Annotated in this window: 47 protein-coding genes, 1 tRNA gene and 1 pseudogene; 36 read left to right on the top strand and 13 right to left on the bottom strand. The window is 51.5% G+C overall.

Annotated features, from left to right (window positions below; translation table 11 throughout):
* Positions 1-4: 4 nt before the first annotated feature.
* Both AC5JMP_RS03225 and AC5JMP_RS03220 read left to right on the top strand, forming a co-directional pair.
* Positions 5-1,756 carry a polysaccharide deacetylase family protein gene (locus AC5JMP_RS03225; RefSeq protein WP_495849984.1) on the top strand — a complete coding sequence of 584 codons (1,752 nt, stop codon included), beginning with the start codon at positions 5-7 and terminating at the stop codon, positions 1,754-1,756.
* Positions 1,757-1,888: 132 nt separating this feature from the next.
* Entirely contained in the window at positions 1,889-2,611 is a 723-nt protein-coding gene (locus tag AC5JMP_RS03220; RefSeq protein WP_495849983.1) for a PTPA-CTERM sorting domain-containing protein, read from the top strand.
* Positions 2,612-2,810: 199 nt separating this feature from the next.
* Here the strand turns inward: AC5JMP_RS03220 and AC5JMP_RS03215 are convergent, their stop codons facing one another.
* The 3 genes from AC5JMP_RS03215 to AC5JMP_RS03205 all read right to left on the bottom strand — a co-directional run bounded on the left by AC5JMP_RS03215 (position 2,811) and on the right by AC5JMP_RS03205 (position 3,962).
* Positions 2,811-3,185, bottom strand: coding sequence for a hypothetical protein (locus AC5JMP_RS03215; RefSeq protein WP_495849982.1), 375 nt, complete (start codon positions 3,183-3,185; stop codon positions 2,811-2,813).
* Between the two features lie 163 nt (positions 3,186-3,348).
* Positions 3,349-3,627, bottom strand: a complete 279-nt coding sequence (locus AC5JMP_RS03210; protein WP_495849981.1) for a hypothetical protein — start codon at positions 3,625-3,627, stop codon at positions 3,349-3,351.
* Positions 3,628-3,650: 23 nt separating this feature from the next.
* Entirely contained in the window at positions 3,651-3,962 is a 312-nt protein-coding gene (locus AC5JMP_RS03205) for a hypothetical protein (RefSeq protein WP_495849980.1), read from the bottom strand.
* Positions 3,963-4,016: 54 nt separating this feature from the next.
* Here AC5JMP_RS03205 and AC5JMP_RS03200 point away from each other — a divergent pair, with 54 nt between their 5' ends.
* From AC5JMP_RS03200 to AC5JMP_RS03190, 3 genes are read left to right on the top strand one after another with little or no spacing between them, the layout of a single operon-like run.
* The gene (locus AC5JMP_RS03200; RefSeq protein WP_495849979.1) at positions 4,017-4,340 is read left to right on the top strand and encodes a hypothetical protein; all 324 of its coding nucleotides are present in this window, start codon (positions 4,017-4,019) and stop codon (positions 4,338-4,340) included.
* 31 nt (positions 4,341-4,371) lie between these two features.
* Positions 4,372-5,964, top strand: coding sequence for an ATP-binding protein (locus AC5JMP_RS03195; protein WP_495849978.1), 1,593 nt, complete (start codon positions 4,372-4,374; stop codon positions 5,962-5,964).
* A gap of 44 nt (positions 5,965-6,008) precedes the next feature.
* A complete protein-coding gene (locus tag AC5JMP_RS03190) occupies positions 6,009-7,850 on the top strand; it encodes a tetratricopeptide repeat protein (protein WP_495849977.1) in 1,842 nt (613 codons plus the stop codon).
* Positions 7,851-8,195: 345 nt separating this feature from the next.
* On the opposite strand, the gene AC5JMP_RS03185 is transcribed toward AC5JMP_RS03190, so the two are convergent.
* Positions 8,196-9,767: a mechanosensitive ion channel family protein gene (locus tag AC5JMP_RS03185; protein ID WP_495849976.1), complete on the bottom strand. Its 1,572-nt coding sequence runs from the start codon at positions 9,765-9,767 to the stop codon at positions 8,196-8,198.
* 330 nt (positions 9,768-10,097) lie between these two features.
* Between AC5JMP_RS03185 and AC5JMP_RS03180 the strand changes: the two genes are divergently transcribed.
* From AC5JMP_RS03180 to glgP, 3 genes are all read left to right on the top strand, one after another.
* Positions 10,098-10,310: a hypothetical protein gene (locus AC5JMP_RS03180; RefSeq protein WP_495849975.1), complete on the top strand. Its 213-nt coding sequence runs from the start codon at positions 10,098-10,100 to the stop codon at positions 10,308-10,310.
* 166 nt (positions 10,311-10,476) lie between these two features.
* Complete coding sequence (locus AC5JMP_RS03175; protein ID WP_495849974.1) at positions 10,477-11,787, top strand: hypothetical protein; 1,311 nt, start codon at positions 10,477-10,479, stop codon at positions 11,785-11,787.
* Between the two features lie 387 nt (positions 11,788-12,174).
* Positions 12,175-15,834, top strand: coding sequence for a glycogen/starch/alpha-glucan family phosphorylase (gene glgP / locus AC5JMP_RS03170; RefSeq protein WP_495849973.1), 3,660 nt, complete (start codon positions 12,175-12,177; stop codon positions 15,832-15,834).
* Positions 15,835-15,935: 101 nt separating this feature from the next.
* On the opposite strand, the gene AC5JMP_RS03165 is transcribed toward glgP, so the two are convergent.
* A complete protein-coding gene (locus AC5JMP_RS03165; protein ID WP_495849972.1) occupies positions 15,936-16,976 on the bottom strand; it encodes a PstS family phosphate ABC transporter substrate-binding protein in 1,041 nt (346 codons plus the stop codon).
* A 461-nt stretch (positions 16,977-17,437) separates the two neighbouring features.
* Between AC5JMP_RS03165 and AC5JMP_RS03160 the strand changes: the two genes are divergently transcribed.
* Both AC5JMP_RS03160 and AC5JMP_RS03155 read left to right on the top strand, forming a co-directional pair.
* Complete coding sequence (locus AC5JMP_RS03160) at positions 17,438-18,478, top strand: PstS family phosphate ABC transporter substrate-binding protein (protein WP_495849971.1); 1,041 nt, start codon at positions 17,438-17,440, stop codon at positions 18,476-18,478.
* 220 nt (positions 18,479-18,698) lie between these two features.
* Positions 18,699-19,472 (top strand): hypothetical protein, encoded by a 774-nt coding sequence (locus AC5JMP_RS03155; RefSeq protein WP_495849970.1) that lies wholly within the window; start codon positions 18,699-18,701, stop codon positions 19,470-19,472.
* A gap of 18 nt (positions 19,473-19,490) precedes the next feature.
* Here the strand turns inward: AC5JMP_RS03155 and AC5JMP_RS03150 are convergent, their stop codons facing one another.
* Positions 19,491-22,211, bottom strand: coding sequence for a tetratricopeptide repeat protein (locus AC5JMP_RS03150; RefSeq protein WP_495849969.1), 2,721 nt, complete (start codon positions 22,209-22,211; stop codon positions 19,491-19,493).
* Between the two features lie 702 nt (positions 22,212-22,913).
* On the opposite strand from AC5JMP_RS03150, the gene grpE reads away from it, so the two are divergent.
* The 13 genes and pseudogenes from grpE (at position 22,914) to AC5JMP_RS03085 (ending at position 36,501) form a co-directional block, all read left to right on the top strand.
* The gene (gene grpE / locus AC5JMP_RS03145; RefSeq protein WP_495849968.1) at positions 22,914-23,621 is read left to right on the top strand and encodes a nucleotide exchange factor GrpE; all 708 of its coding nucleotides are present in this window, start codon (positions 22,914-22,916) and stop codon (positions 23,619-23,621) included.
* A gap of 207 nt (positions 23,622-23,828) precedes the next feature.
* Positions 23,829-25,799, top strand: a complete 1,971-nt coding sequence (dnaK, locus tag AC5JMP_RS03140; RefSeq protein WP_495849967.1) for a molecular chaperone DnaK — start codon at positions 23,829-23,831, stop codon at positions 25,797-25,799.
* Positions 25,800-26,085: 286 nt separating this feature from the next.
* Complete coding sequence (gene dnaJ / locus AC5JMP_RS03135) at positions 26,086-27,219, top strand: molecular chaperone DnaJ (protein ID WP_495849966.1); 1,134 nt, start codon at positions 26,086-26,088, stop codon at positions 27,217-27,219.
* Positions 27,216-27,485 (top strand): sulfurtransferase TusA family protein, encoded by a 270-nt coding sequence (locus tag AC5JMP_RS03130; RefSeq protein ID WP_495849965.1) that lies wholly within the window; start codon positions 27,216-27,218, stop codon positions 27,483-27,485. Before dnaJ ends, AC5JMP_RS03130 begins: the two co-directional genes overlap by 4 nt.
* Before the next feature lie 11 nt (positions 27,486-27,496).
* Positions 27,497-28,651: a small ribosomal subunit biogenesis GTPase RsgA gene (rsgA, locus tag AC5JMP_RS03125; RefSeq protein ID WP_495850001.1), complete on the top strand. Its 1,155-nt coding sequence runs from the start codon at positions 27,497-27,499 to the stop codon at positions 28,649-28,651.
* Between the two features lie 110 nt (positions 28,652-28,761).
* Complete coding sequence (locus tag AC5JMP_RS03120; protein ID WP_495849964.1) at positions 28,762-28,950, top strand: DUF4089 domain-containing protein; 189 nt, start codon at positions 28,762-28,764, stop codon at positions 28,948-28,950.
* 459 nt (positions 28,951-29,409) lie between these two features.
* Entirely contained in the window at positions 29,410-30,024 is a 615-nt protein-coding gene (locus AC5JMP_RS03115) for a DUF1877 family protein (protein WP_495849963.1), read from the top strand.
* Positions 30,025-30,144: 120 nt separating this feature from the next.
* Positions 30,145-31,557, top strand: a complete 1,413-nt coding sequence (locus tag AC5JMP_RS03110; protein ID WP_495849962.1) for an AtzE family amidohydrolase — start codon at positions 30,145-30,147, stop codon at positions 31,555-31,557.
* Positions 31,558-31,771: 214 nt separating this feature from the next.
* Positions 31,772-32,029 (top strand): GlsB/YeaQ/YmgE family stress response membrane protein, encoded by a 258-nt coding sequence (locus AC5JMP_RS03105; RefSeq protein ID WP_495849961.1) that lies wholly within the window; start codon positions 31,772-31,774, stop codon positions 32,027-32,029.
* 195 nt (positions 32,030-32,224) lie between these two features.
* A pseudogene (locus AC5JMP_RS03100) lies at positions 32,225-32,644 on the top strand (SEFIR domain-containing protein); the annotation flags it as partial.
* A 249-nt stretch (positions 32,645-32,893) separates the two neighbouring features.
* Positions 32,894-34,888 (top strand): NACHT domain-containing protein, encoded by a 1,995-nt coding sequence (locus AC5JMP_RS03095; RefSeq protein ID WP_495850000.1) that lies wholly within the window; start codon positions 32,894-32,896, stop codon positions 34,886-34,888.
* A gap of 171 nt (positions 34,889-35,059) precedes the next feature.
* On the top strand, positions 35,060-35,332 hold the full coding sequence (locus tag AC5JMP_RS03090) for a hypothetical protein (RefSeq protein ID WP_495849960.1): 273 nt from the start codon (positions 35,060-35,062) through the stop codon (positions 35,330-35,332).
* A gap of 212 nt (positions 35,333-35,544) precedes the next feature.
* Complete coding sequence (locus AC5JMP_RS03085) at positions 35,545-36,501, top strand: HEAT repeat domain-containing protein (protein ID WP_495849959.1); 957 nt, start codon at positions 35,545-35,547, stop codon at positions 36,499-36,501.
* On the opposite strand, the gene AC5JMP_RS03080 is transcribed toward AC5JMP_RS03085, so the two are convergent.
* Positions 36,490-36,624 carry a hypothetical protein gene (locus AC5JMP_RS03080; protein WP_495849958.1) on the bottom strand — a complete coding sequence of 45 codons (135 nt, stop codon included), beginning with the start codon at positions 36,622-36,624 and terminating at the stop codon, positions 36,490-36,492. The genes AC5JMP_RS03085 and AC5JMP_RS03080 overlap by 12 nt on opposite strands.
* A 5-nt stretch (positions 36,625-36,629) precedes the next feature.
* Here AC5JMP_RS03080 and AC5JMP_RS03075 point away from each other — a divergent pair, with 5 nt between their 5' ends.
* Positions 36,630-37,877 (top strand): FAD-dependent hydroxylase, encoded by a 1,248-nt coding sequence (locus AC5JMP_RS03075; protein ID WP_495849957.1) that lies wholly within the window; start codon positions 36,630-36,632, stop codon positions 37,875-37,877.
* On the opposite strand, the gene AC5JMP_RS03070 is transcribed toward AC5JMP_RS03075, so the two are convergent.
* Positions 37,874-38,653 carry a photosystem II electron transport protein, Sll1252 family gene (locus AC5JMP_RS03070; RefSeq protein ID WP_495849999.1) on the bottom strand — a complete coding sequence of 260 codons (780 nt, stop codon included), beginning with the start codon at positions 38,651-38,653 and terminating at the stop codon, positions 37,874-37,876. The two genes, AC5JMP_RS03075 and AC5JMP_RS03070, sit on opposite strands and share 4 nt — an antisense overlap.
* A 182-nt stretch (positions 38,654-38,835) precedes the next feature.
* Positions 38,836-39,843, bottom strand: coding sequence for a CsgG/HfaB family protein (locus AC5JMP_RS03065; protein ID WP_495849956.1), 1,008 nt, complete (start codon positions 39,841-39,843; stop codon positions 38,836-38,838).
* A 307-nt stretch (positions 39,844-40,150) separates the two neighbouring features.
* Between AC5JMP_RS03065 and AC5JMP_RS03060 the strand changes: the two genes are divergently transcribed.
* From AC5JMP_RS03060 to AC5JMP_RS03035, 6 genes are all read left to right on the top strand, one after another.
* Entirely contained in the window at positions 40,151-40,750 is a 600-nt protein-coding gene (locus tag AC5JMP_RS03060; RefSeq protein WP_495849955.1) for a Uma2 family endonuclease, read from the top strand.
* A 104-nt stretch (positions 40,751-40,854) separates the two neighbouring features.
* Entirely contained in the window at positions 40,855-41,604 is a 750-nt protein-coding gene (locus AC5JMP_RS03055) for a cadherin repeat domain-containing protein (protein ID WP_495849954.1), read from the top strand.
* A gap of 634 nt (positions 41,605-42,238) precedes the next feature.
* Entirely contained in the window at positions 42,239-42,835 is a 597-nt protein-coding gene (locus tag AC5JMP_RS03050; protein WP_495849953.1) for a sigma-70 family RNA polymerase sigma factor, read from the top strand.
* A 133-nt stretch (positions 42,836-42,968) separates the two neighbouring features.
* A complete protein-coding gene (locus AC5JMP_RS03045; protein ID WP_495849952.1) occupies positions 42,969-43,802 on the top strand; it encodes an anti-sigma factor domain-containing protein in 834 nt (277 codons plus the stop codon).
* Between the two features lie 113 nt (positions 43,803-43,915).
* Entirely contained in the window at positions 43,916-44,098 is a 183-nt protein-coding gene (locus tag AC5JMP_RS03040; protein WP_495849951.1) for a hypothetical protein, read from the top strand.
* Positions 44,099-44,675: 577 nt separating this feature from the next.
* Positions 44,676-48,044, top strand: a complete 3,369-nt coding sequence (locus AC5JMP_RS03035) for a DUF8508 domain-containing protein (RefSeq protein ID WP_495849950.1) — start codon at positions 44,676-44,678, stop codon at positions 48,042-48,044.
* Between the two features lie 116 nt (positions 48,045-48,160).
* Here AC5JMP_RS03035 and AC5JMP_RS03030 read toward each other — a convergent pair.
* Positions 48,161-48,242 (bottom strand) — tRNA-Leu (locus tag AC5JMP_RS03030).
* Between the two features lie 227 nt (positions 48,243-48,469).
* Here AC5JMP_RS03030 and AC5JMP_RS03025 point away from each other — a divergent pair.
* On the top strand, positions 48,470-48,796 hold the full coding sequence (locus AC5JMP_RS03025) for an MgPME-cyclase complex family protein (RefSeq protein WP_495849949.1): 327 nt from the start codon (positions 48,470-48,472) through the stop codon (positions 48,794-48,796).
* A 253-nt stretch (positions 48,797-49,049) separates the two neighbouring features.
* Positions 49,050-49,769, top strand: a complete 720-nt coding sequence (locus tag AC5JMP_RS03020; RefSeq protein WP_495849948.1) for a hypothetical protein — start codon at positions 49,050-49,052, stop codon at positions 49,767-49,769.
* A 69-nt stretch (positions 49,770-49,838) separates the two neighbouring features.
* Here AC5JMP_RS03020 and AC5JMP_RS03015 read toward each other — a convergent pair whose 3' ends face one another.
* The 3 genes from AC5JMP_RS03015 to folD all read right to left on the bottom strand — a co-directional run bounded on the left by AC5JMP_RS03015 (position 49,839) and on the right by folD (position 52,276).
* Positions 49,839-50,294, bottom strand: coding sequence for a divergent PAP2 family protein (locus AC5JMP_RS03015; protein ID WP_495849947.1), 456 nt, complete (start codon positions 50,292-50,294; stop codon positions 49,839-49,841).
* Positions 50,295-50,429: 135 nt separating this feature from the next.
* Positions 50,430-51,377: a geranylgeranyl diphosphate synthase CrtE gene (gene crtE, locus AC5JMP_RS03010; protein WP_495849946.1), complete on the bottom strand. Its 948-nt coding sequence runs from the start codon at positions 51,375-51,377 to the stop codon at positions 50,430-50,432.
* A gap of 14 nt (positions 51,378-51,391) precedes the next feature.
* Positions 51,392-52,276, bottom strand: coding sequence for a bifunctional methylenetetrahydrofolate dehydrogenase/methenyltetrahydrofolate cyclohydrolase FolD (folD, locus tag AC5JMP_RS03005; RefSeq protein WP_495849945.1), 885 nt, complete (start codon positions 52,274-52,276; stop codon positions 51,392-51,394).
* Between the two features lie 303 nt (positions 52,277-52,579).
* Between folD and AC5JMP_RS03000 the strand changes: the two genes are divergently transcribed.
* The 4 genes from AC5JMP_RS03000 (at position 52,580) to AC5JMP_RS02985 (ending at position 57,613) form a co-directional block, all read left to right on the top strand.
* Positions 52,580-53,029, top strand: coding sequence for an NUDIX hydrolase (locus tag AC5JMP_RS03000; RefSeq protein WP_495849944.1), 450 nt, complete (start codon positions 52,580-52,582; stop codon positions 53,027-53,029).
* Between the two features lie 78 nt (positions 53,030-53,107).
* Positions 53,108-53,866, top strand: a complete 759-nt coding sequence (locus AC5JMP_RS02995; RefSeq protein ID WP_495849943.1) for a M48 family metallopeptidase — start codon at positions 53,108-53,110, stop codon at positions 53,864-53,866.
* 167 nt (positions 53,867-54,033) lie between these two features.
* Positions 54,034-55,725 (top strand): sensor domain-containing diguanylate cyclase, encoded by a 1,692-nt coding sequence (locus AC5JMP_RS02990; RefSeq protein ID WP_495849942.1) that lies wholly within the window; start codon positions 54,034-54,036, stop codon positions 55,723-55,725.
* A 430-nt stretch (positions 55,726-56,155) separates the two neighbouring features.
* A complete protein-coding gene (locus AC5JMP_RS02985) occupies positions 56,156-57,613 on the top strand; it encodes a phosphoglucomutase/phosphomannomutase family protein (RefSeq protein ID WP_495849941.1) in 1,458 nt (485 codons plus the stop codon).
* Positions 57,614-57,671 lie beyond the last annotated feature (58 nt).

Genomic DNA, 57,671 nt, shown 5'->3' with positions numbered 1-57,671 from the left:
CGGTATGAGACTTGGGCTTTTTTCGGCGATCGTCTTGCTTCAAGTCACTTGGGCTAAGATGCCTCTACATTCGACCGAGCTAGGTGCCCCAGCCGAGTTAGGCAGCCCAGCCATAGGCAGCCCAGCCGTAGGCAGCCCAACCGAGGTCAAAACCTGCCTTCCAAACACTCAGTTTACGACGGTGCGATCGTCTGATCAAATGCCGCTTGCCCAGACTTCTAACATGGGTGAGTTGCTGAACAAATTGAGTCCTGCTCTAGCCGCTCAGTTTCCGGTGCCTTTTCCCCAGATCAACGGCATGGCGAGGCTTGCAAGAGTACCCGTGATGATGTATCACGATATTTTGCCGGAGAAAGAAGTCTTTTTTGATGTTACGCCTTCAGAGTTTACGGAGGCTCTAGAGCTGATTCGCGTGAATGGCTTAACGCCGATTAGCTTGGATCAGTTGACGCAACATCTGGGTACTGGAATGCAGCTCCCCGATAAGCCGATTTTGCTCACTTTTGACGATGGCTATGAGGGTCACTATAGCTTTGTCTATCCTTTGCTAAAGCAGTATGGGTATCCGGGTCTATTCGCCATTTATCCGGGGAAAGTAGGGACAGGCAGCGATGTCGGCAGGTCGAGCCTCACCTGGGATCAGATTCGGGAAATGGCAGCCGATCCGCTGGTGACGATCGCCTCCCACAGCGTCACCCACCCAGAGGATATGACCCAGCTGGCAGACGATCGCCTTCGCTATGAGGTGGCTGAGTCTAAGCGCATCTTAGAGACAAATCTGGGCATGACCCTCAAATATTTTGTCTATCCTTCTGGCAAAAATGATGCGCGGGTGCAGCATTGGGTGCAGATGACGGGCTACAAAGCTGCGCTAACGATGAATGATGAGGTGGATAAGTTTGCTGGAGAGTCAGAAAATCTGCTGAGCGTCGATCGCATCGGTCAGTCTAAGCTGGCAGATGTGATTGCGTCTGCCTATGGCGGTGCGCCTCTGCCCCCCTTCGGCAATTCACTGAATTTCAGATCGGCGATTAAGCTCGATCGCCGCACGGTTAACGAGGTGCCGCTGATTATGGTGGCTGGCGGTAGACCGACGACGATTCACGCCAAGAGTCGCTATCAGGTACCAGAAATTATTGCCAATACTCCAGCCGTTGCGGCTGTGGATGGCGGTTTTTTCTCCTTGGAGAGCCTAGATTCCAATGTCATGGTGGGCCCTGTGCTGAGCCAAAGCACCCAGGAGTTTATTCCTAGTATTCGGCAAGAGGTGGGCTTGTTGGTTGGGCGACCGCTGATTTTGATTAGCCCGGATCAAGTGAGCTTTGTGCCATTTGACCCTGCCAAGCACAACACCTTGGAAGGCGTTCAGGCAGAGATGCCCAAGGTGACAGATGCCTTTGTGGGAGCGGCATGGCTGGTGAGGGACGGACAGCCCCAGCCCCCTGAAGCTTTTGGCAGACTCTTTGACTTTGATGCTTCCCGCGATCGCGCTTTCTGGGGCATCAACTATGCAGGTCAGCCTGTGGTGGGCGTGTCAGGAGATTTTGTGGATTCCGTTTCTCTGGGCGAAGCCTTGAGTCGAGCCGGATTGCGCGATGCGGTTATGCTCGATTCGGGAGCCAGCGCTTCGCTTGCTTTTGAGGGCAAGTCGATGATGAGCTACGAGCCGCGTCCTGTTCCCCATGTGGTGGCGCTGTTGCCTCCCGACCCAATGCTTGCCGACTGTGCGATCGTCTCTGAAAAACAGGATCAGTAAGAGACCGTTAGGATGCTTTGAAGAAACCATGAAGGCTCTTGCATTCTCCGTGTAATCCCTGTTTGATTGGATGTATAACTAGCCTTGCATCTACCTTACGTTCTATTCATCAAGATGTAAGGAGATTTTGTAATGTTTGATGTAAAAACTATTGGTGCGGCTGTAGTTGGTGCAGCGGCGATCGGATTGGGCATGGGTAGCTTGCAGTCAGCACAAGCATTTAATGTTTATACCGATCGATCACTTTGGGAGACTGCGCTTGGGGGAGCGGTCGTTACTACCGATACTTTTAGCAATAATATTCCCAACGCCCGCACCATTACCTTTGACAGCGGTGTCGTCAGCACAGGTAATGGCACAGGTTCTTTCCTTAATACAGTAGGTGACACGGATTCCATCAGCATTGCCGGAAGATATAACGGTGATAGTGATGGACAAGGAGATAATAGCTCAATCTTCGACTCCATCACTTGGACGTTTCCTCAAGCGATTGTCGGCTTTGGCGCAGATTGGTTCAGCACAGCTACTGCTGAGGGTGTCACAATTACAGGGAATTTTGACGGCACAGGCAACCAGACCGCCAGCTTTCGCAGCATATTGGGGGCACCAGGGACTGGTTTCTTGGGCATCATCGGCACAAGTTCCTTCTCCACGATCACCTTCAGCACTGAAACACAGGGAATCCCTACCGATGACCTTTTCAGCGCAGACGACCTGGCGTTTGCATCTGCCAATTCCCCTGCTATCCCCACCCCTGCTGTCCTCCCTGGTCTAATCGGCATGGGTCTTGCAGCACTGCGGAAAAAGCGTAAGGGCCAAGCGGCTGAGCAGGCTGCGGCACCTGTAGAAGTATAGCTGTCGCCCGTTTGCTTAGGGCATTTGGTTTCTGAAGAAAGCAGGAAAGAATACGGAGGTTACTCAAGCTGTGTAACCGCTCCAATAGCACCACTGTCCTCTCAATCGACCGTAGTAAGACAGTAGGCTAGGCGAAACCATAATGCATCAACCAAAACAGATAGGTTAGGCGATCGCCTAACCTATCCTAAAAATATGCTTAACTGACGATCGCCATCCCTTTGGGGCGGCTGGGTCGTTTGCGATCGCTTTTCTTTTTTAGTCCGACAGACTGCGCTTCATTGCTGTCAGAGCCAAACTGTCCTTTAACGACTTCTTTCATGGCTAGGATCGAGTTGTGAAATTCCCATTCGGCTAACCGAGCAGCATCGGAGGCGGCACGATAGAGCGCCAGTTTTTCGGTTTCGATCTGCTGTTGTGCCAGCATCTCCTGATAGGCAGTCTGCATGGCATCGGGAGTGGCGTTGGTGCGTCGGGTACTGTATCCCTCGATCGTTTTTAAGCCGTTGAGGGAATCGACATCCTGGTTGATGACGGTCGGGGTAAGGCGACGACTGGTGTTTTGTGTAGGCATAAGACAAACTTAGTGTGCAGTGCGTAAAGTTGCTGATTTAATGTGCCCACTGCAAGCCGGAGAATCACGATGAGAGCGCTGCTGGAAACATCGAGCAATTTTCTTCGCTAAGGCATTGTCGGCATTGATGTAAATCTCTTGGGCATCAGGATGGAGAAGAACTTCATACATCGGAGCGAAGCGTTCTCCAATTGCTGTACTGAGCTTTAAGGGTGGCTTGATTGTGCTTAACTCGCTGTAGCAATCCAGGAATTGCCAAAAGTTCTTGGGTTGCGGTTTCGCTTTCAGCATTTGCCAAGTAGGCTGCAAAATCAGCAAGTACCTGTAATCGCTCAGGCGATAGCTGTTTGAGTAAATCATTCAGATGGTTCTGCAACTCTGCTACAGAGACCAAATCTGTTGACGACCCATCATCCATTGGGGGACTATCTGGAGTATTCATTGCCTGCTTCGCGGTTGCAAGATTTAGTCTCTATTGTATGCCTTCATTCTGTTTGGCTGAATGCCCTTGGGCTTGAGCGCCCCCGTAGCCATGCAATCGCCCCCATTAACACTGCGATCGCCTACATTGCCGTAAGCAGGGCTTACATTGCCAATGCGATCGTCTGCGTTAAAACTGTATGCCGCTACATTGCCACTGCGATCGCTTGCATTAAGATGGCGATGGCTTGCATTGAGACTGTGAGCTGTTGCAGAAGTAATGTGATTGGCTGCATTGGCAATGTAGCGGGTGACAGTAGGCGTGGAGGGGCTGCGTGTCACTGTGACTTGGCGCATTTGCTGCGGGTGGGTTTGCCTTTAGAGTGAGATCACTGTTGCAGTGAGCAAGCTATGGCTGAGATTTTGGTGGAAGTGCAGGGGATCGATGCGATCGCCGCTACAGAGGAACTGCTGGCGATTCCGGGGGTTGAGGGTAGCTGGGAGACTGAGGAAGAGGCGCAGCGGGAGGGAACGCTGGCGGTGATTGCGACGATCGTGGGCATTGTGGGCGGCACGATGGCGATCGCGGAGCAGATTCGCAAGTGGTATCAGGAGTATCGCCGCAGCCAGTCGGGGAAGAAGATTGAGAAAGTCTTGATTGTGGGACGCAACGGGCAGCGGTTGCTGTTGGAAAATGCCACAATTGAGCAAATTCAAGAAATTCTGGACGCTTAATCTAAAATTCTGGGTGGCGGAGCTAACCTGAATGCGAATTCTGCATTTTGACCTGAAGGAGATCAGTGGGGATGCGGTGGAGCTGCGATCGTTTGGGGAGAACCCGAATGCGTATGACAGCCGATCGCTGGCGCTGGGGGATATTGCCACCCTGATCCGGCAGGCAGAGGAGGGGTATTACGTCTCGCCTAGACTTCAGGCGGATCTGGCGACGACGGGACGGCATCTGTTTCGCTGGCTGGATGGTCGCGATCGCTGGCTGGTGCAAAAGCTGGGGGAGTCTCTAGGCGAGGGGGTGGTGCTGGCGATCGCCGTTGCCGGACGGCTGGCGCATTTGCCTTGGGAGGTGCTGCATGATGGGGCGCAGTTTTTGGTGCAGAGACTGCCTGCGGTAGTGCCGTTGCGCTGGGCTGCGTCGGATCAGGTGACTCGGCTGACAATCCAATCGCAGCCGCAAAACCGGGCTTTGAATCTGCTGTTTATGGCAACCTCGCCGCAGTCGGTGACTCCGGTGCTGAACTATGAGCAGGAGGAAGCCCAGATTTTGCGAGCTGCCGCCCGGACTGGCATTGGGTTGACGGTGGAAGAGAGCGGCTGTCTGGAGGAGTTGGGTTATCTGGCCGATCGCCAAGGTCAGGGTTTCTTTGATGGGGTGCATCTGACGGGGCACGCCACCCTTTGGGAGGGACAGCCGCGCTTTATTACCGAAACTGCCACCGGAGAGGCATACTATGCCAGCGCCAGGGAGATCGCTAGCACCCTACAGCCTCCCTTGCCTCCGCTGGTGTTTTTGTCAGGCTGTCGGACGGGGCAAGCGGCAGAGCAGGGGGCAGTGCCCTCGATGGCAGAAACGCTGTTGCAGCATGGGGCAACTGCGGTGCTGGGCTGGGGGCAAAAGGTTTTAGATACCAATGCTACCTCAGCGGCGGCGGCGCTGTATGAGGCTTTGACGCGGGGCAAATCGCTAGCGGATGCAGTGGCGCTGACCTATCAGGCGTTAATTGAGCAAGAGGCGCGAGACTGGCATCTGCTGCGGCTCTATGCGGCGAAAACGCTGCCGGGAGCATTGGTCAAGCCCTCTAATACACTGGGATGGAAACCTGCTCCCAAGCCTTCGATGGCGACCGAGTTTCTTGATCCGCTCACCCGTAAAATTAGGGTGCCGATGCGGGAAAGCTTTGTGGGGCGGCGACGACCGTTGCAGCGCTGTCTGCGGGCGCTCACGACTGACCCAGAGACGATCGCCGTCCTCATCCACGGTATGGGTGGGCTGGGCAAAAGCAGCGTAGCGGCGCGACTGTGCGATCGCCTGCCCCAGTTTCAGCGGCGGGTGTGGCAAGGACGGATTGATCCGGCGAAGTTGGTAAATGAACTGGCGAAGATGCTGGACGATCGATCGCTGCGGCTGCGATTGCAAGATCCAGAAGAGGAGTTGCCTTTTCGCCTGCGGGGAGTGTTCCAGCAGTTGGCAGAGCAGGGGGCAGCAGCGTTTTTGCTGGTGCTGGATGATTTTGAGCAAAACCTGGAGGCAGAGGGGACAGGCTATATTCTGAAATCGCCCGCTGCCGAAGTGTTAAAGGCGCTGTTCTGGCAATTCAGGCAACCGATCCGCGCCATCGGCTGATTCTGACGAGCCGCTACGATTTCGACATTCATCCGTTGCAAGGCATGGTGCGGCAGCCGTTGGATGGGCTGCAAGGAGCGGATCTGCAAAAAAAGTGTGATCGGCTGTCGGCATTGCAGCCGCCGCCCCGACAGTCCGATACCGCCGCCGCCGAGATAGAGGTGATCCTAAACTGGCAAGCTCAAGCAAAACTGCTGGCGGACGGCAATCCGCGTCTGTTGGAAACGCTAAACGACCGGGTGCAGCCTCAGCCCCAGACCGATCGCGCCGCCACCCTAAAGCAACTTGCCGCTAACCCCACCGAGCTACGACAGCAGGTAATCGAAGCGCGGCTATTGCAGCAGATTCCTGATGAACTCCGCACCGTGCTGTCACGAGGACTGGTGTTTGACCTGCCCGTGCCGCCCGCCGCCTTTGCCAGCGTGACTGCTGGAGGGGAGTGGATCGATCGTGCCATTGCCCTGGGTCTGCTGGAGGTCAGCCCCGATCAAACCCTGCGCGTTCCCCGGATTTTGCCGCTGTCGCTGCCGCAGGAGGCTGAGCCGCTGTATGAGTTGGCAGCACAAACCCTGTATGAGTGCTGGAGGCAATGCGCGAACGCGACAGAAGCCCAAGATCTGGAAGTGCATCGACTGGCAATGCTGGCAAGGAATGGAGAAATTGCCGCCGAACTGGGCGCAACATTAGGGCATCGCTGGCATAGCCAGAGCCGCTTTCGAGAAGCCGTGGCGCTGGGTGAAAAGACAGTGGCATTAACGGCGGACTACCGGATTCATCACAGCTTGGCGCGATCGCAAGCAACGCTAGGGGCAGTTGCGTCTGCATTGGAGAATTATCAAAAAGCGCTTGCCACTTGCTCAGAAGCGGATCAAAAAGAAAAGTTTGCAATCCTTCATAACTCAGCAGGCATTTACGCCCAGCAGGGACAAGTGAAGGAAGCGATCGCCCTCTACCAACAATCCTTAGCGCTCAAAGAATCGATCGGCGATGTGCAAGGCAAAGCCGCGTCGTTGCACCAGATTGCTATCGTTTACGCCCAACAGGGTCAAGTGAATGAAGCAATCGGCCTCCACCAAGAGTCCTTAGCGCTCTATGAATCGATCGGCAATGTGAAAGGCAAAGCAGCTTCGTTACACTGTATGGCTATCATTTACACCCAACAGGGACAAGTGAAGGAAGCGATCGCTCTCTACCAACAGTCCTTAGCGCTCTATGAATCGATCGGCAATGTGCAAGGCAAAGCCGCATCGTTGCACCAAATCGCAGACATTTACGCCCAACAGGGTCAAGTAGAGGAAGCGACCGAACTCTACCAACAGTCCTTAGCGCTCGATGAATCGATCGGCGATGTGAAAGGCAAAGCCGCGTCGTTGCATCAGATGGCAGGCATTTACGCCCAACAGGGTCAAGTAGAGGAAGCGATCGAACTCTACCAACAGTCCTTAGCGCTCGATGAATCGATTGGCAATGTGCAAGGCAAAGCCGCGTCGTTGCACTGTATGGCAGGCATTTACGCCCAACAGGGTCAAGTAGAGGAAGCGATCGCGCTCTACCAACAGTCCTTAGCGCTCGAAGAATCGATTGGCAATGTGCAAGGCAAAGCCGCGTCGTTGCACTGTATGGCAGGCATTTACGCCCAACAGGGTCAAGTGAAGGAAGCGATCGAACTCTTCAAGGAATCGCTAGAAATCGAGGAAAAAATTGGTCACGTGCATGGCAAAGCCATGACGCTATGGTGGCTAGGACACTTAGCAAACCAGCAAAGCAATCCATCTCTGGCGCTGCCCTATCTTCAGGAAGCCTTTGAGATTCTGCAACATCTGCGATCTCCTAATGCGGCACAGGTTGAGGCATTGCTCCAGGCGGTGCAGCAACAGCTTCAGTAAGGGGTGGGGCTAAATTTGCCTGTGGGTAGACAGAGGTGTAGCCCCCTAAATCCCCCAATTCTGGGGGACTTTGAATTCCGGAAGCCCCCCAGAATTGGGGGGTTGGGGGGCGAATGCAGCACGTTCAGCCCCACTCCCTCATTCCTGCAAAGTTTCTCGCCAAGATTCCAATGACTCTAGAATTTGCTGCCGCCGCGATCGCAGTTTTTCAAGGCGCAGTTCAGACTTAACCGCTTTCGTTCGGGTTTCCTCTAGCCGATCTTTGTCATCTTCGACCCCGAAGAAACCTGTCTGCAGAGCGATCGTTCAAACCAGCCCGATCGTTAACCCACTACCGCACTCTATTCAACGAATCGGCTCGATCGACTCAGTAGCAAGCCCTTGGTCAAAAGCAGTTTTTAATCGGCTGCGGAGAAGGCGCTGAATATTCAGGTGTTTCCCCGGTTTTACCTTCGTTAGGGTACGCAGCACCAAATTATGTTCACCAAAGTTTTCTAGCCCATCCACCTGCGTAGGTTCCAAAACATCCGGATACTCCGCCTTGAGCTGCTGCCCAACTTGCTCAATCAGGCGATACACCCGCTCTAGATTAGAAGAATCCCGGACAGGCACATCTAGTTTTGCATAAGTATATTGCTTCGAGTAATTCACAATCGAGCCAATTTCCCCATTGCGAATAATCTGGAGCTGACCATCAGGATGACGAATTTGAGTCGTTCTCAGTTCGATCGCCTCCACCACCCCTTCTACCGATCGTTCCTCCATTTTTCCCGCCTCAATATAGTCACCGACTAAGTAGTAGTTTTCAAACAGAATGAAAAATCCACAAACAATATCATTAATCAGATTTTGTGCCCCAAAGCCAATCACCAGACTTGCCAAGCCTGCACCCGCTAGCAGCGGAGTCGGATCAAGTTGCACCAGCCTCAGTACAATCAGCGCGGCTGAGAAGTACGTTGCGTATTTTAGAAAACTTTTGAATAACGGAATGATTGTCAATCGGCGCTGCCGCTGGAGGTCGGTTAAATGTTCTGTTCTTAAAACCAAATCCTCTAGAACGACATTGACCAGCTCAATCAAAATGCCGCTGGCAAAGTAAAGAGCAATAATGGCAATGATCTCATCGGCAAATCCGGCAATCCAGGCGATGAAGTCAATATCGTGAATGATCAGCGTGGCAATACCCACATAGAGAATATATTCCAAACACTTTTTGAGGACAGGAATCAGGTGGCGAAACCGCTCATAGTGTCGCAGTAAATTATCAGGATGCGAATGCTGAAGGCTGAGGGCATCCACCGTATCGACTAGCGCCGCGATCGCCTTAATCAAAAGTCGCCCCACGGCAATAGCCACATAGGCTTTGAGCGCAATCAAAAGGTACTTAGGAATGACCTCAGGCAGGTACAGAAACTGCGTACAAAAGATACCCGCCAAAATCCAGATACTGCGCGTCAGGATGACCTTGAGATAGCTGAAAAACGCCTCAACGCCCTCGTCGTTCGCCACAATCCGATCGTAGTTTTGAGCCAGACGGCAAACCCAGTCCAGCAGCCGATGCATCAGCGGCACCGTGAACTTGACCAACAGCAGCAGCATCACACTTTTGGCGATCGCCACCCACAGCATTGTCCAAAACTGGGACGGGATACTCTGAATCAGACCGAGTTGAAACGCCTCAACACTCTTGCCCTGGTAGATCAACACCGAATTGACGCTAACCAGCAGCAAGCATGATCCCACGCCCAGCAGCAGCAGCAGCAAGCTAATATTCTGCTGCTGGGCTTCGAGCTGTCTAGAAAATCTCTGAAGCCAAGTTCTGGCTAAAATCTTAAAGCTGGCTTTCACTAAAGCATTGAGAAGCGTGAATGCAACAATCAGTGCACCGACTTCAACCGCTGTGATGATAAAGTCCACGAATCTTTCCTAAACGATGGGATTTGATGGATGAACGGGAGCTGTTGAGAAGATTTACACCAGAGACATTACCAGAGTCGAGTGAGCGAAATGCTCATGTTGTGGACATTTTGCCCCCACGACGGCTTTGCCAAGGGGAGAGTCTCACTCAGAAGGGGCTTGGCAATGCCAAGCCTGTACCGGGCTGTCTTGGTTCCAATTCAAATTGGTATCATCTTCGACCCAGAAGATAACGATCGTCTGTCGTTCAAACTAACTGCCCTGACAATCCAATTGCATCTGGTCACAATGTCTATGCAACAGACGACAATGCTTCTGTGATGCGATCCAATGCCTCTGCATCGCATCACAGAAGCATTGCAGCAGATCACATTGCGATCGGATCACGATCCAGTGCTTCTGCATCGCATCACAGAAGCATTGCAGCTAATCACATTACAGCAGATGGCATTACAGCAGATGGCAGGGCGATCGCGTTCAGGTCACTTAAAGTCGAGCGCACTCTATCCTAGAAAAGACCTTTGCCGTTCTTCCTCAATTTGACACCGCCCTCAAATCTTCTGCTAGAATTTGCTTCTGTCTTGAGGGTGCGTTGGTTTTTGGGCATAGATTAACTAGAATCAGTCAGACCTCGGAGGTTGTAAAAATATCCGAGGTCTAGGGAAGAATCAGCGACCCTACATTTAACCGCTTGTTTGAGAATGTTTCTATGAAAATTCGCTTCCCTTGGCTCCTGGCGCTGGGCTTGCTCAGCCTCACCCTTCCCGCACAGGCAGCAGTCATTCCAGAGGCAACTGCCGCCGCCAGAGCCGCACAGCGTCAGGGACAAGCCCGCCAGGTGCGCCCCGAAAACTACGATCTGCGTCAGCGTCCCCTTTCAGACTGGACGTTTTGGCGCAATATGCTGTGGACAACGGCAACCGTTGAGCCGCAAGAAGAATTTGTGGCAGATGGCATAGCGCAAATGCTCTCTTTCGCCGCTCAAAACAAATTGCCTAGCACCCAAAAGCGAGTGCTGGATATGGCAATGACGGTCGGCAATCAGCTCTACCTCAGCAATCCCAGCCTCTACGCCAGTATCGGGCAGCAGTTTAGCCAAACGATCGCCCAAAGCTCCGATCCTTACTGGGTGGCGATCGCCCTCTCAGCACTCTCAAAAGGCAACTCTTCGCCTGAGCAGCGTCAGCAGTGGAGCAATCAGGTGCGGCAGCGGTTTCCCAACTGGGGAAGCGATGTCTACCTCAACTCGACGCTGCGGGAGGTAGACGCGATCGATCGTCCTGTCCCTCTGCCGCCCCTCGCCGACTTGCTCAACGGGTCGATCGCGTCCAATCAGCCACAAATGTATGTGCTGTGCCGACCCGATCGGGGCGTGCTGTGTCAGGCAGTCTTGAAGGATGGCAAAGGCAGCTACGTCCGAGAAAACGGTCAGCTTTGGTCGGTGCCTTTGCTGCTGCGATCGCTGCACAACCTCTCTTCGGTGTTCACTCGCGGTCAGACTCCCCAGGGCATCTATCGCATCGTGGGCACCACGCCTCAACCCGACACCGACTACTTTCGGGCGTTCGGCTTGTTCTCGTTGGTTAATCTCTACATTCCGCTCGAAACTAGCGACAAGTTGCCCACCACCCTCACCGCCTATCAAAACCTGCTGCCCTCCTCCTGGCGCAACTATTTTCCGATTCAGCAAACCTACTGGGCAGGGAAAGGCGAGCGAGATTCCTTCCGCATTCACGGCACAGGCGAATCTCCTGACTTTTTTAGCAGCAATAGCCGCTATCCCAATAGCCAAGAGTGGAATCCTTCGATCGGCTGTTTGTCGGCATTAGAACTGTATGACGCCGAAGGACGGCTCCAGCAGGCAGATATGCCCAAAATTCTGGGGGCGCTGAGAGCTGTCGGCGGACAAAACTTTACGGGATATCTGGTGGTGGTGGATGTACCGGGTGGAGATGCCCCTGTTTCGCTGTCAGAAATTGAAGCGGCGATCTCAGGGATTGCGGCGCAGGCAGGGGAGTAGGGAAGGCGGAAGGCAGGAGGCAGGAGTCACAAGGGCTAATCTTCTACGCCTAAAGAGGGATTACAGAAGGGCTGTTGAGCTTAAGGTATAGATCATTACTCTCAAGTTCTCAAAATTCTGGGATCATTCGAGTAAAAACTTGGGGCTGTACTTAAAGCTAGAAAAACATGAAGCTAGAAAACATAAAGCTAGAGAAATACAGACGCGATCGGTTTTCCCTTACGTAGCTTTTATGCCCAGCTCACCCAGCTTTTATAGCTGTCGCCAGTCTGCTTAGGACATTTTTGGTGGGGCGAAGCGCCTCACTCAAAATGCCCCCGTCCTCACCGCCTTGGCGGTTGCCATAACGTCTGCATTTGTTGTTTCAACTCGAATTGACTAAGCCTTATGTCTCAGAAAAGGGTTCGTCTCATTCCCGCTTTGCTGCTGCTGACGCTCATGGGTGCCCCTGCCCTGGTTCAGCCTGCCCTGGCTCTCTCTGCACCTGAACTCGCCACCGAAGTTGTGGCTGCTGCCGAGACTAGAGTGAATGCCAGCACGAAGGAAATTCCCATTGGTCAGGAAAGCCTTGTGGTGGTTGTGGGAAAAGATAACCCTTTTCGAGGCAACCTGACGATCGCACAGTTTGCCCAGATCTTTCAGGGCAAAATCACGGACTGGTCTGAGCTAGGGGGCGCACCAGGTTCTATCTGGCTGATCGATCGCCCAGAAAACAGCGATGCTCGGCAAGCACTCAGCCGATATGGCATTTTGAGCCTGTCGGATGCTGGAACGACCAAAAATATCATCCGGCTCGAAACAGACGATACAACAGCCGTTGTCCGGCGATTGGGCAAGGACGGCATTAGCTATGCGATCGCCAATCAGCTCACAGGTCAAACCAACGTCCGGGTAGTTAATCTTGCCGCACCTGTATCCAAAAACTCGCCTTTGCCGATCGCTGCACCCGTAACTCCTGCACCCGTTCCTAAACCTGTGACTCAAGTGCCTGCGCCGCAGGTGCCCGTAACTGCCCCTGTAGCTCCTGCCCCGGTGACTCAAGTGCCTGAAGCTGCGTCTGAAAACGCTGCGAAACCTATCCGATCGCTATGGTTCCGGTGGCTATTGCCCTTGCTGTTGGTCGGCGTTGTCTTTCAGTGGTTGAGACGGAGGGTAGCGCCTGAATCGCCTGCGCCCGATGCACCGCTCACTCAAGCCGAACCTGCGGCAGAGATGGCTGCTGCACCTCTGGAAGGGGCGATCGCCACCGATCCTTCAGCCCTTCTTTCTGAGGGGACAACACTGCTGGCGGCAGGTCGCTACGGAGAGGCGATTTCTTACTTTGACGAAGCCCTGAAAATTCAGCCTAACTTCCCAGAAGCCTGGATCGCCAAAGGTAAAGCACTGCTAAAGTTGGAGCGTCTGGAGGAAGCCTTAACGAGCTTTAATCAAGCGACCGAACTGAATGCCAACTTGCCGGAAGCCTGGATTGGCAAAGGGGATGTGTTGACGAAGCTGGGGCTACCCGATGAGGCGCAGGCAAGCTATCAACGAGTCAGTGTAGCCGCTCAGCCTGAAGAAGCTACTTTTGAAGTGACCTCTGAAACCGTTTCTAAGGTTATTCCTTCTCCAGAGATCGCTCCTCCTACAGTCGTTCCTTTAGGGATCGTGGATCAATCTCTAGAAGTGGCTTTGCCTGAACAGCCTTCGCCTGAACTAGCTGCGCCCGAAATCAGCTTCAAACAAGCTTTTCTAGATAGCCTCTTCCGTCTGGGGAAATCTCAAGAAACCGCAACGCCGCAAGATTTGTACATCGCTCTGGCAAGTTTGGTGCGCGATCGCCTCTTGCAGCTGAATACACCCGAAGTTCACTTGAAGCAGGGCGATCGGCTCGTGGGCGAATTCTCTGCCGAGTATATGCCGGGGCTGCATCTTGCCAGCAATCTGCTGAATGCAGATCTCACGGATTCAGTGGGTCGGGCAATGCAGGAGCTACAAATTAACCTAGATGATTTGCTGGCGCAGGAAGAAGAATCGGGGCTGGGTCGGGGTGGCTTGGGTCGGCTGATGGTGTGCTATCTGGAAGCGCTGGCAACGGCAAAAGTCCCGGCGATCGGCTACGGGATTCGCTATGAGTACGGCATTTTTGATCAGGAAATCTCAAACGGCTGGCAAATCGAAATTGCTGACGAGTGGCTGCGCAACGGCAACCCCTGGGAAGTTGAGCGTCCAGAGCTGGCTGTAGAAGTGCAGTTTGGCGGTCGGACTGAGGCTTACATGGATAGTCAGAATGCCTATCGCGTTCGCTGGGTTGCCGATGAAATGGTGAGGGGCGTTCCCTACGATACGCCGATTCCGGGCTACAAATCCAGTACGGTCAGCCTCTTGCGTCTGTGGAAAGCTGAAGCTGCCGAAAATTTCTCGAAGGTTCTCTATCCCAGCGATACAGAATTTCAGGGCAAGCAGGTGCGGCTGAAGCAGCAGTTTTTCTCTGTCTCCTGTTCGCTGCAAGACCTAATTCGGATGCACTTGGAAACAGGCGGAACGGCTGCAACTCTGCCCGATCGCTTTGCCCTCCAGCTCAACGACACCGATCCACTGATTGCGATCGCTGAGCTAATGCGTTTGCTGATGGATGAGCAAAATCTAGCCTGGGAGCAAGCTTGGCAGATTACCCAAAGCTGCTTTGCCTACACCAATCACAGTTTGCTGCCGGAAGCGCTTGACTACACGCAATATGCGCTAAATTTAGTCGGCGCTCTGTTGCCGCGTCATCTAGAAATCATTCTGGAGATTAACGTTCGTTTCCTAGAAGAGGTGCGATCGCGCTTTCCTGAAGACGAGGATCGGGTACAGCGGATGTCGCTCATTGACGAGAGGGGCGATCGCTATGTGCGCATGGTCTATCTTGCCTGTTTAGGTAGCCATGCGGTGAACGGCGTTTCGGCGCTGAATACTGCAATTTTGCAGCATCTGCTTGTCCCAGATTTTTATGAGCTGTATCCAGAGAAGTTCAGTACGAAAACAAACGGGGTATCGCCGCGTCGATTCTTAGCGCTGAGCAACCCGCGCTTATCTGAGCTAATCACTTCTAAGATTGGCGATCGCTGGCTTACGGACTTAAATCAGCTCAGCAGGCTAGAGGAATTTGCCGACGATCCAGCGTTTCGCAGCCAGTGGCAGCAGGTGAAACAGACGATGAAGCGAGAGTTGGCGGATACTATTCAGCAGCAGAGCGGCGTTGCGGTAGACGTTAATTCTCTGTTTGATATCCAGGCGATCGAGATTCACGAACATAAGCGTCAGCATCTGAACCTGCTCCACATCATTACGCTATACAATCGCATCAAGGCAAATCCCCAGCTTGAGCTGCCGTCCCGCACTTTCATTTTTAGCGGCAAAGCGGCTCCTGACTACAGTGCCGCCAAGCTCATCATCAAGTTGATTAACGCAGTAGCCGAGGTCGTCAATGCTGATCCAGCTATGCAGGGACGGATTAAAGTAGTCTTCCTGAAGGATTTCACTATTCAGCTAAGCCAACAAATCTATCCGGCAACCGATTTGGCAGAATATATTTCTACAGCCGGAACGGAAGCTTGCGGTATCGGCAACATGATTACGGTGATGAATGGCGGATTGCTAATTGGCACCCGTGACGGTTCCAATCTAGAGATTCGTGATGCGATCGGTACAGAGAACTTTTTCCAGTTTGGGCTGACGGTCAACGACATCCTGACGCAGCGATCGACCTATAATCCTGGCGAAGTCTACAACGCTAATGCAGAGCTAAAGCAGGCGATCGATCAAATTGCGGGGGGCACCTTTTCCAACGGCGATACGGAACTGTTTCAGCCCTTGATTCATCTGATGCTCAATTGGGATGCGCATCTACTGCTGGCAGATTATGCGTCCTATGTCGCCTGTCAGGAACAGGTGAGTCAGGTCTATGCCGACGGCGATCGCTGGACTCGCATGACGATCTTGAGCGCTGCGAGAATGGGGCAGTTCTCAGCCGATCGCGCAGTTCAGGAATACTGTCAGGACACTTGGGGGATGCTTAAGAAATAAGACCTCTTGCAAATTAGGTTTAGTGGAGGATACGCCCCCACTAAACCTCATCCCAAAACTTTAATCTGCAAGAGGTCTAATGGAGGGATAGTAGAGGAGATTCAAAAAGATTTTTCTTTCTGTAACACCTCGCCGATCGTCAAATTGGGCTGCGGCTTACCATCATAAGCCGTCCCCACTTTGCCTTGATAGAAGTGCGTCTGACCAATTTCATAGGCTTCGCCAGGTAAAGGCACATAGCCAACGCTGGCAGAAACCCGCTCTGCATTTTTGAGATAAAAGGCGATAAATTCGCTGAGTGCCGGATTTTGCTGAGCCGCCTGAGCATTAACATAGATAAACAAAGGGCGAGAGAGCGGCTGATAGGTAGCGTTTTTTACGTTCTCCACCGATGGCAGAACACCGTTAATAGCTAAGGGCTTTACCTTATCTTTGTTGTATTCATAGTAATACAGCCCAAAGTATCCCAATGCGTTCAGCTCTTTGTTAACGCCCTCTACTAAAATGTTGTCATCTTCGCTACCTGTGTAATCGCTCCGCATTTTCTCGGCGCCAGTCACAATGCCTGCAAAGTAGTCGTAGGTTCCAGAATCTGCTCCTGCTCCAAATAAGGCAATCGGGCGAGATGGCCAGGTCGAGCGCACCTGATCCCAGGTTTTAATTTTTCCTTGAGCTGCCGATTCCCATAACGTCTTAAGTTCGGCGATCGTCATGTCCTTTGCCCAGGTATTTTTAGGATTTACGACGACAGTTAAGGCATCAAAGGCGATCGGCAGTTCAATAAACCGAATTGCCGCCTGACGGCAGACTAGCAGCTCTTGAGTCGAAATCGGTCTAGAGGCATTGCTGATATCAATTTGCCCTGCACAAAATTTATCAAAGCCGCCGCGCGTTCCTGAGAAGGTGGAAGATACTTTGGTACGAGGATAGGACTGCTGAAACTGATGGACGATCGCATCCGTAATGGGATAAACCGTGCTGGAGCCATCAATTTCAATGACGTCATTTTTGACATTTTCTGAGAGGGGTACAGGGCTGCTAGCCTGAGTCCCTCCTGATCGAGATGTGCTGTAAATCGCTAAACCAATGACGATCGCAACAACAGAGAGATAAATTCCGAGCGGCTTTTGCTGGAAAACCATACGCATCCCACTCTACAAAGCGCTGATATTAACAAGCCGTAGCAAGCCTTGTTCAATGAACTCTTCGATACAGCAATCCTCTGATTAAAATAACCATTTGCTAAAAGCATTGAAACATTAAACGGGTAGCTCAGATGAGAACTTAGCATACTGTAGCAGAGGCGAATTGCTGAATATTGAGCCGTGTCACAATCCGTACTCACAATCCGTACATAGGCTGAGGCTAACATACTGCTTGCAGATTAAATTGAGTGAAAGCGATGCAATCCAATCCGATCCAGAATTCTAACTTTCAAGAAGCTTCATGATTTGATAATGTGCATACTTTGGTTGCAATTAACCTATTAATCATTTCTTCTTAACCATCTGTAGCTCTTCCGATTATGCCCTCTTAACCTCAAGTAGATAGGCTAATAGGCGACGTAGTATGCGTGTCCAAGAAAAGCGTCGGGAGTATTTGTATGGTGTCAAACGGAGTGCGTTTTCAGTTTAAGCGCTGGAAATCTGGTAATTGGAAAGCTTTCTTAGCCCTAGTCGTTGCAACAGCAACACTCACTTTCTCTGCACCTGCGGTCTTTTCTCAAGCCAGCAGCGATGTCAAGATTGACGGTTCCAGCACGGTTTATCCGATTACTGAAGCTGTTGCAGAAGAATTTCAAAAGCAGAACTCTAGCGCTAGGGTCACGGTCGGTATTTCTGGTACGGGTGGCGGCTTCAAGAAGTTCTGTAATGCAGAGCTTGATATTACTGGTGCTTCGCGTCCCATCAAAGCAGAAGAAATTGCTGCTTGCAAAGCAAAAGGTATCGAGTATATTGAGCTACCAGTTGCCTACGATGCTCTAACCATTGTGGTGAACCGCAGCAATAGCTGGGTGAATAGCATCACAACCGCTGAGCTGAAGAAAATCTGGGAGCCTGCTGCAACTGGCAAGGTGATGAAGTGGAATCAGGTTCGCTCTAGCTGGCCCGATGCGCCTCTACGCCTTTATGGTCCTGGAACCGATTCAGGTACCTTCGACTACTTCACCGAAGCCATCAACGGCAAGGCAAAAGACAGCAGAACTGACTTCACCGCCAGCGAAGATGACAACGTCTTGGTGCAAGGTGTCGCTAGCGATCGCAATGCTCTAGGCTATTTTGGTCTTGCGTACTATGAAGAGAATCAGCAGCGCCTCAGAGCCGTTCCTGTTGACGCTGGCAGAGGTGCAGTTGCGCCTACCCCTGCCAACGTCGAGAACAGCACCTACTCACCGCTTTCTCGCCCTCTGCTCATCTACGTTGCCAAGAAGTCTGCCGATCGCCCAGAGGTCAAGCAGTTTATTGATTACTACCTGAACAATACTCAGCTCGTTGAGGAAGTTGGCTACGTACCTCTGCCTGCCGATGCCTATGTTGCCGTGAAAGCGCATTGGGAAGGTCGCAAGGTTGGAAGCGTGTTTGCAGGTCGCAATACGGTCGGTATCAAAATCACCGATATCTTGCAGTTAGAAGCAGCGCTCTAAAACCCCCGTGACCGTACCGTGAGCTGATTGTTGCTCCCCCTAACTCTACTTGAGAGTCAGGGGGAGCCTTTAGGCTAAATATCCCTTCATATAGCTGTCGCCAGTTTGCTTAGGGCATTTAAGGTGGGGCGCTGCGTGCCCCACCTTAAATGCCCCCGTCCTAACCGCCTTGGCGGTTGCCACATCACATCCAAACGATTCTACGCGCAACCTCTGCCCCATGGGAACTTCACCACACGCACAGCGGAGCGGTTCGCTCATTCGCAAGCTGCTTTTCCATCCCATGACCTTAATCTCCCTGATCCTACATGGCGCAATTTTGTCCTTGCCGCTATTGCCCACTGCTAAGAAGGCAGAGCCTGTGCCCGAAAAAGAAAAGGAAGAAAAAATTTCGCTCACGTCTTTGCTGCCCCCTGATGCCGCTAAGCCCAGAACCGCCTCTGCGCCAAGACCTGCCGCTGCTGTAGTAAGACCTGCTACCGCAGCATCTGCCGCAGTCTCTGCCACAGCGCCTCCTCCCATTTCTGCGCCTCCTGTTGCGCCACCCCCCGCTGCCGCCGCTCCATCTGCTGCTCCATCTGCTACCCCTGCCCCGCCGCCGTCAATTGATTTTGGGGGCAGTGGCAGTGTAGGTCTATGTCCTAATCCCCAGGCATTTAATGCGGCGCAAATTGGCTCCTTCTTTACTGACCCTGCCAATCCAGACTCACCTCCAGCCGCAGGTATTACCAAGATTGACTGGAAGACGAAGCCTCTCGGCGATGTGCAAAACGATTTGCAAGCGCTGGCTGCGAGTTCAAATTCAGTGCTCCAGCCGTTCGGTGATTTTGGCGGTGCACCTTTGTTTGCATTTCAAGCTCCGCAAGGATCGATTTTTCTCAGTCTGGTGCCGGGTAAAGGCAACGCTTCAACCATGCAGGTGACTTGGAGCGGCGACCCTAATCAACTTCCGGCAGGAACGGCTGCGCTGACCAGGGCGCAGGTTTGTCAGTAGCAGAGTGGATTTTAGCCTTTAGATTTTAGATTGCGAAATTCTAGAAGCTATGGGTGAGGGCGGCTCAAGCTTTTGGGTTTCGATCGTTTCTAGATCAAGCCTTTCTGCGTCAAAATTTTCTGCGTCAAATAAATCCTGAAACGTGAGAGGGGCAGCAGTGACAGCAGGGTTTCCCGTAAAGTCACAGCCATTGACTTGAGGCTCAGATGGGATGCCCTGGAATAAGCTAGCGATCGCCTCAAAGTCAGGAGCCACCGTTTCACGGGTCGCTTCACGGACTGTTTTTCCAGGACGAACGATCGCTTCCTCGGCTTCTGTTGCAGCTGAATAACGAACCCGATTGCTGATTTGTCGTAATTTTGCCAAACTCCTCAACGCTTTTTGAGCATTTTGTAGACTGCCATACTGATTGAACAGCAACGCAGCTTTTTCTAAGTCTGCGATCGCCCCTTGGGTGTTGCGCAGTTTCTGCCATGCTAGACCTCGATAATAGTGAGCCACCGCAGAGTCAGGAGCGAGATAGATAGCTTCGCCGTAGTCGGAAATTGCATCCTGATGGCGATCGAGCTTTTGCCATGCCATGCCCCGATAGAAGAAGGCGATCGCCCAGTCTGGACGAATTTGAATCGCCTGCGTGTAGTCGGTAATGGCAGCCTGTAGATTGCCTTGCTCAGAGTGGATAAAGGCCCGATTGCAGTAGGTCGCTGCCTGCTGGGGGTCAAGGCGGAGGGCTTCTGTCAAATCGGCGATCGCGCTAGCCAAATCTCCTACGTCATAATAGGCAACACCCCGATGGCTATAGGGAAGGGCGTGTTCTGGCGCGATTTCTAAAACGTGAGTGTAATCGGCGATCGCTCCTGTTTTATCGCCTAAGTTCTGCCGAGTTGCGCCTCGGTTCCAATAGGCTTCCCAATCTTCAGGGTCTAATGCCGGATTGTCAAATCGATTGACTAAGCGTTGAATCGGTTGAGGATCGCGGGTGCGGAGCTTAAGCTGTGCCTCTGAAAGTGCCGTTGTGGTCTTTAGCGCATCTGCAATTCCTAAGACCGCAAAGGACTGATCGGACACTAAAAAGCTTTCGCGGGTGCCCAATATTTTGAACTGAAAATTTTGAGGATAGGCACGCTTAAAGTTCAGCAGATGGTGCAGAGTTGTCTGAATATCAGCTTGAGGCGAACTAGGCTGCCAGCCCCGCTGCATCTTTTTGAGCAGTCGATCGTCCTGGCGATCGACCTCATTGCACCAGCCAATATCAAGCCGTCGCCCTTGCTGTAAAAACGCCGCCATTTTTTTCAGTATTGTCTGATCCAAATTACAAGAACTTGCCCAAGGCAAAATCAGGATTAAACGCTTTTGGGTACAGTTCAGCGCTTCTTCCAGTAAAGTGCAGCTTCCCACTCCGCTCGTTTCGCTAGCGGGTGCCCAGTCAAACACCAGTTCATAGTTAGGCTTATAGTTAGGGTCATAACTTGGGGTAGCGCCTTGAAGCTGCTGGGAAATGTAGTGCAGCTCTTGCTGAATAACTTCCTGAATGCGACCTCTAAAATCATCTAAAGTTGTCTCAGCAGCTGGAATCCGCCGAGAAAGCTCCCGTAACTGGCTCTGAAGCGCAGCCATATCGAGGCTTTTGGGCAGGTGATTCATCTGCTCTTGAAGCTGCTGATTTTGCGCCGCCAAAGTTTCGGTAAAGGACTGAATTTCGGCAAGCTGCGATCGCAAATGCTCTAAATAATGGGCTGCCTCCTCCTGAATCGCACTCGCATCGGCTGGAGTTGCCGCAGATTGAAAGACCTGCCTTTGAGCAATATCTCGATCGAGCTGACCCGACAAAATCGGGTGGCTCAGGTTAGCTCCATTCTCAGATCCAGCCGCTCCAGAGGGCTTAATTAAATTGCTAAATGCGCTGTTAAAGCTGACGGCAGCCGTTTCGATCGCCACTACCGACTGCTTTAGCCACTCTTGCTGTTGGTGCAGCTCACGTACTTCTTTGACTAAGCTCAATAAATCTCGTCGGGGCACCAAGTCGCTGATCATCCGCACCAATTCGCCCACTTCTTGCTTGAGAGAGCTGAGATCCACGGGCGGCGGCAGCTTGCCAAACTGGCGATCGATCCGTGAAATTTGCTCTTGCAGAGAGGAGAAATTGGGCTTGTGTTGACTGGTCAGGCTCTCCATAGTGGCTTGGATGCCCGCCATATCAGATTGCAAATGAGCGATCGCCGCTTCTGTGAAAGCAGGATCAATGGCGGCTTTGGTCTGGCGCAAGTCAATACCCATTGCGGCCAGATCTTCAGACATCTGCTGATGCCGCGCTTCAAGCTGAGTCATATCTTGGCGCACTGAGTCTAGCCCCTGCTGCTCTAGCGGGTGCAGCCGCTGATGCATCTCCTGCTGCAAAGCCGTAATTTCTGCATACAGCCGTCGGGCAACCTCTCGGTCTTTCATCAGCAAACCCTGCCGCAGCCCATTGATTGTCTCGACAGAGGGCAGGGAGGCAATATGCTGATTCAGCAAATCCACCTGGATAGCCAGCTTCTGATCGGTTTCTGCCAAAGACAAATCGCGCTGACGGCTATTGTCCTCAAATCGCCGTCGGCTCAACAAATCTAGGACAACCAGCAGCGACATCGGCATCGTGGTGTACAAAATTTGCTTTGACACCAGAGAGGCGATCGATCCTGCGACCAGACCTACTACAGACAGATTTTCTAAAGCACCTAACCGAGGATTTCTTTTCATCTCAAACCACAGCTTCTGATGGACGGTAAGGCTCTGACCCTGCTGATTTTCTGAAAAGTTTGCCGTGCAGCTCTTTCAAAATCAGCAATCGGGTTAAAACACGAACCTGATGGACTGGACTAACCAGAACCGAGAAAGTCCTTCAAAGAAGTCAAAATGGGCTTATTCACTATTCCAGCCCGTTTCTCATCCTTCAGGAAATTCTCTAGCAATAAATAGGTCAAGATTTTGGCTAAGCGCGGGGCGATCGCCTAGCCTTCTCAACATTGAGTCGATAACTTTGAGTCAATAACTTTAAGTCAATAACTTTGAGTCAACAACCTTGAGCAGCGTGTTCACACTACATCAGCTCAGAGACATCCCTTGAGCTTCAGGACGGCATTTGCTCAATCTTTCGGGCTTCGGGCTTAGGCACCTGCATTCAGGCACCTGCATTCAGTTTGACTGCTTTCAGGTCAGGAAAGTTTCTGCTGCTACATTCTGCAACTATGTTCAGCTCTTCCTTCGGTCTACCCTGACAACTTGCGCTCTAAGCTATGTTGAAAGAGCGATCGCCTGTTTGATTATGCAGTTTAACAATGAATGGCAAAACTTAGGGCAGAATAGATAAGCTGTGCATGAAAGAGAAATAACTCGATCTCACCTAGAGATCAGCAGCTAAAATCTTTTTGGAAACTGTAGATCAAGATGGAAAGTGAGCCAATGTCTGCTGAAACAAACCTACCAACGGATTCAGACGCAACGCCACAGGAGGCTGTAGCAGCTCAGGTGACAAATGCCCAAGAAGAATTTGCGCTAGATCCAGAACTCGAACCCTTTGATTTGAGTCCAGAAGGAACTTCTGAGAATTCAGAGACATCGGATAATCAGGGTGTCTCTACCGAGCAAGCAGGTTTTCAGGTAACGATCGCCGAACTCAATCAGTCGATCGAAGCCCTGAAAGCTCAGCTAGAAGACCGCACAGGTCAGTACGTGCGTCTAGCCGCAGATTTTGAGAACTTCCGCAAGCGCACTCAAAAAGACAAGGAACGGGAAGAGCAGGAAACTAAAAGCTCGACGCTGAAGGAGCTGCTGCCCGTTGTAGATAACTTTGAACGGGCGCGGGCACAAATCAAGCCCCAAACCGATAGCGAAATGAATATTCACAAGAGCTATCAGGGCGTTTACAAGCAGCTCGTAGATGCAATGAAGAAGCTGGGAGTTTCTCCCATGCGAACGGAAGGGCAAGAGTTCGATCCTAACCTGCATTCAGCCCTCGCCAGTCAGCCGACTGATGAGTTTCCTGAAGGCACGATCATGGAAGAGCTGATGCGGGGATACGTGATGGGCGATCGCGTTCTTCGTCACGCCATGGTCAAAGTTGCGGCAGCTCCAGAACCGGGCGAAACAGGGGAAGAATCCACGAACTAGCTCTAATTGAGACAAAGCCAAATCTACCGTCTGAAGGGGCTTTAACAATCTGCCTAAGAGGAAGCTATTCTCTCAAAAAGACTCTGTTCAGGAAATTTTGAGAGCAACTGATAACATTCCCGGATAATTGCGGAATACTGGCTGAAGATGGGGTGAATTCATCCGCAGTTGTTCGCTCATCACTTAGAAACTACGTAGCCGCGAATTATGGGAAAAGTCATTGGTATCGATCTAGGCACCACCAATAGCTGTGTTGCTGTCCTAGAAGGCGGGAAGCCCGTCGTGATCTCTAACTCTGAGGGCGGGCGCACAGCTCCTAGCATTGTGGGGTTTGGCAAAACTGGAGAACGCCTTGTCGGACAGCTTGCCAAACGGCAGGCCGTTACCAATGCCGAAAATACCGTATTTAGCATCAAGCGGTTCATCGGTCGCCGATGGAACGATACAGAAGCGGAGCGGAGTCGGGTGCCTTACACCTGCGTACGAGGCAAAGACGATACGGTAGATGTGCAAATTCGCGGACAGTCCTACACGCCGCAAGAAATTTCGGCGATGATTCTGCAAAAACTGAAGCAGGATGCCGAAAGCTACTTGGGTGAAAACGTTACCCAAGCTGTGATCACAGTTCCCGCCTATTTTACCGATGCCCAAAGACAGGCGACCAAAGATGCAGGGACGATCGCCGGATTAGAAGTCCTGCGCATTATTAACGAGCCGACTGCGGCGGCCTTATCCTATGGGTTAGATAAACAAGAACAGGATCAAACTGTGCTTGTATTTGACTTGGGCGGCGGCACGTTCGACGTTTCGGTCTTGCAGTTGGGTGAGGGTGTATTTGAGGTGAAAGCCACCTCTGGCAACAACCATCTGGGCGGCGATGACTTTGACAACGTCTTGGTGCGCTGGCTAATGGAGAGGTTCCGAGAGCAGGAAAGCATCAATTTATCGACCGACAAAATGGCGCTACAGCGGTTGCGAGAGGCGGCGGAGAAAGCCAAGATTGAGCTGTCTACCATGCTGACCACTACCGTCAACCTACCGTTTATTACGGCAGATGAGTCAGGCCCCAAACACCTAGAAATGGAGCTGTCTCGCGCTACCTTTGAGGAACTCGTCGGTCATTTGGTTCAGTCCACGATCGATCCAGTCAGTCAGGCGCTCAAAGACTGCGATCTGGCTCCTGACCAAATCGATCGGATCATTTTGGTGGGTGGCTCAACCCGAATGCCCGCCGTGCAGGAAGCGATCAAGAGCTACTTTGGCGGCAAAATCCCCGATCGCTCTGTGAATCCGGATGAGGCGGTGGCGCTGGGTGCAGCAATTCAGGCAGGCGTTTTGGGTGGCGAAGTTAAAGACCTGCTGCTGCTAGATGTTACCCCGCTGTCGATGGGTATTGAAACTCTGGGCGAGGTGTTTACCCGCATTATTGAACGCAACACCACCATTCCCACCAGCAAGGCTCAGGTCTTTTCCACGGCGACAGATGGGCAAACTTCGGTAGAAGTCCATGCTTTGCAGGGCGAACGGGCGCTGGCAAAAGACAACAAGAGTCTTGGCAAGTTCCAATTAACGGGCATTCCTCCTGCACCTAGAGGCGTTCCGCAAATTGAAGTCACCTTTGAAATTAATGCCAACGGTATTTTGCAGGTGTCTGCACGCGACAAAGGCACAGGGCGAGAGCAGAGCGTCATGATCTCCAACACAGGCGGTTTGAGCGACACAGAAATCGAGCGGATGCGCCAGGAAGCCGAGCTATTTGCTGAGGATGACGATCGCCGTAAGCAGATTATTGCGTTGCGCAACCAAGCAGACACGCTGTTCTATACCTATGAATCCACGCTGCGAGATAATGCAGCCTTTATTAGCGACGACCTGAGAGCCGATGCGGCTCAGCGGATAGCAGGGCTGCGAGCTGCCGTTAGCGATCGCACAATTGAAGTAGAGGTATTGCGCCAGTATCTTGACGCATTGCAACAGTCGCTTCTGGCGATCGGCGAGGCGGTCTACAATCAGGCTCAGCCGGGTGATGCCGAATCTTATGTTGATCACGCCAACCATGCTGCGCCTTGGTCAAATGGTCATCCAGAGGCAGAAGCTGCCACCCTCGAATACCCAGGCTATTCTACAGACTTTGTAGATGATGAAACGATTACAGCCGACTATGAAGCCGTTGACTAGACCCTTCTGACTGAGCTAACTCTAATGCAAAATATTGAAAAGCAGCCGCTCCAGAGCCGTGTGTTTTTTGCAGGAGATTAAGCGCTGCTACGAAAACAAGCCGCTTGTTTGAAACAGGGCTAGCGTCTTAAATAAAGTCTTTTGTGCGATCGATTAGTTTAGGATAGAAGCAGATAGTTGGGAAGCAAGGGCAGGAGATTCGGTAATCCAGCCTTGTCATCTTAGGTCTTGTCCCCTTATCGTGAACGTAATTGCATAATTCCTACTATTTTTGAACTAGCGCTCTATGGCAGGTGACTACTACGAAATCCTTGGTGTTCCTCGCAGCGTAGATAAAGAGGAAATCAAGCGAGCCTATCGCAAGTTGGCTCGCAAATACCACCCGGATGTCAACAAAGATCCGGGGGCTGAGGAGCGCTTTAAAGAAATCAATAAAGCCTACGAGGTGCTTTCGGAGCCTGAGACGCGGGCGCGCTACGATCGATTTGGCGAAGCAGGCGTAGCGGGAGCGGGCGGAGCAGGATATCAAGACTTTAGCGACTTGGGCGGTTTTGAAGAAATTTTCAACAGTTTCTTCAGCGGCTTTGGCGGCATGGGCGGTCAACAACAGCAGTCTCGGCGGCGGAGTCCCGTGAGAGGCGATGATCTGCGTCTGGACTTGAAGCTGGATTTCCGAGAGGCAATTTTTGGTGGCGAAAAAGAAATTCGCATTAGCCATTTAGAAACTTGTACAACCTGCAGTGGCTCTGGCGCGAAGCCAGAGACGCAGCCGCGCGTCTGTTCAAACTGCGGGGGAGTAGGGCAGGTTCGCCGCACCACCCGCACCCCCTTCGGTAGTTTTGCTCAAGTGTCGGCTTGCCCGACCTGTAATGGCAGTGGTCAGGTAATCGAAGAGAAATGCGAAACCTGCGGCGGTGCGGGTCAGAAGCAGGAAGCGAAGAAGCTGAAGATTAACATTCCCCCCGGCGTGGATAACGGTACGCGACTGAGAGTTTCCAATGAGGGGGATTCGGGTCAGCGGGGCGGCCCTGCGGGCGATCTGTATGTCTATCTGTTTGTCAACGAGGATGCAGAGTTTCAGCGGGATGGGATCAATATCCTGTCGGAGGTCAAGATTAGCTACCTGCAAGCCATTTTGGGCGATCGCATTGAAGCCAACACTGTAGATGGGCCTGTCGAAGTCACCATTGCTCCAGGCACTCAGCCCAATACGGTGATTCCCTTAGAAAATCGGGGCGTGCCTCGCTTGGGCAATCCGGTCAGCCGAGGTGATCATCTGATCACGCTAATCATTGATATTCCGACTCGCATCAATACTGAAGAGCGAGAGCTGCTGGAGAAACTGGCGAAGATTCGAGGCGATCGCCTCAGCAAAGGGGGCGGCATCAACGAATTTCTGGGGGGGCTGTTTCGCGGATGAGCCAAATGACCGCACCTGATGCCCAGCTTGACCTGCGCGGAACGCCTTGTCCTCTTAATTTTGTTCGAGCTAAGCTGCGTCTAGAAAAAATGTTGCCTGGATCTTTGCTAGAAGTCTGGCTAGATTCTGGTGAGCCAATGGAGCAGGTGCCTGACAGCCTGACGATGGAAGGCTACAGCATTGAGCATATTGACGATCGCGCTGATTTTTTTGCCGTTCAAGTTCGTCGCCCTGTCACCCCCATTGCTGAAAGCTCTGAATGCTGAGCCGGGGTGAAATGGGCGATGCCTCAGAGGTTGTGCAGACAGCATCTCAGGATTTTTTGGGCATCGTTTTGGCGGTACAGGCAAATTATTACTGGGTGCGGCTAGATACGTCCTGCTCTGCGCCTTATTCTGGACAAGCTTCTTCTGAACAGTCTTATTCTGACCAAGCTTCTTCTGAACCGAAAGAAGTAACGCTGCTGTGTACCCGTCGCACTCGCCTTAAAAAAATGGGGCAACAGGTGGCAGTAGGCGATCGCGTTCAAGTAGAAGAAATCGATTGGACAGATGGCAGGGCGGCAATCTCGCAGGTGCTTCCTCGCGGGACTGAGCTTGATCGTCCACCGATCGCCAATGTCGATCAAATTCTGCTGGTGTTTGCCCTGGAAGAGCCGACGATCGACCCGTTCCAGCTCAGCCGATTTTTGGTGAAAGCTGAGTCTACCGAGATACCTGTGCTGCTGTGCTTGAACAAGGGTGACTTAATCACAGCCGCCGCTCGGCAGCAGTGGCGCGATCGCCTCCAAGCGTGGGGCTACGATCCGGTGATTGTCAGCCTTCGGGAGAGTATGGGGCTGGATTTGCTTTACTCGCATCTGAGCGATCGGATAACGGTGGTTTGCGGACCTTCAGGAGTTGGCAAGTCTAGCCTGACCAATTATTTAATTCCTGACCTGGCGCAGCGGGTCAATACTGTCTCTGGAAAGCTAAGCCGAGGTCGCCACACCACAAGGCACGTAGAGCTATTTCAGCTTCCGTTAGGCGGGCTAATTGCAGATACTCCAGGATTCAATCAACCCGATCTCAACTGCGCCCCGGTTGACCTGGCTCAGTATTTCCCTGAAGCCCGTCAGCGTCTGGATGCCGCCTCCTGTCAATTTAGCAACTGCCTTCATCGAGATGAGCCAAACTGCGTGGTGCGAGGGGATTGGGAGCGCTACGAATACTACCTGACGTTTTTGGAGGAGGCGATCGTCTACCAAACGGCGATCGATCGATCGGGCGATGCCGAATCTACTACCAAGGCCAAAAACCGGGGCGAAGGGCTGGTGCAGACGGAGCCAATGCTCGATCGCAAAAAATATCGCCGTCCCTCTCGCCGCACGACAAAGCAAGACTTGCGGGCTTTATACCGAGATGTCAATGAATCCGCAACGGATAGCGACTGAATCCGGCAAATTAACTCTTTCTGAAACAGCTCTCTCTTTGCCCGTGAGTTCCGCTACAGTACTCTATGCGGATATCGTTTATGGTTTGTGAGTTGTTTTAGGAAAAAACTATGTCTGACTCGCCGATCGCTCTAGACTCACTGGCTGATCTTATGGCTCAGCTGATTGGGCTGACGCTTGACCCTGAGCATCGACCCGGCGTAATTGCCAACATGGAACGAAATGCGGCGATCGCTCAGCGGGTGATGGAGTTTGAATTGTCTGATGAAATTGAGGCTGCTCCAGTTTTCCAACCTTAGCTTGAAAGTGCCGCTAACGTATTAGTTGGGTAAACAGCAGTTAGTTTGTCTTAGAGAAGCTCATCCAGATTATGGATCATCTCGGAAGTGGAGATTGGGAGGGGTTTAAATGGCTAGGTCTCAGTTTATTTGCGCTATTTGGCACAGTTATAGGAATAGTGTTTGCCTTCATCATTAGTTTCATCGTTTATCAGTTTGTTAAATCAAAAACCAATAATGACGATGATGAAGTTAATTTAATTCTTTTCTGTACGCTATGTGGTTGGTCAAGTGGGCTGTTGCTAACGCTTTTGACTGCTATGGTGGCAATCGCATGCAACGAGGAATCCAAGAAGTGCGTTTATTCAATTTCATCCAACATAGCCGAATCATCGGTTGTAGCGATCGGAATTCTACCGTCTTTGGGTGTAATCGTAGGAGCCATAATATATTGGCGGTGGTTGAGGGTGCATTGAAGCTATGGGGTTAGACCTTCGCTTTCAGTCAATGCCTGATGCTTGCAGACTGCTTGCACGATCGCGTCATGAACCAGATTTTGGCGCCAATCTTGAGTTTTTCAAATCCTATGCTCTAACATCCCAGGAGGAGTTAGACCATCGTGCTAATGATCAACTCTTCATTGAGTTTGTTCATGAGGTACGTCAGGCAATTGATCATTATCCGGGAATTGAACATCGAAACCTGTACCTGGGTCGCAGCTGGGATATGCTCTACTATCTGCTCTCAGAAGGACGGCGAAAGGGCGAACCAAAAGACTGGACTCATTGGGTTGAGAAGGCAATATTTGGCGGTGAGATACTGAACGAGGCAACCCAAACCACGATCGGTTTTCCTATTCGTTACCTGTCTCCAGTTGAAGTATGTCATGTTCAAGACAAGCTAGAGACAGTAACCCTAGAAATGCTTCGTTCTCACTGGAATCCACAGGCAATGAGAGAAGCTGAAATTTACAAGATTCATGTCGAGGAAAATGAAGACTGCTGCAAATGGGTACAAGAAGATTTTGAGAAGCTGAGAGCTTTCTATGCATTGAGCGCAGGGCATGGCGAAGGAGTGCTGGCTTTCGTAGGGTAAAGTCTATAAACGTGAGTACGTAGCCGAATACTGCGTTAGATCAGCGGAAGAAGAGCGATCGCTATACCAGAGCAGCTATTTGCTGCTATTTAAACTGTAAGTTCACCTTAGGAATCAGGAATGGCAATCAACTTGGAACAGGCAGACGCGATCGCTATTGCTACAGCAGTACGATCGCAAGAGATTAGTGCAGAAACGGTTGTTCGGTCGTCTTTGGATCGGATCGCAAAGCATGATCCGGCTTTAAACAGCTTCACAGCCGTTTTGAAGGAACAGGCGATCGCCGATGCGCAAGCAGTGGATAAGGCGATCGCCCAAGGCAAAGATCCAGGCAGTTTGGCAGGGGTGCCGTTCGCCGTCAAAAATTTGCTGGATATCAAAGGTCTGCCAACTCTGTCTGGTTCCAAGATCAATCAAGATCGCCCGCCTGCCACTGAGGATGCCTTCACCGTCACGGCATTGAAACAAGCAGGAGCCGTTTTGGTGGGTGCCCTGAATATGGATGAATATGCCTATGGCTTTGTCACCGAAAACAGCCACTATGGCGACACTCACAATCCCCATGACTTAAGCCGAGTGGCGGGTGGGTCTTCAGGCGGATCGGCAGCAGCAGTTGCCGGAGGACTGGTGCCGCTGACTTTAGGTTCCGACACCAACGGCTCGATTCGCGTCCCCTCTTCCTTTTGCGGCATTTTCGGACTCAAGCCCACCTACGGCAGAATCTCTCGATCGGGCGCATTTCTGTTTTGCAGCAGCTTGGATCATCTGGGACCGTTTGCTCGATCGGTACGCGACATTGCGGCAAGCTTTGACCTGATGCAGGGCGCAGATCCCCACGATCCGGTTTGTACACAGCGATCGCCAGAGTTTTGTCTGCCGCAGCTAGGGCTGGGCATTGAGGGACTGCGGATTGCGATCGCTGGCGACTACTTCACCCGTGGTGCTGAACCAGAAGTTTTTGCTGCCGTGGAAAAAGTGGCGCTGGCGCTAGGCGCAACTCAGCGTGTCATCCTGCCGGAAACCGATCGCGCTAGAGCCTCGGCGTATATCATTACGGCCTGCGAAGGCAGCAATCTCCACCTAGCAAGGCTGAAGTCTCGTCCTCAAGATTTTGATCCGGCGACCCGCGATCGCTTTTTGGCGGGCACCATGATTCCCAACACCTGGTATTTGCAGGCGCAGCGGTTTCGGCGTTGGTACCGCGATCGCGTTCGCGAAGTTTTTCAGTCGGTGGATCTGATTTTGGCCCCGGCGACTCCTTGCCCCGCACCGCTAATTGGTCAACAAATGATGACATTGGATGGACAGGAGATGTTGGTGCGTCCTAACTTGGGAATATTCACCCAACCCCTTTCATTTATTGGCTTACCGATTCTGTCGGTGCCGATTCAGAGACCTCATGCCCTACCGATCGGGGTGCAAATCATCGCTGCTCCTTACAATGAGGCGTTAATCTTGCGAGCCGCAGCATTCCTAGAAGCCCAAAATGTGGTGTCTGCCCCCGCAATCGCAACTTTCTCTCAATCTGTATAGTTTAAAGAGTTTCCTTCGACGGAAGTTAATCAACTTAAGCACTTATCCTGCCCAAAGCTCAAGATTTTGCGAAGTTAAGTTCAAAATCTTTACGGAGCTGGTGCTGCTTTGTCAGACTGCTTCAAGTGCAGGCTGCTCGAAGTATAGGCCGCTTAAGGTGTGAGCGATCGCCCGTCTAGCCGGAAACCCCATACAGTGAAGGAAAAAATAGTAGATGAGCGTTTTGGCTTGGATTGTCCTAGGTCTAATTGCCGCTGCCTTGGCTCGGCTAATCAATGAAGGCGGAAATGTATTTACAACCAATGTTTTAGGGATTATTGGCGCATTAGCCGGGGGCTATGTTGGGAAAGTGCTTCTGGGCGTGAGTACCTCGGCTCAAGTGCTGAACCTCAATGCCATTATGTGGGGAATTTTGGGAGCGGTGGCAGTCATGGCTCTCTGGAGCTGGCACGTCAAGAAATCGAGTTCATAGAGCTGCATCAAGGATGCCAGAGGATTTGATGGTGATGATTAGGGGGTAGGGAAGGCGATCGCCTTTTCATCCAGTTGAGATAGATCTATGGGAGGGGCATAGGGCATACCCTATGCCCCTCCTGCATTCGTTTACGGCTCTGGGATGGCAAGTATAATTCAGCTATAAGCCCTCCGCAGTTTGCTGGAAAACAGGATGACAGAGGAAGCAGAAGCCCCGACGAAAGTCTTCATCAGTTATAGCTGGGATTCAGATGAGCATAAGGAACATGTGTTAGCAGTAGCAAATACGCTACGTAAGACCTGGGGAATTGATGCAGATATAGATCGGTATGTTCGAGCCGAACCTCCCTATACTCCTGTCCAAGGGTGGGATCTGTGGATGCAGGAGAAGATTGAATGGGCTGAGTTTGTACTCATAGTCTGTACTGAGACATACAAGCAGCGGTTTGAGGGAAAGGAAGAGCCTGGGAAAGGTCTAGGCGTTTCCTGGGAAGGAACCATTATTAGGCAACATCTTTATAACGCTCAGTTAGAAGACGCTAAGTTTATTCCAGTTGTATGCGCTTCGCCTGACCTAGCCCATGTTCCTTTGATACTGAATTCTAGAGACAAGTATGGACTTGATAACGAAAAAAGCTACAGAGAGCTTTGCTATCGTCTTAGACGGCAAAATACTGTTATAAAGCCAGAACTTGGAGTCGTGAAACTGGAGTTGCCTCCTGACCCAAAGTTTTTTTCTCCCCAATCTTCTCAAAAACCCTCAATAGAGTTTCCACCTGCTTTTGCAGAGCAAAGGGATCTTGAACAACAAGTTCGAGAGCGATGCCGTCAGAAGATTATGGCTCAGCACAGCCGGATGCGGTTGCTGAGTGGTGAAGAGATTGGGGTTGATCAGCTTTATGTGGATGTGTGGTTGCTGAATCGATCGCCCCGTACTTATCAAGTTTCGCAGGATAAACTGCTGAAAACTTTTGATTTACGGAACGACCGCTTGGGGTTGGGTGATCGGATCAAACGTAATCCCGGCTTTGAGGTTGCCAACGCAAATTCTAAACTGGTGATTCTTGGTAAGCCAGGATCGGGAAAAACGACTTTTCTAAAGCACCTAGCAGTGAATTGGTGTAAAGGTCAATTTCAACAGGAGTTTGTAGCTGTCCTGATTGAATTTCGCCGAATTCAAGATGGGCAATGGAATCTCCTGGATGAGATTGATAAAGAATTGGGACTAGAAAATTGGAGATCGTCTAGAGAGTGTCTTAAAAAAATTAAAGAATTAAAAAATCAGGAATCCATAACACTGACGCAGCTACAACAGCAAGTGAGGCAACTAGAACAGCAAGTGGATCAATTACGGCATCAGGTGAAAGATCTTCTGAAACACGGCAAGCTCTTGGTGCTGATGGATGGGTTAGACGAGGTATCGACAAGTAAATTGCGTCAAATAGTGCAGAGTCAACTCCACCGGATTGCGGAAGACTACCCAAAAAATCGATTGATTTTGACATGTCGTACTCAAATTATTAAGTCTATTCCCGTTGGATTTACTTCAGTAGAAGTGGCAGATTTTAGTGCAATACAGGTAAGGCAGTTTGTTCGTAACTGGTTTATGACAAGTGGCAAATCTGATGCGGAAGTAGCGCAGCAGTGGGAAATACTAAAATATGCCATGGACAAAAATCCGGCACTGAAAGAACTGACGGTAACTCCAGTGTTGTTGAGTCTCATATGTTTGGTGCTGCACGATGAGGGAGAAATTCCCTTGCAAATAGATGATCTATATCAGAGAAGTATTAAGTTGCTACTGGATAAGTGGAATACTGAAAAGCAGATTGATGGATGGGAGATAGGAAGTAAAGCTTATGGAGAATTGAGCGTTGAGCGCCGAGAAGCCTTGCTGATTGACATTGCAACTCGCAAATTTCCCCAGAATTTTGTGCTGTTTAACCAGAAGGAGATTGCGGCTCATATCACTAAATTTTTACAGCTTGCTAACCCAGTGGAAGGAGTCACAGTTCTGAGAACCATTGAGGCACAGCACGGGTTGCTAATTGAGAGAGCAGACGAGCTATGGTCATTTTCCCACTTAACTTTTCAAGAATATTTCACCATCCGCTGGCTAACTCAACTTTCCCCTGAGAAATTAGCTGAAAAGATCGACAATCGGAAATGGCAGGAAGCAGTTAAGCACCTAATGAAATCGCAACAGCCTACCGATCGTCTAGTGTGGCTGATTAAGCAGGCGATTGATCAGTCCATTGCCAAGGAATCCACCTTGCAAAAAATTCTGGTCTGGGTACTTGAAAAATCAGAGTCTATGCCAGCGCACTGTAAGCCTGCTGCCAGTAGAGCTATATATCTTGCTCTTGACCTCGCCCTCGACCTTGCCCACAATCGCGCCCTTGTTCTTGTCCGTACCCTCGCTAATGCCCTCGACCGCGCCCTCGACCCTGCCCTTGACCACGCCATTGCCCGTACTCTTGTCCTTGCCCTTAAACTCGACCTTGCTCCTGAATTGACAAACGCACTTGGGCAACCAAGGGAAACGCTATCTGCAGCCGCCGCAGATAGCAGAACATTTCAGCAATGGTGGCGATCAAATGGAGCAGAATGGGTTGAGCAATTCCAGCAAGTGATGATTCAATATCGCAATCTTAGATATGACTGGCAGATCACCGATGAGCAAAGGCAACAACTCAAACGTTACTATGATGCCAACCAATTCCTGATTGAACTCATGAAAAATGAGGGAGAGGTCAGTGCGTCCGTCCGTGCCAAAATCGAAGATAGCCTGCTGCTGCCTTGGGAAGAGCTGCAACGCCGCCACCCAAACACTTACGGGCAGCCTCCATTTCCCTAACAGACAAAGCAAACGAGAAGCACGATCGCTCTTCATCCTCATTCAATCCAGCGCCATGTGCTGAGGTACAACGCTGAAGCTTTGAGCTGCAAAGGCGATCGTTCCAGCTACAATGCCGAACTTCTGAGGTTCAGGTGTGATACTAAAAGGTACGTGCGTCATTCTCAGAACATGGATAGCCTAATTTACCTGTTTATAAGATTTATAAGACTCAACATTAGAAACCATCCCATTTGGCGTGATCTCGCCCAAGCTCTACAACAGCTTGATGCCAAAAGCATTGCCGCCCATCATCTGCAAGCCTGCAACGCTCAAATCAATGGCTACTGGGACGAAGATAACTTTTATGAAGTGATCCAGTTTACTCAACCGCCTGATCCGGTGCTAATTGACAGTTCTTTAGGCGTTACCCCCGGAAATTTAGAACGTAGTCATTGGCTATAGCTCAGATTTAGCCTCACCCTTAATCGAGCAGTTGACTCTCAGCACCCCGATCGCCCAACTAACCCTGTATTGGGTGAGCTAAATCTAATCTTGGATGAAACCTTGGAAGTCATTGATGAGAATTGGCTGATTGATGTCCATTCCCCTTACGTTTTAGCAACTCACTAAACGAAAAAGGGCTACCTTGTACAACAAGGCATTGCAGAAACCTCATGGCAAAATCCTCCAAACTCGAAACCCTGCTAGAGCAGCTCAATCAGCTTCGGGCTGACCCCACCTCAGCAGAGTCGATCGCCCAACTCCGCTCCATTCTTCAGAGCCGCTACGCGATCGCCATTGCTCAAGCGGCAAAGCTCGTGGGCAAATTTGAGCTTTCTACCTTACAGCCTGATCTGGTCACTGCCTTCGATCGCTGTCTCGTCAAACCCGTCGAAACTGATCCCAACTGCCACGCAAAAGCTGCGATCGCCGATGCTCTCTATCGCCTCAATGCCCACCAAGCCGATCTTTTCCTTCAGGGCATTCGCCACATTCAGCTAGAACCTGTCTGGGGTGGACAGGCAGATACCGCCGCCAAACTTCGGGGCATTTGCGCCATGGGTCTGGTGCGGATGAATTATCCTGACGCGATCGCCGAAATCGCTGACCTGCTTGCCGATCCAGAAGTTCCGGCACGGGTTGCAGCAGCCAGGGCGATCGCCTACAGCGAAAATGATCAGGGCGTGCCTCTGCTGCGGTTGAGAGTTTTGATCGGTGACGAACCCGCCGTCATTTCAGAATGTATCGCTGCTCTGCTAAAGCTGTCCTCCCAAAAATCGTTGGATTTGGCAACGCGATTTCTCACGGCTCCAGAACCGCAGACGCAAGAGCTGGTTGCCTTGGCGCTGGGGGAATCTCGCTTACCCGCAGCCCTTGAGATCCTCACAACCTGGTGGCAAAAACAAGCCGACCCAGAGCTGCGCCAAACGGGATTACTGGCGATCGCCATGCTGCGTACCGAAGCTGCCCTAGACTTTCTGATGACGCTGATTGCCAAAGGCAGACTCTTAGATGCCCAAAACGCGATCGCCGCCCTGCAAATCTATCGGCAAGATCCGGTACTCTGGCAGCGCGTTCAATCTGCCGCCGCCCAAAGAGAAGACGCAAGCAGCTTAGAGCTAGGCAATTAGCTTATGGGCAATTAGCTTATGGGCAATTAGCTTATGGGCAATTAGCTTGCTCCAGGCTGACGATCGCACCACAATGTGAGTCACAATATAAATAAATGTGACGACCCATTTCCTTCTTTTCATTCCGTATGGCACTGGCTCAGCACCCATCCACTCCCCACTCTTCACTCCCCATTTCTCCACTCGACTTTGATATCGCGATCGCCGGGGCGGGCATCGTTGGCTTGACCCTTGCCTGTGCCCTCAAAGACGCAGGGCTAAGAGTCGCCATTATTGAAGCGAAACCCCGTGAAGCCGGACTCAGTCAGCGTCGCGCCTATGCCATCACGCTGATGTCAGGACGAATCTTTCAGGGGCTAGGCGTTTGGGAGCAGATTTTACCCCACATTACTACGTTTAACCAGATTCGCATGGCGGATGCCGATTATTCCACGATCGTCAACCTGAAGCCAGAGGATTTGGGCACAAAATCATTAGGCTATGTGGGCGAACATTGCGTCTTAGTGCAGGCATTACTAGACAAGCTGGAAGGTGCAGACATCACCTGGCTCTGTCCGGCAGAGTTGGTGCAGGTAGACTATCAGGCAGATGTTGTGGCGCTGACGCTGGCGATCGCAGGAGAAACTCAGACAGTCCATACCCGGCTCTTAGTTGCCGCCGATGGAGCGCGATCGCCCATTCGTACCGCTGCTGGAATCACGACCCACGGCTGGCAATACTGGCAGTCTTGCGTCACTGCCGTCCTCCGTCCCGAAAAATCTCATGAAAACATTGCCCGTGAGCACTTCTGGGAAAGCGGCCCTTTCGCCACTCTGCCGCTGCCCGATAACCGCTGCCAGATTGTTTTGACTGCACCCCATGCCGAAGCCCAGCAGCTTTTGGAAAGCAGCGAGTCCGAGTTTCTGGCTGAGCTAAACCGCCGCTATGAGGGACAGCTAGGCAAGCTGGAATTGTTGAGTCCGCGCATCCTGTTTCCGGTGCAGCTGATGCAAAGCGATCGCTACACGCAGCCTCGTCTAGCCCTGATTGGCGATGCAGCGCACTGCTGCCATCCCGTCGGCGGACAGGGCTTGAACATGGGCATCCGCGATGCTGCTGCTCTGGCGCAGGTGCTGGAGGCGGCTTACCAACGCGGTGAAGATATTGGCAAAATCAGCGTTCTCAAACGGTACGATCGCTGGCGTAAGCTGGAAAATCTGGCGATTCTAGGATTCACCGATCTGCTCGATCGCATTTTCTCCAATCGCTGGCTGCCCTTGGTCGTGATTCGCCGCTTGGGTCTTCGCGTCATGCAGGTTGCCCGTCCGGTCAAGTTCTTGGCGCTCTGGCTGATGACGGGTGCAGCAGGACGACATCCTAACCTGTCGAAGCGTTAAACAAATCGGGTCAGCTGCACCCGGTAGCGGTCTTTTTTGGTAATCATCACTTCGCCGATTTCCAAGCGCCCCTTGCCGCGAATAGCAACCAGGTCACCTGACTTGAGCTGATGGCTAGTTTGGGTAATGTCCTTCCAGTTCACTCGCACATCACCTGTGCTAATCAGATCTGCCATTTTACTGCGCGACATGCCAAAACCAGCGGACGCTACTGCATCCAAGCGCATGGAGGCTTCCACGGTCGCCATTTCCTTCTTCTTGGGTTCCCGGATCTTTAGCTCACTCAGATCCATACGGCGGGTTTTCACAGGTACCGATCGCACCTGGTTCAGACTCATCTCCAAAAATTCCACGAGTTCTGGCACCACGATCGCCTGTGCCCCTCGCTCCCCTAACACCAGGATATCGCCCACCTTTTCGCGGACAATACCCGTTCCCAGGAGCGCTCCTAAAAAGTCTCGATGGGTAGCTTGATCAAACAGAAAGTTTCCCGAAATATCGATTGCTGCGATCGCCACCTGTGCGGTCTCGATCGGCAATTCTGAACGGGCGATCGCTATGCGCTGCCGCTCTGCTTGAGGATAGCCGCCCCAAGGCAACGTCACCACATCTGCCAATTTCTGGAACATCCGCTGAATATCTGCCAACTCAGGTGGCGACACAAAATCTGTGCAGACAACCTCCCAGGTTTTAATTGCCTGCTCTGCCTGGTCAATCACCCGCACCGCAGTTTCGCGTTCTTCAATTCCTTTGAGCAGATCTTCTCGCGGCAGCATATCCTCACCCGAACCGTGTTTCAAGCAATAAGCACTACACCTATTCTAACGGCTGATTCTAGGAGCTATGGCGGTCGCCAGTTTGCTTAGAACATTTTGGGTGGGGCGCTGCGCGCCCCACCCAAAATGTCCCCGTCCTAACCGCCTTGGCAATTGCCATAAAGACGGGCTGCCGCTGAAGACTACTGGGCTGCAACAGCGCGATCGCCCACTCGGAACCCTGTACCGTTCACGATTCGACCCACGCATGAGCCAGGATCAACTTCAGTCAGCTCAATCCGACCGATTGGAGAAGTCACCGTCCGCAAAACGGCTCCGGTTGCCGGATCTTTGACCTCTCGTACGACCCGCTCGATCGACAAAGTCATGCCTGTACGAAATCCATCCTGACTGCCCTTGTTAATAATCACCTCGTTGCCTGCGACATCAGCCACGATCGCCTCGATGCTCGGCAAAGAGGCTGGCAAAGCTGACAGTCGAGCAGACTCAGCAGATAGAGAGGTAGAAATCTGGCTAACCGCGTCTTCCGCTGCCTTGCTCAACAGCCCGTCCGTATTGTTGTTGTCGTTGCCAAAGGTGACTAGACCGCCTATCGAAAAGCCGCCACCGCCCTGTTTGGCTTCTCCAGTGCCCTGTGCCGTCGCCAAAATTTCTGCCGTTGTGGTGTTGACCAATCTGGCGGTCAACTGCACTTCAGCACTGTGCCGCCGACTGTTGCCGCCAATTCCCAAAATGCTGCCACCCGTGCCGCCTTCTTGCAGGTTGAAGCGCGTGACAGAACCCACAACCACGGCATCCACGCCCAAAATTCGTCCGATCTGGGCAGCGGTAGCTGGATCAATTCGTCCAGCTTGAGCCAGATTTTGTTCTGCTAGAATTGCCGCTACTTTACTCCGCTCAATGACGCTGTAGGAACCCCCTTCTACTAGCTTGTTGGTCAAGAGATCGCTTACACCTTTAGCGGGTCCCACATCACCCCAGTAGCCCCATCCAGCCGTTGTTATCCCGGTGCTGGCAAAGTCAAAGTCCAGTACCGCAATCCGCATCCGCTGCTGAGCCTGGGCGATCGTCAAGGGCTGACCTGCCATCGCAGGCAGAGTCGGCACGGACAAAGAGGGAATGGCTAAACCCGTAAGCAACAAAGCGCTGCAAGAAAGGCGAACGAATTGAGCAGATCTTTTGAGTTTCATAAATCGGCAAGTAGGTGAATTTTGGAAACGTTAGCGTCAAGCTTATGCCCTTAGACCGTTGCAGGGCAGACTGATGCAAAAACCTAATGATTATTCCCAGATATTCTCCAATATTATGCAGCGATCGGGAAAATAATCACTTTCCACTGCCTACTCTTGATCTCAATCAGTGACTGATTGAGATCAAGAGTAGGTTTTTTGGATTGCATCAATGATGGCAGTACTTATCGAATGGCTTGTGCGACTGCGCTAACTCTGCAAAAACTTCCCTAAACTATAGGTACTTAAAAGGCTTGCAAGGTTATCTATGATTGCTTCCCCTCAACAGCCATACTTCACTCCCGAAGAATACCTTCATCTAGAGGAAAATAGTCCCATTAAGCACGAATACAGGGATGGGCAGGTTTATGACATGGCTGGAGCCTCAGACGAGCATGTCACCATTTCCCTTAACCTTGCTGCTTTTCTCCGTAGTCACGTACGCGGCACCGGCTATCGGGTCTACATTGCTGACATGAAAGCTCGGATTGAGTCCATCGATCGCTTTTACTATCCTGATATCCTAGTTACTTGCGATCGGCGAGATCAAGAAACATCAACCTATAAGCGGTTTCCCTGCCTAATCATTGAAGTATTGTCTGATTCTACCGAAGCCTTCGATCGCGGGGACAAATTCGCTGATTACCAAACCCTAGAAAGTTTACAAGAATACGTCTTGATTAACGCTAAGCGGCAGCGCGTCGAGTGCTTCCGGCGCAATGAAGCAGGACTCTGGGTGCTGCAATCTTACACACCCGCCCAGAAGATCTTTCGGCTAGACAGCGTTAATTTTGAAGGGGCGATCGACGCGCTTTACGAAGACGTCATTTTTAACCTGACCGTGGACAAAAATTCAAATCAGGTTTAAGGGAATCAGCATAAATTTATATAAACTTCACGCACTCAAAAGAGATGTATCCTGCCCCAAAGATACGAGATAGAAGACTGGAGTAACCAGTACCTTCTAAAATTATGGACTTCAAAGTTAGAGAAAATTCACCCGATGGAACAGTTGTAGGGACTGTTCCTGCTAGTGCTCAAGTTCGTATCCTATCTAACGATAGAAATGGTAATGGTGTACCCGCCTTTACAGTCGGAGCAGATAGTGTCATTCGCGTAACCGATTCGAGCGAGCTTGACTTCGATAGACTTTTTTCCGATAGGAATTACAGTTTCCTGATTGCAAAGGACGGTGCTGACGATATTCTCACCGTTACAGTGGAGGATATCCAAGGGGAGACGTTTTTAGGCACAGCAGGAAATGATGTTCTGCGTTCAGGTTTTGGCTCAGCAACTTTAACCGGATTCGGCGGTAACGATCAGTTGACAGGCACTTTTGAGATAGACACTCTAATTGGCGGAGCGGGTATTGATACTCTGACAGGAGATTTAGGATCTGACCTATTCGTATTTGATGCACCCATCCGGAGTGGAGCAGATGTAATTACCGATTTTACGAGAGGAGGGCGTGAGCTTGACCGAATCGTACTGGATAGGGATATCTTCACCAAGCTCAAGACAAAGAAGCTATCTTTCGCGAAAGTTAAAGGAGCCAAAGCAGCAAGGCTGAGCAAAGCGCTTGTCGTGTATGACTCCAGATCTGGAAGCTTATTCTATAACTCCAACGCAGCTAGTCGCGGTTTTGGCAGCGATGGCGGAAAGTTCGCCCAGCTTTCCAGCGGGTTGCCTCTCTCGATTCAAAGCTTCCTTGTGCAAAATTGATTGATCTTAGGAAAACGGGTTAGGTTGTAAAGCTCTCTGTGGCTATAGCACTCCCTCAGTTAGGCTGAAGCTATATCCCTCAATCTTAAGGGATTATGAACAAACATCGGGGCAAAAGTTCCCTACCTCAGAAATCTCCCAGTATTGAGAGATTTCTGAGGTGAATTGGCAAGTTAAACGTGGGGCATCAATACTTTTCGCCCATTCTATTAACCTTGTTTTATGGAGTGCTATAAACCGCTCAGTTTCTCAAGCCCAAAATACATATAGCAGTCCTAAATTACTTGTGATACCAATTTAAATTGATGAGGCGGCAGATGATTTTCGAGAGCCGCGCTCCGCGCGGCTCTCGAAAATCATCTGCCCTGTTTGGGTCTTAAATTGGTATGAGATGAGTTGTGATACCAATTTAAGACCCATTTGAGATTGCCATAGCGCTATCTAATTGAGTTAGGACGAGTTATTTTTGAGCGCGGCGCCGCGCTCAAAAATAACTCGTCAGCTCTAGACGTGTGGCACTATACATCCAATCTGTCTAAAGGCACGTATTTAAAGGAGTCAATTGATGAATCATATGACGTAAGGTATGTTTAACTCTGCGTTCGCTGATTCTCCAAACTAATTGCCAAGAACAATGGACTCACAAAGCTCCGACCTGCCCTTGAGCGTCAAATCGCTTTCTCCTGATCTGTCCGATGTTGACCTGCTTCTTGTCCTCAGAAATGGTCATACTCAGGCTTTAGGAATGATTTACGATCGCTATTCTCGGTTGGTTTACAGTTTGGCATTCAAAATATTGGCGAACGCTGAGGAGGCTGAAGATGTCACTCAAGAGATTTTTGTCTCTCTCTGGCAGCGAAACGCCTACAATCCTGCGCGCGGCTCTCTGAGTAGCTTTCTAACCACCATGACTCGTTCTCGCTCAATTGATAGGTTGCGATCGCGAGGAAGCCGCTATAGATTTTTGCAGCGCTGGGAAGGAATTGTCCAAAGCGAAACGGTAATGGCAACACCTCTAGAGCAGGTCTCTATGGGAGAGCGATCGCAAATCATTCGGGCTGCGCTAGAGGAACTTGCCCCCAACGAGCGTCAGGTTCTAGAAATTGCCTACTATGGAGGGCTAAGCCAATCTGAAATTGCTGAGTCCTTAAACATTCCTTTAGGAACCGTTAAAACTCGCTCTCGTCAGGGCTTATTGAAGCTTCGCCAAGCGCTTCAAGGCTATGTCTAACCCCAGATAAACTAGATCAAACTTTTTATGTAGAGTCTGCTTCTTAAGGGTCTACTTTTCATACTTGAGTGTAAAAGTCAGCGTCTAATCTCCGCCACCCTATTTTCCACAATTCGTCACTCACTTGCAAATCATGACTTCTGCACTTCCTAGTAACTGGCAAGAACTAATAGCAGGTTACGCTCTAGGCGATCTCAGCCCAGAAGAGGCAGAGGAACTACAGCACTTGCTGGCAGAAAACCCAGATTTAATAGCTGAAGTCGCCTCTCTTCAAGAAGTATTGGCTTTAATGCCTTATGGTTTGTCTCAGCAAGTGCCATCTACTCAATTGCGGGATTCTATTCTGATGGCAGTCGAGGCAAGCTCTGCTATGAGCAATAGCTTTACGGATAGCCCCACTAGGAATAGGTTTGTTGACAGCAAAGATAATGAACCGAATAACCGATCGATCGCCTCCCTGCAAGCGATAGGAGGTGAGGATAGTGGTTTGCCAAGCCGACGCAGAAGCGCCTGGTATGGCATAGGTGGAACGATCGCCGCAGTGGCTCTGGTGGCGTTGGGCATTGATAACTATCGTCTTCGGCAGGAAACCCAGCAAGCTAAATCTGTGATTGCAGCCCTTCAGCAGCGGGGAACACAGACGATCGCCCTGGAGGGAACCCAGGAAGCAAACGCAGCTTCAGGCAGTCTGCTCATTGCCGAGAGTCGTCAAGTGTTTATGGTGGCAAAGGATTTGCCTGTCCTCCCAGAGGGGCAGGTGTATCGGCTTTGGGCAATGCCTTCTAGCGGCAAAAACCCTGCTTTCTGCGGTCAGTTTAGCGCCAAAACAAATGGCTCCGTGACGACTCAGTGGGTTACGCCTGAAGTAAGCTGCCAATCTACTACGGTGCAAATGCTGATCACCTCCGAGAAAGCAAGTGATCCGCCACTGCCCAAAGGTTCGCTGGTGATGCAGAGCCGAATTTAGAGCAAGTGACACACTGAAGGATATTTACTTCTATCAAGACCTATAAAACGATCGCTGAGGCTTACAAAACCACTTCCTGAGCTTACTGAACAGCGATCGAGGTCTGACAAACAGTGATTAACCAAGTGAAAGCTTGGTTTGAGGCAACCCAGTCAACAGGGTTTGAAGGCAATGAGTCCAGTGATGATTGGCGAGTTGAAGCTGAACATCATCGTCAAGACAATCAACAGATCTGGGTGGTGCTACTCGGAGCAATCTCCGAGCTTTATCAACCCACCTTGGTAGTGCTCACCTAAATTACCACTACCCACGCTGCCATAGGTCTAGTCCGCACTGCCTAAAGCCAGCAAAGTGGCGTAATTATGAAGATTCAGTATATTTCCATACAAATTAACATGCTGTTATCGAGTTCTTAATCCAGCCATGAAATCCTGATTAATTGTAGGCATACATACTACTCAGTTTGTGTGTGATTTCACCGGATAGCACAATGTGTAATTCCTCTGTATTCACTAATGCTCTAACTGTTAATCTGACCAGGACAGTCGTGAGTGGAGTTCTTTTAGTTTAAGCACAAAAGTCTGCTAATCCAGACTGAGCCTTGGTGTTCATGGAGTGATTTTCTGTTTTGGCTTCGCCCAAGCGATCGCTTTCACGGTTGCCCAGCCCTGCATGAAGTCGAGAATCTCATATCAAGCTAAGTGCGTTTTCTGAGTAAGGCGCATTTTAATTTTGCGTGGCTTACGGCATCTCCATGTCTTCTTAAGGCAAGGTTCAGTCGTTAGTGCGCTGATTTCAAAATCTTGGCTAATCCCAGGATAAATCCTAGAACAACCGCATCTATATTCCATTCATCTTTTAAGGTTCCTCCAAATGGCAGCAATCAGTTTAACCGGAACAACTTACACCGAAAACTTTGATACTTTGGCAAGTTCCGGCACCAGTTCTACTTTGCCTAACGGTTGGGTAATTTCTGAGTCTGGAACAAATGCAAATGCAGTCTACACGGCTGGAACAGGTAGCTCAAATGCGGGCGATACCTACAGCTTTGGAGCCGCCAGCAGTCCTGAAAGAGCACTGGGCGGTCTACAATCTGGCAGCTTAGTGCCAACAGTGGGCGCAAGCTTTACCAACGATACAGGCTCAATCATTACGGCGCTCACCATTGCTTATACGGGAGAGCAGTGGCGTTTGGGAACGTTAAACAGAGCCGATCGCATCGATTTCCAATACAGCCTAGATGCCAGTTCTCTAACGACAGGCACTTGGACTGACGTGAATGCGCTTGACTTTACGGCTCCAGTCACCACAGGCGCTGTAGGCTTACTCGATGGCAACGCCGCCGCCACCACCCTCAGCAATGCCATTGCGGGCTTGTCAATTCCACCGGGAGCGATCGTCTGGATTCGCTGGAATAGCTTTGATGCGCCGGGAGCCGATGATGGTTTGGCGATCGACAGCTTCTCTATCACCCCAACCGTTGGCTCGGTGCCGACAACGCCGATTGTCACCCTGGCTGCCCAAGACGCAGCCGCTGCTGAAGCTGCCCAAGACCCCGGCACCTTCCGGATCACGCGCACAGGCGATACTGCCAGCGCCTTGACTGTGACTTATGCCCTCAGCGGGACGGCTGCGACCAACGACTTCACGCCTGCTCTCACGGGAACGGCTACCCTGGCGGCGGGGCAAGCTTTTACCGACATCACGATTACGCCTGTGGATGACGCTCTGACCGAAAGCAGCGAAACCGTGACCCTGACCCTGGTTGACGCTGACGCTTACGATGTCGGATCTGCCAGCACAGCGACCGTGACGATCGCAGATAATGATGCGGCAGCGGGTGCAACTCGGATTCGCGACATTCAAGGCTCTGCCCACCTTTCGCTACTGAATGGTCAGGCCGTGCGAAGTGTGCCCGGAATTGTGACTGCGATCGCCTCAAACGGTTTTTACATTCAAGACCCCACGCCCGACACCAACGATGCGACCTCAGAAGGAATTTTTGTCTTCACAACCAGTGCCAGCATCTTGGGCGCGCGCGCAGTGGGTGAAGCGGTGTTGGTCAGCGGTACGGTTAGCGAATTTCGTCCGGGTGGAAATGCCGACAACTTGACCATCACGCAAATTTCCAATAACAGCAGCGTGCAGTCGCTCAGCGTCACCGCCTGGACAAATGCTCCGACTACGACGATCGCCCCGACTGTTCTGGGCAATGGCGGACGGGCAATTCCTACCTCGGTGATTGACAACGATGCCACCAATGTGGAAAGCAATGGCACCTTTGATCCCGCTCAAGATGGCATTGACTTCTACGAAAGCCTAGAAGGCATGGTCGTTCAGGTTAATAATCCAGTTTCCACATCCCCTACTGCCAGCTTCGGATCTTCTGAGGAAATCTGGGTGTTGGCAGATAACGGTGCCAATGCAACCAGCCGCACCAGCCAGGGAGGCAGCCTGATTACGTCAAGCGATTTCAATCCAGAGCGGATTCAGATTGATGATTTGAACAATTCTTTGGGGCTACCCAGCGTGAACGTTGGGGCACAGCTCAGCACGATTACAGGCGTAGTCAGCTACGATTTCAATAACTACGAAGTTTTGGTTTCGGCGGTTCCTACGGTCGTGCAAGCTTCGTCCCTACAGAAAGAAGTCACCAACTTAACGGCTAGCGCAAACCAGCTCACCATCGCCACGTTCAACGTAGAAAACCTCGACCCTGGCGATGGCGCAGCTCAGTTTAATGGACTGGCCAGTGTGATTGTGGGCAATCTGAAGTCGCCCGATATCCTTAACCTCGAAGAAATTCAGGACAACAACGGGGCAACCAATAATGGTGTGGTGGATGCCAACGTAACCCTGCAAACGCTGATTGATGCGATCGCAGCCGCCGGAGGGCCTACCTATGAATACCGTCAGCTCAACCCAGTCAATAATCAAGATGGCGGCGAACCGGGCGGCAATATCCGCGTGGGCTTCTTGTTCAATCCCAGCCGGGTCAGCTTTGTGGAAGGATCGCTGCAACGCTTGACCGATGCCAATCTGGCGGATGGAGATGCCTTTGCCAGCAGCCGCAAACCTCTGGTCGGCAAATTTGTCTTCAACGGACAGGATGTAACCGTTGTCGGCAATCACTTCAACTCTAAAGGGGGAGATCAACCCCTGTTTGGCCCGAACCAGCCTCCGGTTTTGAGTAGCGAAGCGCAACGCAACCAGCAGGCCACGATCGTCAAAGACTTCGTGCAAGGAATTATAGCTACCGATGCCAACGCCAATGTGGTTGTGGCAGGTGACTTGAATGACTTCGAGTTTTCCAATCCGCTCAGCATCCTAGAGAGCGGTGGCTTGACGACGCTGGTCGAAACTCTGCCAGCGAACGAGCGTTATACCTATAACTTTCAGGGAAATGCTCAGGTGCTGGATCACATCTTGGTGAGCAGCAATCTGCGCAGCAACCTGGATGGCTTTGATGTAGTTCATATCAACTCTGAGTTTGCGGATCAGATCAGTGACCATGATCCGGTTATTGCCCGCTTTAATCTAACTGCGCCGAATCGCGCCCCGATCGCCAATAATGACAGCGGCTTCACAGCCAACCAAAATGCGGCAAAGCTAATTCCGATTGCTGCTTTGCTCGCCAACGACACTGACCCAGATGCCAACTCAACGCTATCTATTCTGGCCAACGGATTTAGCGATGTTGTGGGCGGCAGCGTTGCCTTGAACGGCAGTAACGTGGTTTTCACGCCAAACGCCAGCGGTACGGCCAGCTTCAAATACACCCTGAGCGACGGGAGCTTGACGAGTCAGGCGATCGTCACTTTGGAAGTGGGCAAAACCATTGATACTGGCAATGGAAAAGATACCGCAACGGGCACCGCTGGCGATGACCTCTTGCAGGGCGGCAATGGCAAAGACACCCTCATAGGCAATGGCGGTGATGACACCTTGGTGGGCGGAAACGGGGTGGATATCCTCAATGGCGGAGCTGGCAACGACACGCTTAACGGTGGCAATGGCAACGATATTTTCGTGCTTGCTGGCAGTAGCAACGGCACCGACACAATCCAGGACTTTGCGCCTAGACAAGATCAGATTGGCCTATCAGGGGGACTGAGCTTCGGTCAACTGAGCTTTGCCGATGTCAACGGCAGTGCCGCAATTCGCCTGGGCGCTGACACGTTAGCGCTGTTGGTTGGAGTAACGGCTAATCAACTGGTTCCATCCAGTTTTGTCGCCGTTTAACATTTGCATTTTGCAACCCTTCGACTGAAGTCAGCGTTGCAGATTCTCACCCACAAATTTTTTGAGCAGAGAGCGTAGCTCTCTGCTCAAAAAATTTGTTTATTTAATCAATTAAATGCGGATGAAAGGACTTGAACCTTCACTTCGTGAGAAACTAGAACCTAAATCTAGCGCGTCTACCAATTCCGCCACATCCGCGTGGGTCAGTAGACAATGGTAGCAGAAATTTTTCGAAATTGAGCGATCGCTTCCACAAACTCTCCTGCTGAACCTCATTGCTAGAGAAGAATACTTCTAGGTTAAGACTTTCGGGTTAAAATCAAGAGCGGAAATTCTAGACGGTATGAATTCGGATGCGATCGCCGCAAAGCCTTCCGTCAGCTTATTTCCCCATCACAATTTCAATCCCTTCACGACTCTGACCCATGCCAACCTACTACTATGCCTTAGCCAGTCGGCGATATATCTTGGAAGATGAACCGACTGAAGAAGTCTTGAAAGAGCGCATCCGCAACTACCGGGAACAGGAAAAAGAAATTGATTTTTGGCTAGTGCATCAGCCTGCTTTTTTGGAAGCGGCAGAAATGGCAACCGTCAAAGCCAAATGTCCTCAGCCTGCGGTGGCGATCGTTTCTACTAATCAACAGTTTATTACTTGGCTGAAGCTGCGGTTAGAGTATGTGGCGATCGGTCAGTTTCAAGCTCCTACAGATGCCATCCCCGATCCGCTAGCTTCTCTGTCGTCAGTATAGGCAGCATCAATATAGGCAGCATCAATGGCAATGTGTTATCCGCCTCTGAGTCTGGCGCCTTGACTCCCCTTTACCATAACTATTCCAGGGTTGCAGTCTGCCACTACTCTCCCATCTAAGGAATAATGCTATGGGTCTTTGCTCTCGATGGTTTTTTCAACACCTACAACAGACTACTTTGTTAAACAGTTTGCTATCGCACAGTTTGCTACTACCACATCGGCGCGGGTTCCATTCGATCGCGGGTTTTGCCATGAGCCTGTCAGCTTTTGGGATGGTGCTGGGAATCTCTCAAGATCTGTTGGCGCAGCCACTAATGCCGCAGCCCCTAATGCCGCCATCCCTGATCGCTCAGGCTTTGCCCACCTGCCAACCTCCTCAAGAAAATCAGTTTTTGCTGCTGGTGCTGAATCAGCGATCGGATACCCAGACGCAGCTCAAACAGCTCCTTCCCGCTAGCGCTGTGCTGACTCCCTGCGACTACCTCAGCAATAGCGTCGTGCGAGTGGAGGGCTTTTCTAGCGCCGAGATTGCCAATGCCTGGGCGAAATATATCAACGATCGCATTGGGCTTCAGGCTTTTGTGGCGCGTTCAGCAAACTCGGCGATCGTGACCACTCCATCTTTAGCTCAGCCTCAAGCTCCAACCGCACTCCCCACCTCAGCCCCAACCTCCACTGAGGGCGTTCCCCGCTCAGTTCCAGAAGCCTACAACCCTCAGCCGTTGGGCACAGGCTATGCGGTGTTAGTCAACTATTTCAATCGACCTGAAGCCGCCGCTGATGTGGGTCAAATTACCGCTGGCGCAGTAGGCTTGGTCGCCTACAATCAGAACCCTTACCTGCTAGCGATTTATACCAACAGCGAAACCAGTGCTGCCAGTATGCTGAGAACACTGAGCGATCGGGGCTTTACGGCTGTGATGGTAGACAGTCGTCGGGTAGTGCTGCTCAAACGGAATGTGGCAAATTAATCTGCCTACTTAAGCCCTACTTAAGCCCTACTTAAGCCCTACCCTAGACTATTCCCCTCAAGCTACTTTCTAGTAAGCGGGTGCGGCGATCCACGAAACAATTACCCCCAGCGCAGAACCTGCAATCACCTGTACGGGGGTATGCCCCAACAGTTCCTTGAGCCGCGCTTCACTGAAAGTAGGATTTTCATGGAAAAGCTCGTCCACCATTTGGTTTAAGATGCGCGCCTGTTTACCTGCTGCTTGACGCACGCCAGCCGCGTCATACATGACAATAATCGCAAAACAAAAGGCAATGGCAAAATCGCCACTCGCCCAGCCTGACGTTTGCCCAATACCTGTTGCCAGAGAAGTCACGAGAGCAGAGTGAGCGCTAGGCATCCCCCCAGTTTCTACTAACGTGCGAAAGTTGACCTTGCGATGCCACACAAGCTCAACAATGACCTTAAGGACTTGAGCCAAGAGGCTGGAAAAAATTGCAATGAATAAAATGTGATTATTCAGGAGATCGGGAAAATCCTGCATGGTGCGGCTCAGAAATTAAAGGGAAAAGTTTAGAAAAGAAGAGAAGGCTGCACGAGTCAAGAGCAGGGATCGAGGCAGCATTGCGTCCTCTCAACCCGAAGTTAAAACCCAGGTTTGTCATCTAAGCTGGCAATCTCAATGCTTCCGGGCAGTGATATAGTCGGCGATCGCCATCAGCGGCACAGCTTTTTCGCCAAAGGCAGCGATCTCGGCTTTTGCCTCTAGAACAAGCTGATTGGCTTGCCGCCTCGACTCGTCAATGCCCCAAAAGCTGGGATAGGTAGCTTTCTGAGCCTGAAGATCTTTACCTGCCGTCTTGCCCAACTCTTCCTGAGTGGCAGTAATGTCAAGGACATCATCAATAATTTGAAAGGCTAAACCAATATTTTGGGCGTAGCGAGACAGCCGTTGCAGATCTGGGTCAGGGGCATTTGCCAGTATCGCACCGCAGACCACCGAGGCTTCCAGCAGCGCTCCTGTCTTATGCCGATGGATAAAACTCAGCGTTTCTAGGGTAACATCTGGATTGCCTTCAGATTCCAGATCCACGACCTGGCCGCCCACCAAGCCAGCGGCTCCTACGGCTTTGGCTAGCCGCACCACCACCTGTAAAATCTGCGCAGGGTTGACCTGGCGCGTTTGCAGAGCAATAAATTCAAAAGCATAGGCTAGCAGCCCGTCCCCGGCAAGAATGGCAATGTCTTCGCCATAGACCTTGTGGTTGGTCAGCTTGCCCCGACGGTAGTCGTCGTTATCCATCGCGGGCAGGTCATCGTGAATCAGAGACATTGTGTGAATCATCTCTAGAGAACAGGCGGCAGGCATAGCCATGTCTACTGTGCCGCCCGCCAGCTCGCAGGTGGCGAGACAGAGAATCGGGCGGAGTCGCTTGCCACCCGCCATCAGAGAATAGCGCATGGCTTCATAAATCTTTTCGGGATAGGTGACGGCGATCGCTTTTTCCAAAGCAGATTCTACCTGAATTTGCCGCTGCTTTAGATAGCCCAGCAAGTCAAAAATTTGCGCAGCTTCATGGGCTAGCGCGGTAGTCAGCACCCTGCCCTGATCGGTCGTACTCGTCATCTCCCTCATCTCCCCTAGAGCGCTAAACGTTGGCGATAGCTCCATACTGTATTGTGCAACAGCATGGTCACGGTCATTGGTCCAATCCCACCTGGAACCGGAGTAATCCACTCAGCAATTTCTTGAACGCTATCAAACTTTACATCTCCTACCAGACGAGATTTGCCGTTAGCATCGGTCACGCGGTTAATGCCGACATCAACGACTACAGCGCCGGGTTTTACCATATCGGCGGTGACTAGCTCCGTTTTGCCGATCGCCGTCACCAGAATATCGGCGCTGCGGGCAACAGCCGCTAAGTCGGGCGTGTGAGAATGGGCGATCGTTACGGTGGCGTTGGCTTCTAGCAGCATCAGCGCCAAAGGCTTGCCCACCAGAATACTGCGCCCAATCACAACCGCGTGTTTGCCCTGGGGAGCGATCGCGTACTCTTCCAGCAGCCGCATTACCCCGGCGGGTGTACAGCTTCTTAGCCCAGTTTCACCCCGCACCAGTCGCCCCATGTTAACAGGGTGCAGTCCGTCCGCATCTTTATCCGGGTCAATTTGATTCAGCAGCGCCACTGAGTCTAGGTGATCGGGCAAGGGAAGCTGGACTAAAATGCCGTCCACGCGATCGTCTTGATTGAGAGCCTGAATTCTCCGTGCCAGCTCTGCTTGGGAGGTATCTGTGGGTAGGTGAGTGCCATAGGAGGCAATGCCCACCCGTTCGCAGGCTTTCTCCTTGCCTCGCACGTATGCCGCGCTAGCAGGATTGTCGCCCACCATAAGAACCGCCAAACCGGGTACGCGACCCGACTGAGCTTGAAGTGTTTTCACCTGCTCAGTCAGTTCTGTTTGCATTCGAGCGGCAAGGGCTTTACCATCCAGTAAACCTGCGCCATCTAGTAAACCAGCCATACTTTTAGCTTTGCGTGACCAACCGAACTTATTAATTTTGCTCGATTAATGGGAAAGTGCCAAAAAAATTGCCTAAAGTTCTTCGGTAAAATTCTAGTCTCTCAGATAGTTGACCCGCTTACTCAAAGGGTTGAACGGGGCATGACTCAATCGGGGGATGAATTTTTGTGTGAGAGGGGCGCTCCGCGCCCCTCTCACACAAAAATTCATCCCTAAAATCAGCAACGCCAATTGAACGGTTATCCTGAGTTAGGTTACTTCTTTTGAAATCGCTACCCTTCTTGAAATTTAGGACGCTTGCTGATGAGTACGCCTGATGATTCTCGTGCCGCTGTAGCGATCGCCCTACTCTACCAAAACAGCCAGTTTTTGATGCAGTTACGGGAAGAAAAGCCTGAAATTGCCTATCCTGGGTGCTGGGCATTTTTTGGTGGACATCTGGAGCCAGGAGAATTGCCAGAGGAAGGAATGCGGCGAGAGCTAATCGAAGAAATTGGCTATGCCCCTCCCAACCTGCTCCCATTTGAGACCAATACGCAAGATCCGCACTTTATTCGTTACGTCTTTCATGCGCCGCTGACTGTGGAGCTAAAAACTTTAGAACTCAATGAAGGATGCGATCTCGGACTCGCGACCCTAAAAGAGATCCGTCAGGGTAGTCGCTACTCCGATCGCATGGGAAAAACTTATCCGCTCGGCAAGCCGCATCAAGAAATTCTGCTGAGTTTCATTCAGCAGCAGGCAATGTCATGAGCGCTATGTTATGAGCGCTATGTCATGAGCGTTATGTTATGAGCGCCATGAGCGATCGGCAATCTAAACCAAACCAGAATGGCACAGGTAAAATCTCAGCACCCTATTCAAAAGCTCCAGCCTTATAGCATTCGAGAGAGCACTAAGGCAAAGCACGTCAGCATCAAAATCTCTCATTTGGGCGAGGTCGAAATTGTCGTCCCCAGAGGCTTCGATCGCCGCAAGCTGCCCGAAATTTTAGAAAAACGGCAAGATTGGATTGCCAAAACGACTCAACGCATCGTTGCCGAGCGACAGTCTTTTGGAGCGGAGCCAGAAACTGAGCTGGAGTTGCCTATCCACCTGAGTCTGCGATCGCTGCCCGAAGACTGGACGATCGGCTATCAGCCCATGCCGACCTGGAAACTGACCACAGACCCCGCCCAACCCCACCATCTATTAGTGTCAGGGGCGATCCAGCAAAGCCCCCTTTGCTACCGTATTCTCAAGCATTGGCTGACCCGCAAGGCAGAACTCCATCTGAGTCCCTGGCTGCGTCAGGTGAGTCAGGATGTGGGTTTACCTTGCAGCGCTATTTCTGTGCGAGGGCAAAAAACCATTTGGGCAAGCTGTTCTAGCAAAAAAAACATTAGCCTTAACTACAAGCTGCTGTTTCTGCCGCCCAACCTGGTGCGCTATGTTTTCATTCACGAACTTTGTCATACTGTGCATCTGGATCACTCCGAGCGCTTTTGGTCGCTAGTAGGCGAAAAAGACCCAGACTATCGGTTTCATGACGCGGAACTGAATAAAGCCTGGTGCTATATTCCTCAGTGGATTGAGCGATCGCGAGATTGAGAAAGGAGAGTAGGATTTAGGAGTAGGCAGGAGGCAGTTTGCTGGGTGGGCGCGAGAAGACTTTTCAGCACAATAGCTGATGAGAAATCTAAGCTTGCTGTGCTAAGTCATATGTTTCTAAGTCGCATATTTTTCTGTGTGTTCTCAACCTGTTCCAAAGGATATCTATGCAACCTACGTGGAAAGAAATTTATCCTTGGATCAAGACCGCTCTACTCAACCTAGAATCTGTCGATTCTCTACTGAGACAGGTGGTAGAAAAAATTGCGTCGGTCTATGAGGCTGAATGCCTGCTCTGGGCAGGACTAGAGATGGGGGTCTCTGATGCGCTCCGCGTCTATGGTCTGTCAGAGGTGGTCAATAAATATGCCGCCAATTTTGCAGTAGAGCCGCCTCTGGATAGCGATCGCCCTAGCCCCTTTCAGCCTGATTCCGTCCAGCCTTTTGTGCCGCGCTCCTTACCCTCCTGGCTGCTTGATCAGCAAAACTCACCGCAGATTATTCAGCTAGAAACGGGGGAGCTGATCATCCCTATTTCGAGCCGGGGAAATGGATTGGAAGATCCTAGAGGGCGCGTATCGGTAGCAAATCCGCTTCAGTTTGTGCTGCAACTGCGGCGATCGTTCGCAGGGTTACCCGTCTTTGCGCCTCCTTCTCCGCTATCCTCCTTTCCTTTCAGAAAAGAAACAGCCGCTCTTCCTATTCAAGGCTGGAATGTGGAAGAGCTGGAGTCGCTTGAGGTCGTTTGTAGCCAAGTGGGGCTGGCATACAGCGCCCTCTACTGGCGAGAGCGCCTAGAGCAATCGCGCCAACAGGCGGCTCTAATTGGACGGATCTCACGACTGCTCAATTCCACGCTAAATCCCGATGAGGTGGTCGGGCGAATTGTTGCTGAGCTGGGTTATGGGTTGCAGTGCGATCGCTCTATCTTGGTGGATTTGCGCGACAGCCCCGCCACAATCCTCGCCGTATGGGATTATCCCGAACGGCAGATGGTGGCACTAGAGGAGCGTCATATCTACCGAGAGTATTGGCAAAACATTATTGAATTATTTATGCAGGGCGGAGCATCGTACCTGCAAATGGGAGTGCATGCTCCTGAAGCCGACTTGCTGCAAGACTGGATGCGATCGATCGGAGTCATGTCAGTGCTGCTGGTACCGCTATTTATCCAGGAAGAGTTTTTTGGGGCGGTGGCGCTGTTGTCTTATCAGCAGGAGCGGGCATATTTGCTCGACGAGCTGCAAACCGTTCGGCAGGTAGCCGATCAAGCCGCGATCGCGCTGACAAACGCTCAAAACTATCAGCGTCTCTGGCGACGGCAGGTAGAGCTACGGATGCAGAATGATTCCTTGCAACAAGAAATTCTGCGAGATGACTTGACGCAGCTCATGAATCGGCGATCGCTAGAATGGGAGCTAGAGCAGCTCAGCATGGCGGCAGTCTGGACAGTTCAGTCGCCCTTTAGCGTGATTGTTTGCGACATTGACTATTTCAAAATGGTGAATGATGCCTATGGGCATTTGGTAGGTGATGAAGTGCTGGTTGAGCTATCAAAACGGGTTCAAGATCAGCTCCGACGCGGCACTCCAGCCTACCGCTACGGCGGCGAAGAATTTGTTGTAATTCTGACGGAAACGCCCTTAGACCAAGCGATCGATGTTGCCGAGCGGCTCCGGCGTGCGGTTCGCGGTCAGTCCATGCCGACCAAGGCGGGAGAGCTAGACATTACGGCAAGCTTTGGGGTCGCTCAGCAAAACTCCGCCACCGATCGCACAGCCTGGGATGTGTTGCAACGTGCCGACAAAGCCCTCTATGAGGCAAAGCGTCAAGGACGCGATCGGGTTCAGGTGATGTAGCTGTCGCCAGTTTGCTTAGGGCATTTTGGGTGGGGCGCTGCTCCAGCCAAAATGCCCCCGTCCTAACCGCCTTGGCGGTTGCTATAGAGTCGCCATCAAGGCTGGGAAATGAGAGCTAGTCCGGAAGTTTGCGGAAAATCTTGCTGAAACCCTACAAAGTGCGAGTCTAAATTTGAATTCTGCAATAGTTTTTGCAGAATTCCTGAATATCAGCCTTGCAGAGTGGATGAGTCAACGGCAACAAGATGAGTCAATGGCAATGAGCAGACGAGGCGATGAGTCATTGAAGCGGTAAGTCATCGACCTTACGATATTTTTATTCACTCTGCTCAGTTAGCCTAACAGACGAGTAGACTCGAAACAGCCTCAGGGTTTTTCGACATAGCTTTTTTAGAAACGTTCTCCCCTATTCTCCTCCCAGACACAGCATATGGCAGTCTCTATTTCTCCTGCGTCCTTGACCGCAAAGCCCATCACCTTCGGCACAGACGGTTGGCGGGGCGTAATTGCCGCCGACTTCACCTTTGAGCGCGTCATCCAGGTCGCGCCTTTGGCAGCGATCGCCCTAGAGCAAGCCTATGGAGGCAGCCGAACGATTGTTGTGGGCTACGATCGCCGTTTTTTGGCGGAAGAATTTGCCCAGGCTGCGGCTGAGGCAGTACAGGCTGCCGGGTTTAACGTATTGCTGTCAGATACCTATGCACCTACACCCGCCTTTAGCTGGGCGGCGAATCAGCATGGAGCTTTGGGCGCAATCGTCATTACCGCCAGCCATAACCCCGGCATCTATTCAGGATTAAAGGTGAAAGGAGGATTTGGGGGTTCGGTGCCGCCAGAGGTGACGAAAAAAATTGAGGGCATGATTCAGGAAGGATTTCAGCTTCCAGCAGCAACACCTGGCACCTTAGAAACTTTCAATCCCTGGCAGAGCTACTGTGAGGCGCTGCGAGGCAAGGTGAACATTCCGCTGATTCAGGAGGCGATCGCTTCAGGTAAGCTGACCGTATTTGCAGACGTAATGCATGGCGCGGCGGCAGGTGGACTAGAGCAGCTTTTGGGCGCCTCCATTCGAGAGTTGAATAGTGACCGCGATCCGCTGTTTGGTGGCGGTGCGCCGGAGCCTCTGCCTCGCTATTTGCCGCTGCTGTTTCAAACCATCAAGGAATTTCGGCATCAGGGCGGCGCGGGTTTAGCAGTCGGTCTGGTGTTTGATGGCGATAGCGATCGCGTGGCGGCTGTCGATGGACAAGGCAACTTCCTCAGTTCACAGGTGCTGATCCCCATTTTGATTGAGCATCTGGCAACCCATCGCGGCTTTAGCGGTGAGGTAATCAAAACCATCAGCGGTTCTAATCTGATTCCCAAGGTTGCTGCACTGTACGGTCTGCCGCTTTATCAAACGCCGATTGGCTATAAGTTCATCGCTGATCGCATGTTGGAATCTCAGGTCTTGCTGGGCGGCGAAGAGTCGGGCGGCATTGGCTACGGCAATCACATCCCCGAACGGGATGCCCTGCTGTCGGCGCTCTATGTCCTGGAGGCGATCGTCCAGTTTGGTAAAGACCTCAGCGATCTCTATGCCGACCTGCAACAGAAGACAGGCTATGCCTCAGCATACGATCGGATTGACCTACCGCTGTCGGGCATGGATGTGCGATCGCGCCTGATCGATGCCTTGCAAAGCAATCCCCTTAGCGAAATTGCCGGACAGTCTGTGGTGGAGTGCCTGACGATCGATGGCTACAAGTTTCAGCTGGCTGACGACAGCTGGCTGCTCATTCGATTTAGCGGCACCGAACCTGTTCTACGGCTCTATTCCGAAGCGCTAACTCCAGAAACCGTGCGGCGTAATCTCGCATGGGCAAAGGATTGGGCAAATTCTATTTAGTCCAGAAACACGGGTTGGGTAGTGGTATTTGGGTAAGGATTTTTTGTTGCGTGGGCTT

This window comes from Drouetiella sp., from assembly GCF_059504425.1.
This window is presented reverse-complemented; position numbering and strand designations above follow the sequence as displayed.

Excerpts from the sequence above, each read along its gene's own strand:
- AC5JMP_RS03225 (WP_495849984.1), top strand. The coding sequence starts at position 5 with ATGAGACTTGGGCTTTTTTCGGCGATCGTCTTGCTTCAAGTCACTTGG.
- AC5JMP_RS03220 (WP_495849983.1), top strand. The coding sequence starts at position 1,889 with ATGTTTGATGTAAAAACTATTGGTGCGGCTGTAGTTGGTGCAGCGGCG.
- AC5JMP_RS03215 (WP_495849982.1), bottom strand. The coding sequence starts at position 3,185 with ATGCCTACACAAAACACCAGTCGTCGCCTTACCCCGACCGTCATCAAC.
- AC5JMP_RS03210 (WP_495849981.1), bottom strand. The coding sequence starts at position 3,627 with ATGAATACTCCAGATAGTCCCCCAATGGATGATGGGTCGTCAACAGAT.
- AC5JMP_RS03205 (WP_495849980.1), bottom strand. The coding sequence starts at position 3,962 with ATGCGCCAAGTCACAGTGACACGCAGCCCCTCCACGCCTACTGTCACC.
- AC5JMP_RS03200 (WP_495849979.1), top strand. The coding sequence starts at position 4,017 with ATGGCTGAGATTTTGGTGGAAGTGCAGGGGATCGATGCGATCGCCGCT.
- AC5JMP_RS03195 (WP_495849978.1), top strand. The coding sequence starts at position 4,372 with ATGCGAATTCTGCATTTTGACCTGAAGGAGATCAGTGGGGATGCGGTG.
- AC5JMP_RS03190 (WP_495849977.1), top strand. The coding sequence starts at position 6,009 with ATGGTGCGGCAGCCGTTGGATGGGCTGCAAGGAGCGGATCTGCAAAAA.
- AC5JMP_RS03180 (WP_495849975.1), top strand. The coding sequence starts at position 10,098 with ATGCCTCTGCATCGCATCACAGAAGCATTGCAGCAGATCACATTGCGA.
- AC5JMP_RS03175 (WP_495849974.1), top strand. The coding sequence starts at position 10,477 with ATGAAAATTCGCTTCCCTTGGCTCCTGGCGCTGGGCTTGCTCAGCCTC.
- glgP (WP_495849973.1), top strand. The coding sequence starts at position 12,175 with ATGTCTCAGAAAAGGGTTCGTCTCATTCCCGCTTTGCTGCTGCTGACG.
- AC5JMP_RS03165 (WP_495849972.1), bottom strand. The coding sequence starts at position 16,976 with ATGGTTTTCCAGCAAAAGCCGCTCGGAATTTATCTCTCTGTTGTTGCG.
- AC5JMP_RS03160 (WP_495849971.1), top strand. The coding sequence starts at position 17,438 with ATGGTGTCAAACGGAGTGCGTTTTCAGTTTAAGCGCTGGAAATCTGGT.
- AC5JMP_RS03155 (WP_495849970.1), top strand. The coding sequence starts at position 18,699 with ATGGGAACTTCACCACACGCACAGCGGAGCGGTTCGCTCATTCGCAAG.
- AC5JMP_RS03150 (WP_495849969.1), bottom strand. The coding sequence starts at position 22,211 with ATGAAAAGAAATCCTCGGTTAGGTGCTTTAGAAAATCTGTCTGTAGTA.
- grpE (WP_495849968.1), top strand. The coding sequence starts at position 22,914 with ATGTCTGCTGAAACAAACCTACCAACGGATTCAGACGCAACGCCACAG.
- dnaK (WP_495849967.1), top strand. The coding sequence starts at position 23,829 with ATGGGAAAAGTCATTGGTATCGATCTAGGCACCACCAATAGCTGTGTT.
- dnaJ (WP_495849966.1), top strand. The coding sequence starts at position 26,086 with ATGGCAGGTGACTACTACGAAATCCTTGGTGTTCCTCGCAGCGTAGAT.
- AC5JMP_RS03130 (WP_495849965.1), top strand. The coding sequence starts at position 27,216 with ATGAGCCAAATGACCGCACCTGATGCCCAGCTTGACCTGCGCGGAACG.
- rsgA (WP_495850001.1), top strand. The coding sequence starts at position 27,497 with ATGGGCGATGCCTCAGAGGTTGTGCAGACAGCATCTCAGGATTTTTTG.
- AC5JMP_RS03120 (WP_495849964.1), top strand. The coding sequence starts at position 28,762 with ATGTCTGACTCGCCGATCGCTCTAGACTCACTGGCTGATCTTATGGCT.
- AC5JMP_RS03115 (WP_495849963.1), top strand. The coding sequence starts at position 29,410 with ATGGGGTTAGACCTTCGCTTTCAGTCAATGCCTGATGCTTGCAGACTG.
- AC5JMP_RS03110 (WP_495849962.1), top strand. The coding sequence starts at position 30,145 with ATGGCAATCAACTTGGAACAGGCAGACGCGATCGCTATTGCTACAGCA.
- AC5JMP_RS03105 (WP_495849961.1), top strand. The coding sequence starts at position 31,772 with ATGAGCGTTTTGGCTTGGATTGTCCTAGGTCTAATTGCCGCTGCCTTG.
- AC5JMP_RS03090 (WP_495849960.1), top strand. The coding sequence starts at position 35,060 with ATGGATAGCCTAATTTACCTGTTTATAAGATTTATAAGACTCAACATT.
- AC5JMP_RS03085 (WP_495849959.1), top strand. The coding sequence starts at position 35,545 with ATGGCAAAATCCTCCAAACTCGAAACCCTGCTAGAGCAGCTCAATCAG.
- AC5JMP_RS03080 (WP_495849958.1), bottom strand. The coding sequence starts at position 36,624 with ATGAAAAGAAGGAAATGGGTCGTCACATTTATTTATATTGTGACTCAC.
- AC5JMP_RS03075 (WP_495849957.1), top strand. The coding sequence starts at position 36,630 with ATGGCACTGGCTCAGCACCCATCCACTCCCCACTCTTCACTCCCCATT.
- AC5JMP_RS03070 (WP_495849999.1), bottom strand. The coding sequence starts at position 38,653 with ATGCTGCCGCGAGAAGATCTGCTCAAAGGAATTGAAGAACGCGAAACT.
- AC5JMP_RS03065 (WP_495849956.1), bottom strand. The coding sequence starts at position 39,843 with ATGAAACTCAAAAGATCTGCTCAATTCGTTCGCCTTTCTTGCAGCGCT.
- AC5JMP_RS03060 (WP_495849955.1), top strand. The coding sequence starts at position 40,151 with ATGATTGCTTCCCCTCAACAGCCATACTTCACTCCCGAAGAATACCTT.
- AC5JMP_RS03055 (WP_495849954.1), top strand. The coding sequence starts at position 40,855 with ATGGACTTCAAAGTTAGAGAAAATTCACCCGATGGAACAGTTGTAGGG.
- AC5JMP_RS03050 (WP_495849953.1), top strand. The coding sequence starts at position 42,239 with ATGGACTCACAAAGCTCCGACCTGCCCTTGAGCGTCAAATCGCTTTCT.
- AC5JMP_RS03045 (WP_495849952.1), top strand. The coding sequence starts at position 42,969 with ATGACTTCTGCACTTCCTAGTAACTGGCAAGAACTAATAGCAGGTTAC.
- AC5JMP_RS03035 (WP_495849950.1), top strand. The coding sequence starts at position 44,676 with ATGGCAGCAATCAGTTTAACCGGAACAACTTACACCGAAAACTTTGAT.
- AC5JMP_RS03025 (WP_495849949.1), top strand. The coding sequence starts at position 48,470 with ATGCCAACCTACTACTATGCCTTAGCCAGTCGGCGATATATCTTGGAA.
- AC5JMP_RS03020 (WP_495849948.1), top strand. The coding sequence starts at position 49,050 with ATGAGCCTGTCAGCTTTTGGGATGGTGCTGGGAATCTCTCAAGATCTG.
- AC5JMP_RS03015 (WP_495849947.1), bottom strand. The coding sequence starts at position 50,294 with ATGCAGGATTTTCCCGATCTCCTGAATAATCACATTTTATTCATTGCA.
- crtE (WP_495849946.1), bottom strand. The coding sequence starts at position 51,377 with ATGACGAGTACGACCGATCAGGGCAGGGTGCTGACTACCGCGCTAGCC.
- folD (WP_495849945.1), bottom strand. The coding sequence starts at position 52,276 with ATGGCTGGTTTACTAGATGGCGCAGGTTTACTGGATGGTAAAGCCCTT.
- AC5JMP_RS03000 (WP_495849944.1), top strand. The coding sequence starts at position 52,580 with ATGAGTACGCCTGATGATTCTCGTGCCGCTGTAGCGATCGCCCTACTC.
- AC5JMP_RS02995 (WP_495849943.1), top strand. The coding sequence starts at position 53,108 with ATGGCACAGGTAAAATCTCAGCACCCTATTCAAAAGCTCCAGCCTTAT.
- AC5JMP_RS02990 (WP_495849942.1), top strand. The coding sequence starts at position 54,034 with ATGCAACCTACGTGGAAAGAAATTTATCCTTGGATCAAGACCGCTCTA.
- AC5JMP_RS02985 (WP_495849941.1), top strand. The coding sequence starts at position 56,156 with ATGGCAGTCTCTATTTCTCCTGCGTCCTTGACCGCAAAGCCCATCACC.